This is a genomic window from Anaerococcus kampingae (genome assembly GCF_046365475.1).
GTDB classification, from domain to species: domain Bacteria; phylum Bacillota; class Clostridia; order Tissierellales; family Peptoniphilaceae; genus Anaerococcus; species Anaerococcus kampingae.
In genome coordinates, this window is sequence record NZ_JBGMEF010000018.1 from 230,685 (window position 1) to 288,355 (window position 57,671).

The following is a 57,671-nucleotide window of genomic DNA, read 5'->3' on the forward strand; positions in this document are numbered from 1 at the left end:
CTTTCTGATTCTAATAATACCTCTACAGTTTTACCTATATAAGTCTTATTCTTTTCATAAAAATGTGGATATAAGACATCTAAAAGCCTATCAAATCTATCTTGGATTACATCATCATCTAATGGAGTAAGTTTTGCAGCCCTTGTCTTTGGCCTAGGTGAATATTTGAAAGTAAAGGCTGTGTCGTAACCTACTATATCACATACCTTAAGTGTTTCTTTAAAATCTTCTTCTGTTTCTGTAGGATAACCTACTATTATATCTGTTGAAATTGCGATTTCTGGTATTTCTTCTTTAAGTTTTCTAACTCTTTCAAGATACTTTGCCTGATCATAATGACGATTCATGTCTTTTAGAATTTTTGATGAACCAGATTGAAGTGGTAAATGAAAATACTTACATATATTGTCGTTTCTTTTAATTACTTCTACAAGTTCATCGGATAAATCTTTTGGATGACTTGTTGTAAACCTAAGTCTTTTTAGATTTGGTATTTGAGCCACTTTTTCTAAAAGCTCTGGGAATGTGTGTTTGAAATCGGCTTTGTTGCCATAAGAATTAACATTTTGACCAAGTAAGGTTATTTCTTTATAGCCATTGTTAACCAAATATTCTACCTCTTCTATAATTGATGAAGGGCGTCTTGATTCTTCCCTACCTCTTGATTCAGGAACTATGCAATAGGAACAGAAATTATCACAACCGGTCATTATATTTACATAGGCTTGAAAATCATTTGGGGTGTTATATTTTACAAAATCATCTTTTACATTATCTGTTGATATATCAACGACTCTTTCATTTGTTTCAAGATATCTAAAGATTAAATCCTTAAGGGAGTTGATGTTTTTAGTACCAAAGATGATATCTACTTCCTTATGTTTATCAATTATAACATTTCTAGCTACTTCAGTTTGCATCATACATCCTGATACAGCAATTATTTTTTCGGGATTTTCTTTTTTCAGTTTCTTTAATGATGAAACTTGACCATATAGCTTTAGCTCTGCATTTTCTCTTACTAAGCATGTATTGAATAAGATAAAATCTGCCTTATTCCTATCCTCTTCATATCTATAACCCAAATCTTCTAGGATAAAGGATATTCTTTCAGAATCATGCTCATTCATTTGGCAGCCAAAGGTCGTTATATTGTAGGTCTTTCCTCTAAAGAAATCTTTGTATTTATCTAATTTGTCAGACATGTTCCTCCTTTAAGTAAAAAAAGAGATGATAAAAATCATCTCCATTTTTATTAATCTTACTCAGCGTCTTCTTCAATAGATCCAAGTAAATCTTCTGAACCTTGTGCTGATAGAGCTTGTGCAAGCATATCTCCAAGGTTGTTATTTAGGTCATCATCACCAAATGATGAAGAAGAATTATCTTTTTCTACTTTTCTTCTTGGTCTATCGTTAGTTCTAGCTTGTCTTCTTGGTTTTCTTTCTGGTCTTTCTGGAGCTTCCTTTAAAGCTTTAATGCTAAGACCGACTTTTTCATCTTCAGTATCTATTGAGATTATCTTTACTTCGATTGTGTCACCAACTGTAAGCTCATCAGATGGTTTTTCAACGTGATCCCAAGAAATTTCTGAAACATGAACAAGACCTTCTACACCATCAGCTACTTCTACAAATGCACCAAAGTCAAGTAGGTTTACTACTTTTCCTTCAACTACATCACCAACTTTGTGGCTATTTACAAAACTTTCAAATGGTTTGTCTAGAAGTTGTTTGCGACCTAAAGATATTCTATTTTTTTCTTTATTTAGTTTTAGGATTTTAACTTCGATTTCATCATCAACATTTAGTACATCTGATGGGTGTTCAACTCTTGTCCAAGCGATATCTGAAACATGAAGTAATCCGTCAAGTCCGTTAACTTCTACGAATGCACCAAAGTCAGTTAATCTTGCTACCTTACCAGTAACAACTTGGCCTTCTTCTAAATCTTCCCAAAGGTCATCAAGTTCTGCTTCAAGTACATCTTTTCTAGATAGAACAAGTCTATTTTTTCTTTCATCGATGCTGATGATCTTAAGATCCCATTCTTCACCAACAAATTTCTTAAGATTTTTTACAAAGTAAGTTGCTATTTGGCTAGCAGGTACGAAACCATTTACACCATTAACTTCAACAGTTAGGCCACCCTTGTTAAAGCCAACAACTTTACCATGCACTAATTCGTCATTTTCAAACTTTTCAGCAAGTTCTTTCCATGCTTTCATACCTTCTACTCTTCTAGTAGATAGGCTAACATTACCTTCACCATCATCAAGTTTGATAACGAATACGTCTATATCATCACCAACTTCAAAACTGTTTTTAGGATCTTTTTGTTCCTCTTCAGTCATTTCGTCTAGTTTAACAATACCATCTGCACGATATTGGATATCTACAAATACCTCATCATCTTTAACATTGATTACTGTACCTGTGATCACCTCTTTAGGGTAAATCTTCTTTAAACTATCCTCTAGACTGTTCATAAATTCTTCTTTTGTGAATTCATCCATACTACTTACTACCTCCTTAATAATCGAATCAGGCGTAGATGCACCTGCGATTATTCCTAATTTTTTAAATTTAGAGAGCTTTTGCAAAGGTAGATCTTTAACAGTTTCAATCCTTAAAACATTTTTACAATACAAACTAGCTACTTGATATAGCTTGTTTGTGTTAGAACTATTAAAACCACCAACTACAATCATACAATCTACAGAAGCCGCTAATTTTTTAGCAGATTCTTGCCTTAATTTTGTAGCATTGCATATTGTGTTTTCTATTACTACACTATCATTATTTTCTTCTAACTTGTTAGCAATATTTACAAAAAATTCAAACCTATTTGTAGTCTGGCTAACTACATATAGCTTCTCATAATTCTTAATATTTTTTGCTTCAGTCTCATCTGATATTACTATACCATTGTTTATAAAAGATTCCATAGCAATTATTTCTGGATGCTTCTTATCTCCAACAATTATTACCTGATAACCTTCTTTTTCTTTTGTTTCAATCTTCTTATAAATGCTATTTAGCACTGGACAAGTTGCATCATAAAGCTCGTTGCCATTAGCAATAAGCTTATCTTTGAAGCTTTTATCTTCACCATGAGCCCTTATCACTATCAAAGAGTCTTTGATTTTTAGAGCCTGTTCATGATCAATAACTTTTAGTCCTTTTTTTTCAAAATCCGCCACTAATTGTGGATTATGGATTAAAGGACCTAATGTATATTTATCCTTTTTTGCTTCCAGAGCTTTCTCAGCAAGTTCTACACTTCTTTTTACCCCAAAGCAAAAACCAGAATTTTCTGCAATAATAATTTCCATTACTTACTCTCTTTCAATTCTTTACTATGTTCATATAAATTTATGAAAATGTGGTCAGAAATTTTTTCCATTGCTTCTTTATTTTTTAATGTTGAATACTTTTCTATCTTAATTGGTTCTTTAACATAAATATCCACCCTAGAAAATAGCTTATAATTTGTAACAATCTCTATTGGCAAGATATCAGCCTTTGCTTTCAAAGCTATGAATCCAACTCCCTCTTTCATGTTTTCCCTATCAATAGTTTTAACCCTAGTACCTTCAGGGAAAATCCCCAGTGTATGGTCTTCCTTAATAAGGTTTATGGCATGTCTTAAGGCCTTTAGGTCATTTCCTTGTCTATCTACTGGAAACATTCCTGCTTTTTTTAATAAAGTTCTAAGTACAGGGATTTCAAAAAGTTCTTTTTTTGCCATAAAATAAAATCTTATAGGTAAGGATATAGCAAGGAAAAAAGGGTCAAGATTAGACCAGTGATTTGCACATGCTATAAAATTTGCATCCTTTGGTATAAATTCCTTACCATGAACGTGGATCCTATAAAAAGGAAAAAGTAAAATCCTTACAAGTATAACCAAAAAGTTATAAAACATCAGTTTTCTCCACATACGAAAGTATCAATTCAATTGTTTGGTCAATATTAAGTTCTGAGTTATCAATTAATATTGCCCCTTCTGCTAGCTTTAATGGAGAAATTTCTCTATGGGAATCATAGTCATCCCTCTTTATAATTGCCTTTTCAATCTCTTCTATACTTAGTTCTGATTCACCCTGATCAAATCTTCTTTTAGCCCTCGTTAGGGCAGACGCAGTTAAGTAAAATTTATATTTAGCATTTGGAAATACTACACTTCCTATATCCCTACCATCTAGGATGAAAGATGTATTTTTAGCTATTTGTCTTTGAAGGTCTACCATCTTCTCCCTAACATAGGATTTGGCTGAAACCCAAGAGACATTAGCTGTAATTTGATCATTTCTTAGGTCTTTAGTGACGTCACTTCCTAAAAGATACAATTTTTCATCCTTAAAATCGATCTCTATTTCATCAATTAATCTTATTAAAATCTGATCATCAGTTTTTTCATCCATACCCTTATCTAAGAAAAACTTAGTAACAGCCCTATACATTAGGCCTGTATTTAAGTATTCTATTCCTAATTTTTTAGCTAAAATTTCAGAAACAGTTGATTTTCCAGAACCACTTGGCCCGTCTATCGCTATTATATATGTCATATCCTCTCCCTTATATATTGTGAGCAAGCATAAGCTGTAGAAAAGTAGATTTGAAGATTGTACCCTCCAGTAAGGCTATCTATATCAAGGATTTCGCCTACAAAAAATAAATTATCAATTTTTTTAGACATCATGCTGCTTGGATTTATTTCAGATAAGTCTACCCCACCCCTGGTAACAACTGCTGATTCATAGCCGCCAAATTTAAGAAAATTTAGCTCGAATTTCTTTAAATTTTCTATTATTAGCATCCTCAAGTCCCTACTAAGCTCACTCGCCCTTAGGTCTTTATCAATTTTAAGTCTTTTGACCAATTACCCCTACTAAGCTATCGTTGATTATAGATTTTAGAATATTTAGAATAGATTTTTTGGGATTTTGATTTATTAAATCAAGTAAAAGGTCGTCTAATTCATTATAAGTGTATTTTGTAAAAAAATCTATATAAATATGATTTACCTTGTCATTATCAATTAAGGAACTTGCCCTTAGGACTACTGGTCCTGTTATAAAATCAGAATTTATTAATATATCTCCAACCTGATATACTGAATTTTCATCAGACTCCAGGCTAAGGCCTACATCTTTTAGAGATAGGGCCTTGATATTAAGTTTATCTTTAATGAAGATAGGAACCAGCACTGGACTAATTTTGCTAATATGGTGACCAAGTTTTTTGCATAGGTCATATCCTAGTCCATCTGATCCAGTTTTAGGATACGACTTACCTCCAGTAGCTATAACAAGACTATCAAATTCAAATTTATGATCATCAGTTTTGACAATAAACTTTTTATTCTTCTTAATATCTACAACTTTTGTATTTGTTAATAAATTTATACCTAAGTCGTTTATTTTTTTATAGAAAAAGTCAATAAGGCTTTGTGACTGTTGGGATTTAGGAAATACCCTCCCATCTTCTTCTGCTATTGTTGCAATGCCTTCATTTTCTAAAAAGTCTATCAAGTCATAATTATTAAATTTAGCATAGGAAGAGTAGACAAATTTTTTATTTCTTACAACTTTATCGAGGAAATCCCCATCATATGACATGTTCGTGATGTTGCACCTTCCTCCACCTGTCATCTTGAGTTTCATACCTATTTTAGAATTTCTCTCAAGTATGTATACTTCATTATTTTCATTTTTTGCAAGGATAGCTGTCATAAGCCCAGCTGGTCCAGCTCCGATTATTCCAATTTTTTTCATATAATTTTTCCCACAAAAAAAGATAGTTGCCTACCTTTTAACTTTTTTAACAAAGAGCATTTCTTCTTTGTCAAAGTATTTATAGTCTTTTTCTTTAAGATTAGATAGGCTAATATCACCTATCCTTATTCTTTTAAGCCTTTTTACACTGCTATGAAAATATTCAAACATTCTTCTTATCTGTCTATTATATCCCTGATGAATTATAACTTGATATTTTTTATTACCGATTAGTTTAATATAAGCATCTGATGTATGTTCACCATTTCCTATATCTAGACCTTGCATAAAAAGATTTTCTTCTTTTTTGCTAAGGGTTTTATCAACATCTACAATATATTCTTTGTCTAGTTTGAATTTAGGATGAATAATATTATTGGTGAATTCCCCATCATTTGTAATAATCAAAAGACCTTCGCTATCTTTATCAAGTCTTCCAGCAGCATAAAACCTCTTATCAATTTCTAACAAGTCATTTAAGTCTAATTTATTATAAGGATCAAAATTAGAAGTTATATAACCAACAGGCTTATATAGTTTAATATAAAATTTCTCTTCTAACTCAAGTAATTGACCATCGATTGTAACCTTATCAGTATCTTCTACTTTAAATCCTGGCTCAGTTATTAAGTTATCATTAACCTTTACTCTACCTTCTTTGATTAAGTCGTCTGCTTTTCGTCTAGAAGTAAAGCCTGTATTTGCTATATATTTATTTATTCTCATTATCATCACCAATCTTTATTTCAGGTAAATCTTCTAGTGAAGATATAGAAAAATATTTTAGAAACTCATCTGTTGTGCCAAATATTATTGGTTTTCCTATCTTATCTAACCTTCCCTTTTCAACAATTAATCCCCTATCAAGTAGTGAATCAATTGTCGATTGAGAGTTAACTCCCCTTATTTTATCTATTTCCGCCCTTGTAATTGGTTGCTTATAAGCAATTATAGAGAGGGTTTCTAAGGTTGAGTTAGTGAGTTTTTTTTCTGACTTGGCTACTAATTTTTCTAAGTATTTATCAGTAGACTTTCTTGTAGAAAATTGATAGGTATCACTATATTTTCTAATGATTAGGCCAGTATTTTTGTTATTTCTCTCCTCAATAGATTCCTTAAGGGCAGTTTTTATGTCTTTTTTATCAATATCAAATAATATCTTTGATAGGTCAGCAAAATCTAGGGGTTCACCCCAAATATATAAAATTTCTTCTATGAGTCCTTTAATTTCGTCAACTGTCATTTTCCCTCTTAACTATTTTAAATGAATTAATATCTTCTTGACTTAAATATATCTCTTTAAGCTTTACCATTTCTAGAAGAGCTAAGAAAGTTGCTATACATTCAGCTTTTGTATTGATCCTTTTTGTTATATCGTTTAACTTTAATTCTTTAGAAAAATTCAGTGTTTTCCTAAGACTAATTAGGTAATCATTAACATCTGGCATTATCTCTTGCTCAAATATTCTGGATTCAGATTTTTCTTCATTTTTTAGTCTATTAAGAAGCTTTTTAAATTCTCTTGAAAGGATATCTATATCTTGATTAATGATTATTTCATCTTTTTCAAAGCTAGTTAAATCTTCTTGAAATTTAACATGTATTTTACGAGCTTCTTCTTCTAAATACTTGAAATCATCTTGGACGGACTTGATTTTTTTATACTCAATTAGATATGCTAAAAAATCTTCTTCTAAGCCTTCATTTTCCTCTTTTGGTAAGAGCTTGTTTGCCTTAATTGTTAAAAGAATAGATGATGTGTATATAAACTCAGAAAGAGAAGGCAAATCTATATTCATTTTAGCTACTTCTTCTAAAAATGGACTTGTTATATCTTCAATCTTAACATCATATATATCAATCTTTTGTTTATCAATTAGCTTTAATAAAAGGTCAAAAGGCCCCTCAAAGGCCTCTAGTTCAATATTAAGCTTCATTTAATAACTTTATACAATATAAGATCGCTATAATTGTTTTGGCATCTGTAATTTCACCATTTTCCACCATCTTATATAATTCTTTTATCTCGATTGCGCATGCTTCGACATTCTCATCCTCATCTTGCTCAAGACTTGATTTAACTAAATCTTTAGCTAAGAAAAATGATAATTTATCATTTGTAAATCCTGGTGAAGCATGCATATCAAATAAGTAGGAAATAGTTTCTGGTAAATATCCTACTTCTTCTTGTAATTCTCTTTTAGCTGTTTCTATAGGCATCTCACCCGGATCAACTAATCCTGCAGGAATCTCTAAGGTTATTTTATCAATTGCCTTTCTATATTGTTTTACCATCCAAATCTTGTCATCACCGTCAAATGCTATGATACCAACACCTTTTTGGTGATCAACTATCTCTCTTTTAGAATACCTTTTATTTTCAAGCTCTACGGTTTCAACTCTTAATTTAAGTATTTTACCATCATAAATTGTATCTGACTTAATGGTTTTTTCATAAAATTTTTGCTCATTCATTTCTTAATTCCTCCGCCATCTCCAAGATTTCTCTTGCTGACTTTTTAGTAGTTTCAGTTATATCAACACCCGCAATTAACCTTGCTATTTCAAGAGTTCTTTCTTCCCCTTTTATTGATTTTGAGTAAGAAATAGTAGCATCTTTTTCATCTTCTTTACAAACCAGTATATGGTTATTAGCAAGTGAAGCTAGCTGTGGCAAGTGAGATATAGCTATTACTTGTCTTTTCTTAGATAAATCTAAGATTTTTTCACCAACAACCTGTGCTGTCCTTCCACTTATTCCAGTGTCTATCTCGTCAAAAATCATCGTATCTATATCATCAAAACTTGCAAAAACTTCTTTAAAGGCAAGCATTATTCTCGAAATCTCACCGCCTGATGCTGTCTTGGTTAAAGATGATGGGTTTTCTCCTTTATTGGTTCTAATCAAGAAATCTACATCATCATAACCTTTTTTATCAATTAAATCAGTCTTCTTAAGCTCAACTTTAAATTTACCATTTTTTATATTTAATTCCACAATTTCTTTGTTGATTGATGACTCAAGTTCTTTTATCTTTTTAACTCTAATAGCATGTAACTTATCAGCCTTATCTAGCATTTTTTTATCTATATCTGCTATTTTAGAGTCTATATTTATTCTTAGGTCTTCAATTTGATTGAGCTCATCCAGGCGGTCTTTCATTCCTTCATAATAAACTTTGATATCATCTATGCTATTGCCATATTTCCTCTTAAGATCAAAGAGTTTTTTATTTAAATCATCAAGCACTTGTAATCTTTCTGGATCAGTGGACAAAATTTCTACATAGGAATCAGCTTCTGAATATATATCGTTAAGTTGATCTGATATTGATATTAGTCTGTCATATATGTCCTCAGATTTTTTATCTATACCTACATAATTTGATATTGAAGAAGAAGCTTCATTTAATAAACTACTAATAGATGGAATTTGATAATCATCAGAGTCAATGATTTCAATCATTTGATAATAGCTGTCTCTCAAACTTGATATATTTGATAGCCTCTGATATTCACTTTCTATTTCATCTTCATCTAAATTAAATAAATCTATGGCTTCAATCTCTTTTATTTGATAATCAATAAGATCTCTTTCCCTGCTTAACTCTTCATCGGTTAAGTCTAAGTCTTGAAATTTTCTTATAAATTCTGTTTTCTCTCTATATAATTCTTTCAAGGAATCTCTTAAAGACTTAGTTTCTTTGTCGTTTTGATAAGAATCTATTAAGTTTATATAATTAGACTTATTCATATAGACGTTGCTATCACCTTGTCTATAGATATCAATTAAAAATTCCCCTATATCTTTTAAGATATTTAAATTTGAAAGTCTACCATTTATCCTTATCGATGATGACTTATCGCTTATTTTTCTGGTAATAATAAGCTTGTCATCATCAAAACTTATATCTTTATTCTCAAGATATAATTTTTGATCTTCATCTATGATAAATACTGCTTCAATAATTGTAGTGTCCTTAAATTTGCCGATAATATCTTTGCTAGCCCTCTTTCCTAAAAGCAAATTTATTGCTTCAAGTATAATGGACTTTCCTGAACCAGTCTCGCCAGTTATTACATTAAACCTATCCTCAAAAAATATATGATCTTTTTTGATTATTATAAAATTATCTATATAAAGCTCGGCAAGCATTATTTTACAAGATCTCTTAATTCTTCTACTAAATCGTCAATAGTTTTTGAATCTCTTGGAGTAATAAAAATTGTGTCTATACCTGTTACGATACCTCCAACATTTTCAAGCTTTGCATTAGTAATATATTGTCCGCAAACAGTTGCACAGTAAGATATAGTTTTTATTACTACAAGTTGAGAAGATTTTTCTACTGATAGGACTGCTTCCTTGAAAATTTTTTCAATTCTTTCTGTAAGTGTGTCATAAACCGCATCAACTACTGTGTATTTATATTCGTAGTCATCACTTTGAACCTTGGATATTCTAAGTTCTTTTATATCCCTAGAGATTGTAGCCTGGGTAGCATTTACTCCTTGGTCTCTTAGAATCTCAGATAATTGACTTTGAGTTTTGACATCATTATTTTGAATAATATCTAATATTAATCTTTGTCTAGTGTATTTTTTCATAATATCCCCTAATAACTTCGTTTTGATAAATAATCTATAAGATAAGTTAAAAATTCGTTATGGCTAAAATTAGAAATAGCATCTCTTGCATCTTTGTTAATTGAATCAAGAAGATTAATGGCTTCTTCTTTAGTCATTATATTGAGTATATTTAGTTCATCATCATATGTATCTTCAAGTAAATCATCTTGTATTTGGAAAGCTAGGCCTAGGTTTTCAGCATATAATGAAAGAAGCTCTATTTGTCTATGGCTAGCCTTTGCTGAAAGTGCAGCCCCAATGCATGCTGCCTTGAAAAGGTCTGAGGTTTTCTTGCTATAAACCTCCAATAAATAGGACTTATCTACCTTGATATCTTTCCTTAAATCCAAGATTTGGCCCTGAATCATTCCCCTTTTAGAGGCTCTTTCCATTATATACTTACTAGATTTAAGATATGTATTGTTAATAATAGCAACATCAAATAAAATAATAGCAGCTTCATTTAAAAGAGCATCTCCAGTTAATATAGCTAAGTCTTCACCATATTTTTTGTGAAGGCTCTCCATCCCCCTCCTATAGTCATCATTATCCATGGCAGGTAAGTCATCATGGACCAAAGAATAGGCATGAATTAATTCAATAGCCAAGGCCATTTTATAATCTTCCTCACTAAGGGAGCTTGAAAACATTTTCTTACTTTCTAGATACAAGCTGGCCCTTATTCTTTTGCCGCCATCTGCTGCATAGGTCATTGTTTCATTAATAAGACCTTTTTTGGGAAAGTAAGATCTTACTCTTTCATCTATGTCCTTCTTATTATTATTTAATATTTTAATAAATTCTTCTTTATTCATCACTATCAATTATTTCTACCTTAGCCCTATAGTCATCTAAACTTGCTTCTAACTTCTTATAGAGTTCTTTAGCTTCTTTATAAAGTTTTACACTCTTATCTAAGTTATCTTTGTTATTTTCTATTTCTTCTAATAGGCTTTCTATTTTCTTATAATTTTCTTCAAATGATTTATCCATCAATAATCCTTGCTATTACTTCTCCATCGCTAAATACAAGTTTTACAAGATCATCAGCTTTAAGTGAATGTTTAGAAAAAACCAATATATTATTATGTTCAATTTGTATATGTTTTTTTGAATATTCAATAATTTTTTCTACTGCCTTTAAATTAAAGGAAAGGCTTTTAAGCTTATGATCATTGTAAACAAAATTATCCCTAATTGTTTTCTCAATTCTTACGCCTAAACTAGAAATCTCTTTGGATTTAGCGTCTAAGATTAGCTTAGGATTGCTAATATCGATTCGTTTTTTTAGAAATTTTAATTTTAATTCATAATTTTCTAATATATTTTCTATGTCTTTAGTTCTTTGTTTGAATAAATTTTCTAAATTTTTGTGGTAGTCTTCATAGAAGCTTATTAGGTAAGAACCTGCTTCTGTCGGTGTTTGAAGGCTTAAATCACTTGCTAAATCCGATAGAGTTCTATCAATATTATGGCCGATTGCTGAAATAATAGGTGTCTTCGCTTTATTTATGGCCTCTATAACTTCTTTATGATTGAAGCTTGAAAGGTCTTCATTTGACCCTCCACCTCTTGTTAAGACAATAACATCAAGATCTAGTAAATCTAATTTATTAATTCCTTGTGCTATTAAGCCCGGAGACATATCTCCTTGAACCTTTACAGAATTTAAAAATATTTTTATGTCATTAGGTCTTGAATTAATCATTGATATAAAATCTACAATTGCAGCCCCATCTTTTGATGTTATTAGGCCTATTTTTTTGACTAATTTATCTATTGGCTTTTTATTTTTTGGGTCGAAATAGCCTTTTTTTATAAATTCTTCTTTTATTTTTAAAAATTCAAGATAGGTCTTGGAAAGACCTTCATCTTCAACTTCGCTAGCAATTATAATTAGTCTTGAAGAGAAATTATTATAGGATAAGCTACCTCTAACAAGAACGTTCTTTCCTGGTTCAAAGTCAAAGGTTATATCCTTATCCTCATAATAATATATTACACAGTCTATTAAATCTGAGTCTTCCTTTAGAGAGAAGTACAAGTGTTGGTTATTGATTCTAACATTTGAAAGCTCTCCACTTATAAAAATTCTTCTAAAAATAGGATCGTGTTTAATATTTGATTTTATATATTCATTAAATTGCTTAACTGTTAGAGGTTTTTTCATTTTTTATCTTTTCTAACGATGTCACCTAGTACTTTATTAATAATCTTATACTCATCATTTGATGTATATTTTTTCGCAAGATCAACAGCTTCATTAATTGAGACTGAGACTGGTATATCTAAAAAATATATTTCATTTATTGAAAGAAATATTATAGACTTTGCTACCTTGCTTATGTTAGAGTATCTAGCAGATAGGCTATCTTCAAGCTTTGCTACAATCTCATCATAATGTTTTTTATATGAATCTATAGATTTAATTATATAAGTTTCATTCTCACTTAGGTCATGATTTTGAAATAAATCATTATTCTCTTTTATATCGTTAATTGAATCTTGGAAGATAAGCTTAAAAACCCACTCCCTCTGTTGTCTTCTGTTCATCAAATTTCTAATCTATTAACGTTAATATTAACCCTACTAACTCCAATGCCTGTCATTGTTTCTATTACATCTTTGACATTTTTTTGGACTTTTTTTACGGTCTTTCTAACGTTTATATTTTTGTCTAGGGATAAATTTATGTCTATTACAAGATTACCAGCTATTTTTCTGATATTTGTCTTGGTAGCCTTGCTTTGTAGTGAATGCATAAATCCTTCTTCGGAGGTATCTTCATATACTCCATAGACTTCCTCAGCAGCTGTGGTTGCAATTTGATCTAGAATTTCATCAGCAATTTTAACTGAACCATCTTTAAAATTATTAGTCATCTAATACTCCTATACTCTAGATAGATACTCTCCACTTCTTGTATCTATTTTGATCACATCACCTTCGTTTACAAATATTGGCACGTTTATAACTGCGCCAGATTCAACTGTTGCAGGTTTTGTAACATTTGTAGCTGTATCACCTTTTACACCTGGTTCTGTTTCTACTACCTTAAGCTCTACAAAGTTTGGTGGATCAATTGAAAATGGTTTGCCTTCATAAAATTTAATAAGTACACTGTCATTTTCTTTTACATAAATTATTGCTTCTTTAACTGCTTCTTCTTCTATACCGATTTGTTCAAAGCTTTCTGGGTCCATAAAATAATATAGTTGACCATCATTGTATAAATATTGCATTTCTTTTGTAGAAATTACGGCATTTTCAAATTTTTCATTAGGATTAAATGTTACATCCTTTGCTCCACCATTCATTACTGATCTTATTTTGGTTCTAACAAATGCTGCACCCTTACCTGGTTTTACGTGTTGGAAATCTACAACTTGATATACATCCCCATCATATACAAATGTTACACCTTTTCTTAAATCGTTAGCTGATATCATAATTCCTCCTTGGCTATATTCTTACATTATTATACCATATATAAGAGCTAATTGAAAATTTTATTCATCTGCTTTTATCATTTTACATATAAGAATGATGTATTAAATCAAGCTTATAAGTATAATAAATAAAAAGAGGTGCATATGAAAAAACTTGCTATAATCTCAGAGTTTAATCCTTTCCACAATGGTCATAAATATTTGCTTGATAAAGCTAAAGAAGACTTGGCATGTGACTTAGCCATTTCTTTTATGAGTGGTGATTTTGTTCAAAGAGGTGAAGCGGCTATCGTTGATAAATTTACACGAGCAAAAACTGCTGTTGAAAATGGTTTTGATCTAGTAATTGAAATGCCTAATTTCATTAGTTTACAAGCCGCAGAATTTTTCGCCTTAAAATCTTTAGAAATTCTAGATAAAATGGAAATTGATTACCTATGTTTTGGGATTGAAAGACTAGATGAAAGAGATTTTTTAGATAAAGCTAAAATCGTAATAAATAATGATAACTTTATTAATCAAGAGCTTAAAAAGTACCTTGCAAATGGTATATCCTATACAAAAGCCCTTAACAGTGCTATTTCTAAGCTTGTAGGCGATGATTTTATTTCAGCCAACAATATTTTAGCTCTCGAATATATGAAGGCAATTGATAAATTAAAGTCTAAAATTATCCCATACCCAATTTGTAGAGTTGGAAGCCTTAATAAGGATAAAACGATTAATGATAAATTTTATGCCTCATCTACTGCTATTAGAAATAATATTTCCAGCGATATAAGTAAGCTTATGCCTAGAACATCTTTTAAGAATTTTTCCAATTTTTTTAAAAATTATAATAGAATTAACGATGAGTTTTTCTATAAAATTTTTACCTATAAGCTAATTGTTGAGAAAAAAGCTATGACAGATATTATCGGTTATGAAGAGGGGATTGAAAACCATCTAATAAAACTTGTAGATAGAAACAGGACTTTTGATGATTTTATTAATGAGGCCACAAGTCTTAGGTATACTAAATCAAGAGTAAGAAGGCTTATCCTTAATTATATTCTTGATAATAGCTTTAAACTTAATTATATAGATATTCATTTTATAAGAATATTGGCCTACAATAAAAAGGCTACCAAAATATTTAATAATTTCAATGATAAGGTTGATATAGTTATAAATAAGGCTGATTCAAAAATATTGGATCAGAATAATTTTAAAATTTATGAAAAAATGATAAATTCTTCCAATCTCTATAATCTAGCTATTGGAAGAGAGATAAATTATGATTATATTCATAATAATAAACCTTTTAAGTAAAAAAACGTCCAAGCAACATAATTATTATGTCTTGGACGTCTTTAATTACTTATTTTCTAATAAATTATTTCTAATTTTTTCTAATTGTTGAACAAGGCCGCTAAAGTTATCTATAGAACCTGAGAATAGTTTATCTACATACTCATATGATTGAGCCTTGATATGTTTAGCTTCAGCAGCTGCTTCTTGTAAGATTCTATCAGCTTCAGCCCTAGCTTGTTGAGTAATTTCATGTTCACTAACCATTCTTTGGAATTGGCTTTTCGCTTGTTCCTTGAAATTTTTAATTTCACCTTCAGCTTGATTTAATCTACTATCAGCTTCATTGCTTGCTTCGGATAAAATTCTTTCTTTTTCATCTGTTACCCATTGAGCCTGTTTGATTTCTTCTGGTAAAGAATCTTTCATCTCATTAAGTACATCATAAATTTCATCAGGATCTACTGCTACCTTTTTTGAAAATGGTACAGAGCTTGCTTCTTCCATTATGTCTTCCATCTCGTAGATAAGATCAGTTATTTTGTTTGCCATACTTCCTCCTAATAATTATATTTATCTTTAATTCTCTTTTCGACACTTGTACTTACAAAGGCTGATACATCGCCCTTAAAGGCAGCTATCTCACGCACACCACTAGATGATACAAAGGAATATTTAGGATTACTTAGTAGAAATATAGTTTCAAGCCCTTCATATAAGGTTGAATTTACTCTAGCTATATTCTTTTCATACTCATAATCTGTGACAGCCCTAAGTCCTCTAGCTATAAGTTTAACATCTTCTTTTTTAGCAAAATTAACTAGTAAGCCATCAAAGGATTTTATGCTTACATTAACTAATTTTTCTTCTTTTATAGCCTCTCTTATTATCTCTTCTCTTTCTTTTAGAGAAAATAGAGAGTTTTTGTTTTCATTTCTAATAACTGCAACTATGACATGGTCAAAGTGAATTGATAATCTCTTAATCATATCCATATGGCCATTTGTTAGTGGGTCAAAGCTGCCTGGATAAATTATTTTCATATTGTATATATTTTAATATATTTCCTTCCATAGGACTTATCTTTTAATATATGTAGGTCATATTTTTCTGAAAAATCTAAGTCCATGCTCGATTCAGTTATAATTATACCATCTTCACTGGATAAGTCATATTCTTTAATATAAAATAGAGCTTTATCTAAAAAATCACTTTCATAAGGTGGATCTAGAAATATATAGTCAAACTTAAGATTCTTTTGCCCTAAGTTTTTAAGAGTTTTAACAAAATCGTTTTTAATTAATACGGCTCTGTCTGATCCTATTTTTTCTATATTTTGTTTTAATATTGAAAAATTAGAATAATTCTTTTCATTAAAATATACTTCGGCCCCTCCCCTTGAGAGAAATTCTATTCCCATTTGTCCTGTACCTGCAAACAAATCTAGAGCGAGAAAATTATCTTTAAAAGGATATAGCATATCAAATACTGCTTCCTTTACCTTGTTATCTGTAGGTCTAGATGTTTTTGATTTTGGACTAGCTAGATTAAAGCCTTTGTATTTCCCTGCTACTACTTTCATTAGTTTAAAATAATATCCTTATCTTCATCAAAAAATTTCTTTATGAAATCTATATTAACACCCTTAAAATCAATCGATTTTAAGTAGTCAAAAATCTCAAAGCTTCTGTCAGTTTCTTCTTGGGTCATGTTTAGGTATTCTATCTCTGAGAGATTTTTACCGTGTTGGATAAGAGATAGAATCTTTCCTCCTCCTCTTAACTCATAATCTTTTTGTGCAATTTCAAAGCCGTCATTTGTTTTCTCTAAAATATTAAGTTTAAGATTAGCATCAGCATTCTTATTTACAAGATAACAATATGACTTATATTGACCTCTTCCTACCCTGCCTCTTAATTGATGCAGCTGAGATAGGCCAAAGTTATTTGCATTATAAATTACAATTACATTCGCATTAGCTACATCTATACCAACTTCTATTACAGTTGTAGATATTAAAATATTGATAATACCACTTGAAAAATCACTAAGTATACTTTCTTTAATTTCAGAATTAAGTTTACCATGAAGGATTTCTACCCTATAGCTTTTGAATTGTTTTTTGTATCTCTTATAAAGATTTTCTACTGAATTATCATCATCAGAATCTATATTATTACTTACAACATAGATTTGTCTACCATCTTCTAAATTTTTAGAGATTTGTTCAAAAAGGATTTTTTCTCTATCCTGCACTATTATATGGGTATCAATTATTTCCCTACCCATAGGCAGTTCATTTATAACACTTAAATCAAGCATCTGATTTATCTTTAAAGATAGGGTTCTTGGGATAGGAGTGGCTGTCATTGTCAAATAGTTTACAGCTTGTCCTTTTTTAGCAAGAGCTTGTCTTTGTTTAACACCAAAACGATGTTGTTCGTCGTTTATAACCAGTCTTAAATCATTAAATAATACATCATCTTGTATTAAGGCATGAGTTCCTATTACTATATCTATATCGCCATTTAATAGCTTAGCTTTTATTTCATCTTTATCTTTACTAGAACCTGTTAAAAGTGCAACATTTAGAGAAAAAGACTCAATTAAATCTTTATATTTTTCATATTGTTGGATTGCCAAAACCTCTGTTGGAACCATCATAGCTGATTGATATGAGCTTAAGCCAAATACAATCATGGCTATAATGCCAACTATTGTTTTACCAGAGCCTACATCCCCAACCAAGAGCCTATTCATAGCATATTTACCTGAACAATCAGTAAGTATTTCATTAAGTGATCTTAGCTGTGGTTTTGTTAAAGCAAAATCAAGCCTTCCTAAAATATTATCTAATTTATAGCTAAGGTTGATATCTTGCTTAATCTTTGCATTTTTGCCTATATGATACAAAAATATCAATTCTTTAAGAAGATCTAGTATTTTTATATCAGACTTTGCCCTCAATAAATTATTAACATTATCAGGAAAATGAACAATATTTAAGGCTTCTTGTCTAGATAAAAGATTACATTGATCCCTATTGGCTGGATTTAATAGCTCTTCGTCTTGATTATAGAAAGATAAAGCTTCCTTAATAAAAGCCCTTATGTTTTTCTGGCTCAGACCACTTGTTAATGGATAGATAGAATAAATTCCACCTATCTCATTTCCCCCAAGTCCCTCAAAAATAGGGTTTATAGCTTCATAAAATCCTTTTTTTAAGGACACTTTGGTATAGAATTTATATTTTTTATTAAGTTCGATACTTCTAATGGAAAACCTATCGTTAAACCAAACAACCCTAATTTTATTCCCAAGTTCATCTTCAAAATACATATAAGATAAGGAGACATTTTTAAGTTTTTTAAAATATGGTTTGGACACAGATTTCCATACAAAGTAATAGGCTCTATCTTCTCTAGCTTGACTAGCTAGGATTTTTTTGCTCCTATCTTCATAAGCTCTGGGATAAAAATTATATAAGTCACTAACAGTGTATATATCAAGCTTGCTAAGAGTCTTGGCCTTTTTGGGGCCAATACCTCTTAGGTCTGTTAATTCCTTATTCAAGGGTTGCTTGGTAATAATATACTGGCTGTCCGCCGTAGATTAGTTCAACATCTATATCCTTATGGTTCTTAGAGAGCTTTTTAACAAGTTCTTTGGCTTTTTTCTTATCAGCTTCTTCACCATAATATAGGGTAATTAATGATATATCTTGATCTTCTTCAATAGCTTTTTCTAAGGCAAGTCTTAATGTTTCCTCGATATTATCAGTACTTACCACGATTTTTCCATCAAGAATTCCGATAAAATCATCTTTTTTGATTTCTACATTATTTACGCTTGTATCTCTAATGGATATAGAAACTTCTGCCGTATGCATATCACTAATTACATCAGCCATGTTTTCTATGTTTTCTTCTATTGATTCTGATTCATCAAATTCTAGCATAGCTGTGAAAGATTCTGGTATTGATCTTGTTTCAACAACCATTGCATTTTTATCTGTTAGATCACAAGCTTGCTTAGCAGACATAATTATATTTTTATTATTAGGGAAAATAATAATATTTTCTGCCTTTATTTCTTCTATATTTTTATAGATATCCTCTGTAGAAGGATTCATTGTTTGGCCGCCTGAAATTATCTTATCAATATTCATTGACTTAAGAATATCGTCGTATCCATCACCCCTAGATACTGCTATAAAGCCATATTTTTTAAGCTTAACTTCTTTTTCTTCTTTAGCGATTTCCGGTTTAGTGTTTTCAATTTCAACCTTTAACAAAACTCCGTCTAGTAATAATATAGATATAACTTGATGAGGATGATCAGTCTGTAAGCTTGCCTCAATTACATTATTATTAAATTCTGAATCGAGGTGACTTGAAAGATTTGTAATGGAATCAATTATTTTTTCATAGTCAGATTCCTTACATGAAAGACTAAACGATAGCTTATAAGTCTTTTCTTCTTCGCTTTCATCTGATAAGTCTATATCCCTATCAATATCATTATTTAGTGCATTTAATGCTCCCCTTAGTAAGAATAGCAAGCCTTGACCACCTGAGTCAACTACACCTGCTTCTTTTAAAACCGGCAGTTGTTTTGGTGTATTATCTAAAGCCTTCTGTCCTTCACCAATAATATCTATAAGATAATCATCTAAATTTATATCTTCTGAGTAGGACTCTTCTGCTCTCTCAGCCATCTTTCTTGCTACTGTTAGAATTGTTCCTTCTGTTGGTTGCATAACTGCTCTATAAGCTGTTTTAGAAGCATTTACAAAGATTTCTTTTATATCACTTGCTTCTATCACTTCTTTATCTTTTAGAGCTTTTGACATACCTCTTACAAGTTGAGATAAAATTACTCCAGAGTTTCCTCTAGCTCCCATAAGAGTGCCTTGGCTTAGGGCCTTTGAAATTTCGTATACATTTGATAAAGCAGATGTATTAACCTTATCAACACCAGATTTCATTGTCATGGTCATGTTTGTTCCTGTATCTCCATCTGGAACCGGAAATACGTTTAGCTCATCAACTAATGATTTGTTTTCTTCTAAATATTTAAAGGCTCCAATGACCATTTGTTGGAGCTTATTTGCATCAATAACTTTCATATTTCTCCTATCTATTGATTCCTTGGACATAGATATTTACTTCAGAAACATTTACATTCAAAGAGTTTTCTATATTATATTTAACATTTTCGATTATATTTTGACATACTACCGGTATTCTAATACCATATTCTAAAAATAGAGATATAAATATTGCTACTGTACCATTGTCCCTTCTTATAACCTTAACTCCTCTTTGCATGTTATTTACCCCTAAGAGTTTATATATACCATCCTTTGCTGATCTACTTGCAAGGCCAACAACACCATAAGATTGCATGACGCTTGCTACTGCAATATTAGCAATAACGGAATCATCGATTGTTATTTTTCCTAAATTATTTACATATCTAATTGTCATAATACCTCCACATAAATATAAGTATTAACGATTGTACTTAAAAGATTGAATTGATATTTATAAAAATATCTATAAAACTAAACCTACTGTCAAAGATAAGGGTAACTTTAATTTTATCAAAGCTTTGTAAGTATTCCTTTAATTCATTATACCATAAATTCCTACTACTGATAAGAATATACCTATAATTATATATATTATATATTTATAAATTATAGGAATTATGTATTTAGGCAAGAAAAAATCGCCTAAAAGGCGATTTTCTCTTGCTTATATTATTTTTTATTTGCCAGCTAATTTCTTGTAAGATTCATATCTTTCTTTAGCAGCTTTTTCTGCTTGTTGATATAGTTCATCAGCTGTTTCAGGGAATGATCTCTTAAGTGATGAGTATCTTACTTCACCTTGAATGAATTCTTGGAATGATTCTGTAGGTTCTTTAGAGTCTAATTGGAATGGATTTTTGCCCTCTTCAGCAAGTCTTGGGTCAAATCTCCATAGATGCCAATAACCAGCTGCTACAGCTTGTTTTTCTCTAAATTGTGATTTACCCATACCAATTCTGATACCATGGTTGATACATGGAGCGTAAGCGATGATTAGAGATGGTCCATCATAAGATTCTGCTTCTCTAATAGCTTTTAGAGTTTGGTTTTGGTTAGCACCCATAGCTACTTGAGCTACGTATACATATCCATAAGATGTCATCATTAGACCAAGGTCTTTCTTTCTAACCTTTTTACCTGCTGCAGCAAATTGTGCTACTGCTGATAGAGGTGTAGCTTTAGAAGATTGTCCACCTGTATTTGAATAAACTTCTGTATCGAATACGAAGATGTTGATATTTTCACCACTTGCAAGTACGTGATCTACACCACCAAATCCGATATCATAGCTCCAACCGTCTCCACCAAAAATCCATACAGATTTTTTGATTAGGTAGTCTTGAAGTTTTAGTATATTGTTTAGGTATTTCTTAGCATCTTCATTTGCTAAATCTTCTTTTACATTTAAGATAGCTGCTGTTGCTTCTTTAGAAGCTTTAACATCATCTTTTCCTTCTAGCCAAGCTTTGAATGCTTCGTTGTATGCTGAATCAAGTCCTAGTTCTAAGAATTTGTTCATGTTATCTTCTAGGATATGTGTATTTGCTTCTGTAGCAAGTTTCATACCATAACCATATTCAGCAGCATCTTCGAATAGTGAGTTACCCCAAGCTGGACCTTTACCTGTTGCAAGGTTTTTGGTATATGACATTGCTGGTGCACTAGCTCCCCAAATTGAAGAACATCCTGTAGCGTTTGCTATATACATTCTGTCTCCGAATAATTGAGTAATTAGTTTAGCATATGGTGTTTCACCACAACCTGCACAAGCACCTGAGAATTCGAATAATGGTTGTTTGAATTGGCTGCCTTTAAGTGTCATAGGATCCATAACATCTTCTTTGTAGCCAATTACATTATGTGCATATTCCCAGTGTTCTTTTTCTTTTTCTACTTCTTCTTCGAAAGGTTTCATTAGTAGAGCTTTCTTTGGAGCTGGACATACGTCTGCACAGTTACCACAGCCTGTACAATCTAGTGGAGATACTTGGATTCTAAATTCATAGCCTTCCATACCTTTACCGATTGCTTTTTTAGTATCAAAACCTTCTGGTAGATTTGCTTTTTCATCTTCTGTAACTAGGAATGGTCTTATTACTGCGTGTGGGCATACATAAGAACATTGGTTACATTGGATACAATTGTCTATTTGCCATTCTGGTACGTTAAGAGCGATTCCTCTCTTTTCGTAAGCAGTTGTACCTGATTCGAATTCACCATTTTCGATTCCTACGAAAGCAGATACTGGTATATCGTCTTCTTTTTGTTCAAGCATTGGTTTAACGATGTTTTTAATGAATTCTGGAAGTTCTTTTTCTTCTTTAACTTCATCAACTGCATCTTTCCATTCAGCTGGAACTTCTACTTTGATTGGTGCTTCAAGTCCTTGATCTACAGCATTGTAGTTCATGTTAACTATATCTTCACCTTTGTGACCGTATGATTTAACGATAGATTCTTTTAGGAATCTTACAGCATCTTCTACTGGTATAACTTTTGTGAGGTTGAAGAATGCTGATTGCATGATCATGTTTGTTCTTCCACCAAGACCGATATTTTGTGCTATATGGCTTGCGTCTAAGATATAGAAATCAATGTTCTTTTCTGCAAGAACTCTCTTCATCTTAGCTGGAAGATGGTTTTCAAGATCTTCAACTGACCAAACAGTGTTTAGTAAGAAAGTACCACCTTCTTTAATACCTGCTAGTAGGTCATATTGGTTAACGTAAGCTTGTTTTGAACAAGAAATAAAGTCAGCTTCATCTAATAGATATGTTGAAAGAATAGGTTCTTTACCAAATCTTAAGTGAGATACTGTTAGACCACCTGATTTTTTAGAGTCATAATCAAAGTATCCTTGAGCATACATGTCTGTATTGTCACCTATAATCTTGATAGCTTGTTTGTTAGCACCTACAGTACCATCTGAACCGAAGCCCCAGAATTTACATCTGCTTGTACCTTCGTGTCTAACTTTGAAGTCATCTCTTGGAAGTGATTTGTTTGTAACATCATCTGTAATTGATAGTGTAAAGTCATGTTTTGGCTCATCTTTAGCAAGATTATCATAAACTGCTTTAACATCTGCAGGTATTGTATCTTTTGATGATAGACCATAGATACCACCGATTATAAGTGGTCTTTCGTCACAATCATAATAGCTTGCTTTAACATCTAAGTATAGTGGTGAACCGATTGCACCTTTTTCTTTTGTTCTATCAAGAACAGCTATTTTCTTAACTGATTTTGGTATAACTTTTAGTAAGTGTTCTGCAGACCATGGTCTGTAAAGATGAACTTCTACAAGTCCTACCTTTCTGCCTTCTTTTAGTAAAACATCGATTGTTTCTCTAGCTGTTTGGCATACAGAACCCATAGCGATGATGATATTTTCTGCATCATCAGCACCATAGTAATTAAATAGACCATAGTTTGTACCAAGTTTTTCGTTGATTTGGTTCATGTAGTCTTCTACAATACCAACTATATCTACATAAGCATTGTTACTTGCTTCTGTTCTTTGGAAGAAGATATTTTTCTCAGCTGTACCCATGTGTTTAGGTCTTTCAGGGTTAAGTGAGTGGTTTTTGAATTCTTCTACTGCTTCATAGTCAAGCATTGGAGCAAGATCTTTGTAATCCCAAACTTCAACTTTTTGAATTTCGTGGCTTGTTCTAAATCCATCAAAGAAGTTGATAAATGGTACTCTACCTTTAATAGCTGCTAAGTGAGCAACTGGTGAAATATCCATAACTTCTTGCACTGAGTTTGAAACTAGCATTGCACAACCTGTTTGTCTTGCTGCCATTACGTCTGAATGGTCACCATAAATAGATAGTGCGTGTGTTGCAAGGGTTCTTGCTGATACGTGGAATACACCTGGTAATCTTTCTCCAGCAATCTTATACATGTTAGGAATCATTAATAGTAGACCCTGACTTGCTGTGTATGTAGTTGTAAGTGCTCCTGCTGCACCAGCTTCTGATTGCATCTCTTTAACTTTTACCTCTTGACCAAATAGGTTTTTGCGTCCGTTTGCTGCCCAAACGTCTACGCTTTCTGGCATTGGTGAAGAAGGTGTAATTGGATATATAGTAGCTACATCAGTAAACGCATATGATACGTGAGCTGCTGCAGTGTTACCATCCATTGTCTTCATTGCTCTAGTAATTGTCATCTAGACCTCCTAAAATAATTATAAGCAATTATCGTTAACACTAATATAATTATAAATATTTTTTCATTAATTGTCAAGAGGAAAAGAAAAGATTTTCTTATATTTATCAGTATTTTTCAATTGATAATGATTATCAAGACCATTCTCCACCTTTTTTTAGTATGCAAAATATTCATTTTAAGCCCTATTAAACCTTATATTTATGAATAAATATGCTATTTGCCTAAAGCGAATAATACTATGCATATAAAACAAGAGGACAGACCTAAGTCTGCCCCTCTAATTTGCAATTATTTTCCCGCTAGTCTCTTGTAGGTATTGTACCTAGATTTTGCTGCTTTTTCTGCTTGTTCATATAATTCATCTGCACTTTCTGGGAATGATATTTTTAGTGATGAATATCTTACCTCTCCTTGGATAAATTCTTGGAATGATTCACTTGGCTCTTTTGAATCTAATTGGAATGGATTCTTACCTTCATCTTCTAGTCTTGGGTCATATCTCCATAAGTGCCAGTAGCCTGCATCTACCGCTTGTTTTTCTCTTCTTTGACTCTTGCCCATGCCTATCCTTATACCGTGGTTTATACATGGTGCATAAGCTATGATAATTGATGGGCCATCATAGGATTCTGCTTCTCTTATTGCTTTTAGGCATTGATTTTGGTTTGCTCCCATTGCAACTTGAGCTACGTAGACATAGCCATAATTTGTTAGCATTAATCCAAGGTCTTTCTTTCTTACCTTTTTACCTGAAGCAGCAAATTGTGCAACAGCTGCAAGTGGTGTTGCCTTTGAACTTTGTCCACCTGTATTTGAGTAAACTTCTGTATCGAATACTAGGATATTGATATTCTCTCCTGATGCTAGGACGTGGTCTACTCCACCATAACCAATATCATAAGCCCAACCATCACCACCAAAAATCCAAACTGATTTTTTGATTAGGTAATCTTTTAGGTCATAGATATCTTCGAGTATGGAATTTGCTCTTTCATCCTCTATCTTTTCTTCTCTTAAGTTTAGAATTTTTGCTGTTGCTTCTTTTGAGCCTCTTACATCATCTTTATTTTCTATCCATTCTTTAAAGGCTTCATTTAAATCTGTATCTATATTTAAATCTAAGAATTCTTTCATATAGGCTTCTAGCAAATACTTATTAGAATCTGTAGCAAGCTTCATACCATATCCATATTCAGCATTATCTTCAAATAAAGAGTTTGCCCAAGATGGTCCTTTACCCTCGCTATTTTTAGCATAGCATACTGATGGCGCACTTGCTCCCCATACAGATGAACATCCTGAAGCATTGGCTATTAGCATCCTATCTCCATATATTTGGGTTACAAGTCTTGCATAAGGAGTCTCACCACATCCTGCACATGCACCGGAGAATTCTAGGAGTGGTTGTCTAAATTGACTACCCTTTACTGTTGTAGGCTCCATCAATTCTTCCTTATAACCAATTTCTTCGTGAGCATAGGTCCAATTATCTTTTTCTTTTTCTACTTGTTCTTCAAAAGGCTTCATGATTAAGGCTTTATTTGGTGCTGGACAAACATCTGCACAGTTTCCACATCCTGTACAGTCAAGTGGTGATATTTGTATCCTAAATTCATATCCTTCAAGTCCTTTGCCTATGGCTTTTTTAGTTTCAAAACCTGCTGGAATATTTTCCTTTTCATCTTCTGTAACCAGGAATGGCCTTATTACGGCATGTGGACAAACAAATGAGCATTGGTTACATTGGATACAATTGTCAATTTGCCATTCTGGAACATTTAAGGCTACACCACGTTTTTCATATTGAGTTGTTCCTGTATCCCAAGCACCATTATCTAGATCTTTAAATAATGAAACAGGAAGTTCGTCTTCTTTTTGTTCTTCCATTGGCTTCACAATGTTTTGTATAAAGTCAGGAAGTTTTACTTCTTCTTTTTCTTCATCTTTTGCATCTAGCCAAGATTCAGGTACTTCTATCTTTTCATAAGCACTTGCTCCCTTATCAACCGCTTCATAGTTCATAGCGACTATATCTTCACCCTTATGACCATAAGCTTTAACTATAGAATCTTTTAGATATTTAATGGCATCATCTACATCTATTACTTCTGTTAGATTAAAGAAGGCTGATTGCATAATCATATTTGTCCTTGAACCAAGACCAATGTTTTCTGCTATATGGCTTGCATCTATTATATAGAAATTGATTTTATGTTTTGCTAGGTAATTTTTCATTGAGGCTGGAAGATGGTCATCTAGTTCATCCTTTGACCAGATAGTATTTAATAAGAAAGTTCCTCCTTCTTTTAAACCTTCTAGCAAGTCATACTTATAAACATAAGCTTGTTTAGAAACAGAAATAAAATCAGCTTCATCTAGTAAATAGGTAGAAAGAATTGGCTCTTTACCAAATCTTAAGTGAGAAACGGTAAGTCCTCCTGATTTTTTAGAATCATAGTCGAAGTAAGCTTGGACATACATATCGGTATTATCTCCGATAATTTTAATTGCTTCTTTGTTAGCGCCAACAGTACCATCAGATCCAAAGCCCCAGAATTTACATCTTGATTCACCCTCATGTCTAATTCTAAGGTCTGTTCTAGGAAGTGACTTGTTTGTTAGATCATCTGTGATTGATAGGGAAAAATCTTTAACCATGTCCTTATTTAGGTTGTCAAAGGCCGCCTCAAAATCAGCTGGTATTGTATCTTTAGAGCTTAATCCAAATCGACCACCTATAATTTCAGGTTTATCTTCAACATTATAGAAAGCTGTTACTACATCTTTGTATAGTGGTTCACCCTCTGCACCTTTTTCTTTTGTCCTATCTAGAACACCAATTCTCTTAACAGTCTTTGGTATAACTTTAAGAAGGTGATCTTTAGAAAATGGTCTGTATAGATGTACTTCAACAAGACCTACTTTTTGTCCATTAGCATTTAGATAGTCAACGGTTTCTCTTATAGCCTGGCATCCAGAACCCATCGCAACTAGGGCTCTGTCAGCTTCTGGGTGGCCATAGTAATTAAATAACTTGTAATCAGAACCAATCAGATCGTTTATCTTGTTCATATAATCTTCTACTATGTAAGGTAGCCTGTCATAAATAGGATTTGATGCTTCTGCTGCTTGGAAGAAAATATTCTTTTGAACAGTTCCCATAGTTTTTGGTCTTTCTGGGTTTAAAGATGAATTTTTAAATTCTTTTACAGATGCGTAATCAACTAAAGGTGCTAGGTCCTTATAATCCCAAATATCTATTTTTTGAATTTCATGGCTCGTTCTAAATCCGTCAAAGAAATGTAGGAAAGGAACTCTTGCTTCTATTGCTGATAGGTGGGCCACAGCTGCTAAATCCATTACCTCTTGTACAGAGTTTGACGCTAGCATCGCTACACCAGTCTGCCTTACAGCCATAACATCTGAGTGGTCTCCGTAGATTGAAAGAGCGTGGGTTGCAACTGTTCTTGCTGCTATATGGAAGACACCTGGCAAACGCTCTCCTGCAATCTTATATAAATTTGGAATCATCAATAATAAGCCCTGGCTTGATGAATATGTAGTAGTAAGGGCACCAGCTCCAAGAGATCCATGCATTGCTCCTGCTGCACCACCCTCTGATTGCATTTCTTTTACTATAACTTCTTTACCAAATATGTTTTTTCTCCCGTTTGCTGCCCAAACGTCTATGTATTCTGGCATTGGTGAAGATGGAGTTATAGGAAAGATTGTAGCAACCTCTGTAAATGCGTATGAAACATGAGCTGCTGCTGTATTACCATCCATAGTTTTTTTGACTCTAGTAATTGTCATAATAAATCCTTTCTCGTCATATTTTGAAATAAATTGACATAAATATTTTATATCTACTAATATTATATACAAAAATCGTTTTTATGACAATAGGAATTTTATATTTTTAAAAAAAGAACCCCTTTTGGGGTCCATAATTTACATATTTTTAATTATTATATTTGATCATCATGAATTCTTTCAGGATGGAAAATGTTATCAGTCATTACTTTGGCTGCATTATACCCATAATTCTTCTCTCTTTGGTTCATTGCTGCTACCTCAATTATTAGAGCAAGGTTTCTACCAGCCCTAACAGGAACAACTAAATGAGGAACACTTACATCAAGAAGCTCTATGTGGTGTTGGTCAATTCCAAGCCTATCGTATTCAAAATCATCCTTCCATTGCTCAAGTTCAACTACTAAATCAATATTTGTATCAAACTTAACCGAACCTGTACCATATAATCTTCTAACGTTGATTATGCCAAGGCCCCTAATTTCCATAAAGTGTCTTATATTTTCAGGAGCTCGTCCAATTAGTTTATTATCTATTGCTGATATGTCAACCATGTCATCAGCTACTAGCCTGTGGCCCCTATTTACTAGCTCAAGGGCTGTCTCAGACTTACCAACAGATGACTTACCCATGATAAGTATTCCCACACCAAATACTTCCAAAAGCTCCCCGTGAACATTTGTTGATGGAGCAAGCTGGTATTCTAGTTGGTCGGAGATGTCTGATATTAACTTAGTAGTCTTAACTGGTGACCTAAGTAGAGTTACATCATAATATCTTGCAAGGTCAATTATGTCTTTATTTATTTCACGATTAGATGAAAATATTACTGCAGGTATCTTGTAGGACAAAATCCCCCTAAATCTTTCATATTGCATCTTACTATCTAGACTTGTTAGGTAGGTGTATTCTACTTTGCCTATTACTTGGAGTCTCTTATAAGGAAATTCTTCCATATAGCCAGTAAGCTGTAAGCCAGGTCTGTTTACATCAGCATTTTCCAGATCAATTTCAAGATAGTCTGTCGATTGGCTTATTATTTCAAGGCCTAAATTCTCAACAACAGTATGAAGTTTAATGGTTTTCTTGGCTTCACCCTTGCTAACCTCTTCTTCAATGTGTTCACTTTTATCGTCAATATTTTGTACTTCAGTCATTTACTATCCTTTCAGCTTTAAATATTTATAGATTTCAAGGGCCGCTTGCTTGCCTACTAGAGGAACTTCCATTAGTTCTTCTACACTCGCCTTTTTCATGTTGGCAATAGTCTTAAAGTGAGCATATAAATTGGCTTTTGTTTTCTCACCTACACCCTTTATATTGTCAAGCTCAGATTTTTTCATAGTTTTTCTCATAAGTGATCTATGATAATTTATAGCAAATCTGTGAGCTTCTTCTTGGATTTCATAGATTAACTTATAAACAGGATCACGTCTTTTGATTGGAATCTCTTCATTATTATAAATAATAGCCCTTGTGGTATGCTTGTCATCTTTCACAAGACCAGCTACTTTTATATTCATATCAAGATCATTAAGGACTTTATTTGCAATAGATACCTGACCCTTGCCACCATCCATCAAGATAAGATCAGGAAGTCTGCCAAATCCGGTATGGGTATTGCCCTTGGCTATATCCTTTTTAGCATTATTAAGCCTTCTAGTTAAGACTTCTTCAAGTGAAGCATAGTCGTTTGGTCCTTCTACTGTTTTTATCTTAAATTTCCTATATTCCTTTGGAGCCTGAACACCATTTTCAAAAACGACCATAGAACCAACTGATTGGACCCCAGAAGTATTAGATATATCATAGGCTTCAATCCTATTAATCTTGTTAATATTTAGTATTTCTTTTAATTGGCTAAGGCCGCTAGATTTATTACGTTCTTTTTGATCAAGGCGTTTCTCATATTTAACCCTCATATCATGAGCATTTCTAGCTGCCATATTTATTAGTTCAAATTTCCTGCCGAGTTTTGGCTGAGAAATAGCTACTTTTGAGCCTTTTTTCTGATTTAAGTATTCATTTATTGATTCCAATTCATTAGGTAGGCATCCGACTAAAATTTCCTTAGGTATATAAAGGATATCTAAGTAAAATTGCTTTAGGAATGAAGACATAATTTCTGCCTCACTATCAGCAAATTCATTTTTTATTACAAAATGTTCTCTATCAACAATCTGGCCCTTTCTCATGAAAAATACCTGCATGATGATTGTTGAAATGCCCTTAGACATAGCAATTATATCTATATCTTCGCCTGTTGTCTCTGTTACAAACTGCTTTTCAGAAATTATAGAAAGAGCCCTATACCAATCCCTATATTTAGCTGCCATCTCAAAGTTTAATTTTGAACTTTCCTCATTCATTAAGGAAAGTACCTTATCAGGTATCGTTCTATCCTTATGGTCTAAAAAACGCCTCACATCATCCATAGCTTGAAGATATCTAGTCTCATCTTCCTTGTCTATACATGGCCCCTTGCATCGTTTTATAAAATAATTAAGGCATGGTCTATCTAGTCTTTGACCCTTGTCAAAGTTAAGATTGCAAGTCCTAAAAGGATAATATAGGTTAAACAAATCTATAGCGTCATTTACAGCATAGGCATCAGGATAGGGACCGAAATAATCTGCCCCATCCTTTTTAACCTGTCTTACCTTTTGAATTCTGGGAAATATTTCTCTAGTAATCTTGATATATGGATACTGCTTGTCATCTCTTAGGACAATATTATATTTAGGTCTATTTTTCTTTATTAAGTTAGATTCAAGAACTAGGGCTTCGACTTCATTTTGAACAATGATATATTCGAAGTCCTGGATATGGCTAACCATAGCAAGAACCTTAGCGCCCTTGTTCTTGTTATTATCAAAGTATTGCCTAACCCTTCTTTTTAGAGAAATAGCCTTGCCGACATAAATTATATCACCATCTACATTTCTCATTATATATACACCGGGTTTGTCAGGTAATTCCTTGAGTTTTTCTCTTAATCTTTTGCTTGTCAAATTTCCTTACATCTCTCCTTCAAATATTCTAGGTCATCGCCATCAAGATATGGACTTAAAAGGTCATAACACTTTTTATTATAAGCATTTAACCAATCAATCTCTTCACTTGTTAGCATAGAAATCTTTACTGGTCTGGTATCAATTGGAACAATGGTTAGACTTTCAAATTCTAAAAATGATCCAAATTCATTTTCAAAAGCTTTTTTAACATAGGCTTCATTTTCAATCCTGATACCGTGAGAATCTTCTATATAAAGACCTGGCTCAATTGATGTGGTCATATTTTCTACAAATTCCACCCTATTTTTCTCTGAAATAGCTTGTGGCCCTTCGTGAACTGTAAGGACATAGCCTACTCCATGACCTGTTCCGTGGAAGAAGTCCTTACCAGCTTTCCATAGAGGATATTTCGCTAAAGCGTCGAGCCTATCACCCTTGGTTTTATTTTTAAACTTGGCTAAAAATAAGGTCAAGAATGATTTTAAAACAAGTGTGTAGTCGATTTTCTCATCTTCTTTTAAGTTTCCTAATGCTACTGTTCTTGTAATATCTGTAGTACCCTCTTTATAGTGGCCACCTGAATCAACTAAGATCATGCCAAGGCTTTCTATCGTCTTTGAACCTGTAACAGATGGAGCATAGTGAACTATCGCAGAATTTTCCTTATAGCCTGCAATTGTTTCAAAAGAATCTTCGATAAAGGATTCATTTTCAGCTCTTAGATCATGGAGTTTTTTGCTAGCCACAAGCTCGTTAAGACTGCCTGTCTTAGCCCCAATTTCAAGCCAATTAAAGAATTTAACAAGGCTTACCCCATCGTAGATATAGGCCTTTTTAATATTTTCTATTTCCTTATCTGTTTTTATAGCTTTCATGTAAGTTGTAAAGTTAGTTCCTTGTCCAATCTTTACATTTGCATTTATTGAATCATAAATAGAGACATTTGTTCTATTTGGATCTATGTAAATCCTATTTTTTCCTTCAATATTTTTAAGAAGTTGGTAAATATATCCATATGAATAAATTGTGATTCCATTTTCTTCCAAGTAAGATTTAACATCACTATCTAGCTTATCTTCATCAATACATAGATAGGCCTTCTCTTCAGAAATTAGCATATAAGATAAAACTACTGGGTTGTAATCTACATCATTGCCCCTGATATTTAATAAGTAGCAAATATCTTCTGGACTGCCGATAAAGGTGTAATCATAACCTTGATTTTGTATTTTTTCTCTCAATATTCTTAATTTTTCAGAAAGACTTTGGCCTGAATATTTTTCTTCATGAATCCAAACCTTATCCTTTGGTAAAGTAGGCCTATCTTGCCAGATTTTTGATATATAGTCAAGGTCTGATACCAATACCCTAGCTCCCATATTTTCTGAAAGCTCCTTATAACCTGTTACAGAATAACACTGGCCATCAAAGCCTATTTTGCCAAATTCTGGAATATTATCATCCAAATATTCTAATAGACTTGGATATCCCTCTACCCCCATTTTCATTAGCTCAAATTCAGAGTTGGCTAGCTCTTTATTTGCTTGCAAGAAATATCTTGAATCTGTCCATAATTTTGCTTCTTTAAGGGTAATAACAGCAGTTCCAGCAGATCCAGTAAAGCCTGAGATAAATTCTCTAGTCTTGTAATAATCAGCTAAATACTCTGATTGGTGAGGATCTGATGTTGGAATGATATAGGCATCAATTTTCCTATCTTGCATCATTTTTCTTAATTTTTCTATTCTACTATTTATATTCATAAAATCTCCTTATGATTAAATACATTTGCTTATAATAATACTTTATCCTTATTTATGATAATTGCTATTTCTATTGTAATAGGGATAACAGATAATAAGGGCTTAATACAATTGATTTTTTCTTTAAATCCATTATAATATTATCGTTATAGAAATAAGAGTAAAGAGAGTGTGAATAAGATGAAACTTGGAATAGTCGGCCTACCTAATGTTGGTAAATCAACATTATTTAATGCCATTACAAAAGCAGGTGCCCTAGTAGCAAATTATCCTTTCGCTACAATAGATCCAAATGTGGGACTTGTAAATGTACCTGATGAAAGATTAGAAGCCTTATCAAAAATTTCTAATTCAAAAAGAATCCTACCAGCTGTTGTAGAATTCTACGATATAGCTGGCCTTGTAAAAGGTGCAAGTAAGGGTGAAGGTTTGGGTAACAAATTTTTATCAAATATCAGGGAAACTGATGCAATAGTAGAAGTTTTAAGATGCTTTGATGACCCAAATGTAACCCACGTTGATGGGTCAGTAGATCCCTTACGTGATATAGAAACAATCAACCTCGAGCTAATATTAGCTGACCTTGAACTCGTAGATAAGGTTCTTGAAAAGAAAAGAAAAGTAGCAAGGGCTGATAAGTCAGCCAGAGCTGAGGTTGAAGTTTTAGAAAAAATCGTCGAAGTCCTTGAAGCAGGAAAGTCCGCAAGGATCCTAGAACTCAACGATGAGGAGAAAAAACTTCTAAGAAGCTACCAACTCCTATCAACCAAGCCAATAATTTATGTATGTAATGTCAATGAAGATGATGCAGCAAATGATGGAGAAGGAAATCCATATGTTGAAAAGGTAAGAGAATTTGCTAAGACAGAAAATGCTGAAGTATCAGTAGTATCTGCAAAAATTGAGCAAGAAATCTCAGAACTTGATACAGAAGAAGAAAGAGAAGAATTCCTTGCGATGATTGGTCTTGAAGAATCTGGTACAGATAAAGTTATAAAAGATTCCTACAAAACCCTAAATCTAATTTCCTTCCTTACAACAGGCGAAATGGAGACCCGTGCTTGGACAATTACAAAGGGTACAAAAGCTGTAGATGCAGCTGGTAAAATCCATACAGATATCTCAAGAGGCTTCATCATGGCAGATATAATTTCTTTCGAAGACCTAGTAGAAGCTGGCTCAGTCAACCACGCCAAGGAAATGGGCAAGCTCCGCATGGAAGGTAAGGAATATATCATGCAAGATGGCGATGTAGTAAACTTTAAATTTAACGTATAATGTATAGAAATATGAAAAAACAAGGAAAATTGATAGTTCATACAGGCTCAATGTTTTCAGGTAAAACTACCTCCCTTTGGAGGGAGCTTTATAGGATGAACATTGCAAACTACAAGGTTGTCGCTTTTAAACCATCAATAGATGATAGAGATGGAGACAAGCAAATAGTAACTCACGATAACTTAAGTTTTGATGCCATAAAAGTTGAAGATTTAAATGAAATTATAAACTATGCCAGAGACCATGAGATAGATGCTATAGGTATTGACGAATTGCAATTTTTCCCAAATGATCCTAGCGAAGTAGTGGATATATTTAATAAGCTAATGGCTATGAATATCACAATTGTAGTATCAGGCCTTGATATGGACTATAAGACTAGACCATTTGAGATTATAAAAGAGATTATGCCCCTAGCTGATGAACTTATAAAACACCATGCCATTTGTGCATCATGTGGAGAAGATGCTTGGGCATCTTATAGGAAATCAAGCGATGATTCAAGAATCCAAATAGGAGCCCAAAACCTGTATGAACCCCTTTGCAGATCATGTTATAATGACAAAATGAAAGAAAGAGAAAAAACTAAAAATCAAATAAAACTTAATTTAGAAAAATAAAAAATCTACCCTCGCAGGTAGATTTTTTATTTAAAATTTATAATTTTCAATAAACTCTAGGTCGCTCTCATCTAAAGAGTATTTGCTTTGGTCAGTTATAATTTCTGGGCCATCTTCATGGATTATTAATTGGTGTTCAAATTGGCTTACCTTTGAACCATCAACTGTTCTTGCAGTCCAGCCATTATCATCAAGCTTCATATGCCAATCACCGATAGCGATCATTGGTTCAATTGTAAATACCATTCCCGCTTGAATCCTTGGACCACGTCCAGCTATTCCGTAGTGAGGAACTTGTGGGTCTTCGTGCATTTCCTTGCCAATTCCATGGCCTATAAAATCTCTTATTACAGAAAATCCATTTTCACCCTCTACATATGCTTGGATGGCAGCTCCAATATCACCTATCCTGTTTCCAGGTACAGCTACTTTAATAGCCCTATTTAGGGATTCGAGATTCACATCTACTAGCTTTTGATCTTCCTCACTCATCTTACCGATCGTATAAGTCCAGCAAGAGTCAGCAAGCCCTCCATCAAGGTTTACAACATTATCTATTGATAAGATATCTCCCTCTTTTAAAGGCCTATCTGTAGGATAGCCATGGCAGATTTCATCATTTACAGATGTACAAAGGGTAAAAGGAAATCCGCTATAACCAAGCTGAGCAGGGATAGCCTTGCAGTGGTCTATTATAAATTTATTTGCAAATTTATCTAATTCTAGGGTTGTTCTGCCCTCTTTTATAACTTTTCTGAGAGCTAGGTGGGTTTTACACAAAATTTCTGCAGCAGCCCTCATTTTTTCAAATTGTTTTTCATTGTATATTCTAATCAATATATCACTCTCCTTAAAAAAGGACGCCAAAGCGCCCTTATCTTATAGTCTTTTGCTAGCTATATAGACGTATTCGTCATTATTTATCTTAGGTTCTATTTCCCAATTTGAACCCATTGAGATAGATTCTCCTAGTTTGTCTATATAATACATTATTATACCTGCATCTAGTAGGTTAACATCTCCCTTGTAGTCTTTGATGTATAGATTTATTAAATCATCTACAACTACAAATCTCCAAGGTTGAGCATTGTAGGCTGATGGTGCAAATCTAGCATAAGCAAATATATCTTCTAGGCCTCTTTGCTCTAAGTCTTCGTTTGTTGCTGAATTTCCTAACCTATCCATGTAAACAAATTCACCGATTCCAAGTCTATCATCAAATTGGTGTTCTCTAACACTTTCATCTACTGGATATCCAACTGCTAGTAATAGATTTAAGTGGCCACCATCATAGTTAAAGATAGATTTTTTCACTTCAGGGTCTACATCACTTACTGTAATCCAGCAAGTGCCAAGCCCTAAAGCATTTAGCTTTGTGATTAATTCTTCTACTCCATAAGCTCCTTTTACAAGTGAAGCTGGATTGTCATTTAGAGTATTTAGCGCAAGATAGGCTGGCGCCTTAATCATTACTCCCCTATAGCCAGCTAGACCATCAAGCGCCTTATAAACGCTTTCTCCATCACTTTGTACTATAAAGGCTAGGTCATCCTTACCTAACTTTACTATTTCCTCATCTACCATTTTGTAAACTTTTTCTAGTGTTCCTTCATCAAGTTTGATATCTTTGAAATCTCTTGTTGAAGTTCTTGATTTTAAAAATTGTGTTGTAAGCATATTTTCCCCCATATTATTATTCTACTTCTATTGTATCACATTTTAAAAAAATTAAATATGGTAAAATAATAATATGAACTTAACTAGCATACAAAAAAAGGCAGCAGAATTTAAGGATGGACCTTGTCTAGTCCTTGCAGTGCCTGGCGCAGGCAAGACTACTATGCTTTTAGAAAGGATTAAAATTTTATCAAAAAATGTTGATTCACAAAAAATTTTAACCCTAACTTTTTCAAAAACCCAATCACAAGATATGAAAAATCGATTTGGGACAAGCGATAGTAATTTCATGACAATCCACGCCTTTTGCTACCTAATTATAAGAAATTACCTAAAAAAATATAATAGAGAATTAAGACTCATCGAAGCAAGTGATTCCTATAACAAATATCACCTGGTAAGAGACATATATAAGAGCATTAACAATAAAAAACTTTCAAGGGAAGATGTAGAAACATTTTTTACAGAAACATCTTACATGAAAAACGCTCTGCTTGATTTGTCCTACCTAGATAAGGTAAGGATAAAAAATATCAAAGAAATATTTAATGAGTACGAAAGGTTTAAGAAAGAAAATCATTTTATAGATTTTGATGATATGCAATTAATAGCATTAAGGCTCCTTGAAGAAAATCCTAGACTCTTAAAGTCAATACAAAGAAAATACCAATATTTTCAGCTTGATGAAGGCCAAGATAGCTCAATTTTGCAATTTAAAATCCTTAAGATGATAGTGTCTAAAAATAATAACTTGATGGTTGTAGCCGATGATGACCAATCTATCTATTCCTTCAGGGCAGCTGAGCCTGAATATCTTTTAAATTTTAAAAAAAATTATCCTGATTCTGAAATAATAATTATGAATGAAAATCACAGGTCAAGCGCTAATATTTCTAAGCTTGCCAATGAATTTATTAAATTAAATAAAAATAGGTACCAGAAAGATATTATTAGTAATAAAACTTTTGGAGAAAAAATCATAACTAAATACCTTAAAGATTCTAAGGATGAGTATGACTTTATTATAAAAAACTTAGACCCAACAAATACAAATGCCATTATTTTTAGAAATAATATTTCGGCTATTAACCTTATTTCATTTTTGTTAGAAGATGACATAGACTTTACTATTAGCGAAGATTTCCTTAAATTTTTTGAATCTCAAATTATTGAAGATATCTTTGATGTGATTAGATTTTCAGAAGATTTTAATGATGTTGAAGCTTTTACAAATATCTACTACAAGATATCAACCTATCTAAAAAAATCCGAGATAGAAGCTCTTGCGAGTAAACCATCTAGGCTTGATGTATTTTCTTATTTTTATGATATTCTTGACTATGATAGAAGAGAAAATCTCTATCAGATTGAAAAAAAATTGAAGCACATAAGGAAATTATCCCTAGATAGGAAAATCTCATATATTTATAACTATCTATCTTACAAATCTTATGCGTCGCTAAGGTCAAATAAATTTGCTGAAGAAAATGTAAATAAAGATCTATACATAGAGTCTTTAATCAACTTTTCTAAAGGCCTAAAAAATATAAATGACTTTTATGATAAGATTGGCCTAGTAAAAGACAAAATAAAATTATCTCTGGGAAATCCATTAATATTAACGACAATCCATAAGTCCAAAGGTCTTGAATATGATAGGGTTTTTATAATTGATATGATTAAAAACGAATTTCCTATGATAAATTATGATGAAAATCCAGATGCGGCTATCGAAGAAGAAAGAAGAATATTTTATGTTGCTATGACCAGAGCCAGACAAGCCCTATTTATACTTACAATTAAAAGAAGAAATGGTAAAAAGGCTCTGCCTTCGGAGTTTTTTACCCATGTTTATCAAATAAATAAAACTGCTAGATGACAAAATTTGCCACTAGCAGTTTTATATTCATATAATCTTTAGTTATTTCACTTATCTGCCTTGTTTATAGTAAGAATCTTACCTACAAGATATAAGGACCCACACCAAACTATAAGGTCATCTTCTCCTGCAGAAGATTTAGTATAAGCATAGGCATCTTCGATTTTTTCAAGTATTTCAATATCCTTTACAAATTCTTCTGCTTCCTTTCTTATGGACTCAGTATCGAGAGCTCTTGGATTGTCATCTATAAAGGTAATTACAAGCTTGTCAGCTAATCTTCCTATTTTTTCTATGATATATTTGTGATCCTTATCTCCCAAAACTGAAAAACCTATGATTAATTTATCATAGGAAAATTTAGATAGACTTTCTACTAGAGCATCTATAGATTCCTTGTTATGACTTCCATCAACAAGGATTCTTGGCTTTTCACTTATTAGTTCAAGTCTACCAGGATTATAAGCTTCAAAAATTCCGTCTTCTAAATCTTGCTCACTAAGACTAAATTTATCCTTAAGACCATCTATGGCAAGTAAAGCTAGGCAGGCATTTAAAATCTGATGTCTACCCCTAAGGCTTGTCTTAATATGGTGATCTCTAAAATCAAATTCATTTCCAGCTATATCATATTTTAAAATTTCTATGTCATTTTTATCTAGGATATAAAGCTTAGCATTCTTAATCCCTGCCACATCCCTTATAACATCCATGGCTTCATCTTTTTGTGGATAAACAAAAACCGGTACACCTTCCTTTATTATTCCTGCCTTGTTTGAAGCGATTTCTCCCAAAGTATCACCTAAGATATTTGTATGGTCCATAGATATAGATGTGATTAGACAAGCAAGAGGCTTTTTAATGACATTTGTAGAGTCAAATATACCGCCAAGGCCAACCTCGATAACTGCTACATCTACTCCCTCTTCATAAAAATATAAAAACATGATAGCCGTGATAAATTCAAAATAGGTCACATGGTGGCCTTCTTCATCTAATCTATCAACGTAGACTTTTATCCTGTCTATATATGCCATGAAGTCTTTTTTTGTTATATCTACTCCATTTATAGAGATTTCTTCAGTGATTTCTTCCATATAAGGAGAGGTAAATATACCGCACTTATATTTTTTTGCCAAAACACTTGCAAGCATTTTTGCTGTTGATCCCTTGCCATTAGTACCTGCTATATGAATAGTTTGTATCTTATCTTGTGGATTGTCTAGTAGATCCAAAAGCATCCTAATCTTATCAAGGCCTGGCTTGCCATTAGACCCGCCCCTTCCATACAAATAATCTAAATAATCATCAAAAGTTTTCATTTTTCCTCCAAAAATTCTTATAAGTTTATTCTACCTTATGTTATAATTAAGACAGGAGTTTTTATGAAAAGAATACACATTATCGACAGCCTTAGGGGCTTTACCATCATTTCAATGGTTTTATTCCATTTATTTTATAATATAAATTATTACTGGAGACTAGGATTCTATGATGGGACAGTTTTTAATAAAATCTGGCAATTATCAATTGCTGTCTCATTTTTCTTAATTTCAGGCATCACTTCAAATTTTCTATCTAAGAAAAAAAACCTAACAAGAGGCATCAAAACCAGTATTTTAGGTTTTGCTATAAGCCTTATTACTTATGTTTTTGCAAAAGAACAGCTAATAATCTGGGGAGTTTTAAACGGACTTGGTCTTTGTATGATTATAGGTGGACTTTTAAAAGATAAGCTTAGTCAAAAATTGTGGCCAATTTTTATCTTGCTCTTTACCTTTTCCTACAAGATACCAAGTGCAAGTCTTTATAAGATTGGCTTTTTCAAGGCTCTTTATGATAGGAATTTATTTTTCCTAGGCTTTCCATCTTTAGAATTTTATTCAAATGACTACTTCCCTCTTCTTCCCTGGGTTTTCGCCTATTTAGCAGGTCTTTCATTGGGATCTTATCTAATAGATAAGAACTTTTTTTCCTATGTAGGAAGAGAAAATATTTTAGCAAAAATTGGTAAATACTCTATGCCAATTTATATTATCCATCAAATAATCCTTTATCCTTTGCTTACCCTTATATATAATTTGACCTTATAGTCTTTAGGGTGCTATGATATTAAAATACAACATAAATTGAACTTTTTATCATAAAACGTATACTTACTTTTAATGGAGGAAAATTATGGACTACATAAAAAATTATAAAAAATCTTATCCAACTTCTTACAAAATTCTTATCGCATTGCTACTTATCTTACTTTTCTATAGATTTGGCTATGTAATTGGAAAGTTTGTTGCAAACATGGGATTTTAATTAAATATCTTATTAACTAATACACAACTAAAAAAGACGTTTAGAATAGTTGCCTATCCTAAGCGTCTTTATTTAGTTAAATTTAATTTCATAATCTTCTAGAAGTGGATTTATTTTTAAAATTTCTTCTATAGCTGTCTTTGTTTTTTTGTCAGCTTCTTCTAAGAATCCCTTTTCAATTAATTCTTTTTCTGTCTTTTTCATTTCATCTTTTCTAAAATCTGAAAAATCATTTAGTTTTAATTGGTTAAAAATAGATTCTCTTTCATCAAAAATTGTTAACGAATCTTCGTCTATGAAGTTGTTTAAAATCTCAGCCTTAGGCATTTTTACAGTTATATTTTCATTCTTTTCATCTACTTTAACATCAATCTCATCCAGATTTACACCAGCATTTACCTCCCCATCGTAAGAGATGATAAATTTCTTTTCAGTTAAAGGTATTTTCATACCGTAGAACTCTGTTTGATTTTCAAAAGCTCCTACATTTGTATACTTATATTTAAGTGTAGTAAGCTCTTTTACTGAAAGAATTTGGTTCTTTATAAGATCTGATGAAACCTTTGTTTCATTCTTGATATTTGCCTTCATGCCAAAAAAATAGGCTGCAAAGACAAGGATTAGGACACCTAAAAATCCGTAAACTAGTCTATTGTTTTTAAATTTTCTTAATTTATTTTTTGAACTTGTCATCTAATCTCCTTAAATTATCCTTTTAAAAAATTATACCTTAAGTTTAAAAAAATCAAATTATTTAAAGCTAGCCTTAAGATAATAAATAGGCATGTTTTTATTTCTAAACTTCCTCTCGTATTCGCTGACTATGGATTTATTTTCATCTAAATCCCTATCTGTTTCAATCACTTCCATTCCATATTCCTCCATATAGGATATGGAATCATCAAAAAAGGCTTCATTATCAGTTTTAAGTTCAATTTCTCCCTTTTCCTTGCATATTTTCTTATATAGTTTTAAAAAATTGGAATGAGAGAGTCTCCTCTTATGGTGACGTGTTTTTGGCCAAGGTGTTGAAAAGTTTAGATAAATCTTTGCTAGTTCACCTTCTTCAAACATATCTAGTAAATTTTCCGCTTTGCCCACTATTCCATAAACATTGGTAAGCTCTTCATTTTCTATCTTTCTACAGGCAACTACAAAGGCATTTGTATTCATCTCAAGAGCTAGATAATTATAGTCAGAGTTAGCACTTGCCTTGCCAACAATAAAATCACCTCTGCCTGCTCCTATCTCGAGAGCTATTGGCTTGTCATCTCTAAAAAGTTCTTTCCACTTACCCTTATGGTTTTCTGGGTCAAATATTATGTATTTACTTTCCTGCATTCTTGGTATAGCATTTGCTTTATGTCTTAATCTCATATATCTCCTCAATAAAAAATTCTAGCAAAGACTTGCCCGCTAGAATTTATATTTCTTTCCTATCTCCCCAAAAACTTGCACCCAAGGTGCCAGGTCCTAGGTGAGATCCTATTGTTGTTCCAATTTCGTATATCTTTATATCATAGCCTTCAAATTTTTCACTTAAGGTCTCTCTTAACTCTTCCGCATCCTCATGTAAATGGGTATGAACTATGAAGATTTCCTTAGGTAAGGATGAGTCCTTCGCGATATGGTTTTTGATTTGCCCTATAAGTGCCTTAGTGGCCTTTTTCTTAGTTCTTATCTTATCCCTTACTAGTAGCTTTCCTTCAAGGTTTACTTCTATAAGTGGACAAATATTTAATAAATTTCCAAAAGAACCCGCTGCCTTTGAAAGTCTACCACCCCTAACAAGGTAGGTTAAATCACTTGTAAAAAACCAGCCGTGCACATATTCTCTTTTTTCTTTGGCAAGCTCATAGACTTCTTCAATGGACAAACCTGATTTTCTAAGGTCATTTAAATATAAGACCAGAAGTCCTTGACAAGCTGTGGCAGTGAGAGAATCTACTACATAGATTTTCCTTTCAGGATACTTCTCCTTTAGCATATCAACAGCCATTAGGGCCTGGTTATATTCGCCGGTAATACCAGAAGACAGGGTCAAATGAAGTATGTCCTTATCTTCTTTTAAAAGATTTTCAAAATATTCTATGTAAGATGAGTAGGTTATCTGACTGGTCTTTGTCATTGCACCATCCTTCATTGCTTCATAGAAGTCATTAAAGGAAATACTTTCGCCAAAGTCTTCCTTATAATTTTTACCATCTATTTCATAATTAAAGGCGATCCATCTGATATCTTCCCTATCTAAAATTTCTTTATTTATGTCAACAGTAGATGTCGCACTCAGTATAAAATCACTCATATAATTCCTCTCATAATATAAATAATATCATACTTTCAAATAATTTAAATTCAATTTCTTATATATTTTCTATCAATTAAATATGAAATTACAAAAGCAAGCAGAGCTGGTATTATCCAAGCAAAACCTATTTTAAATCCTGGAAGAGTATTTTCTCCAAAAGTCAAAATAGAATCTAATAATCCTATGTTTTTTATAGGATCAGGCAAAGCTTTTATAAAGTCAAGTAGGGCAAATAAGCTTGTTACGCCTAAAGTAATTTGGTAAACTCTCTTTCTCTTACCCATATAAATTGATAAGATTGATAGGAGAATTAGGACAATTGATATAGGATAGATAAACATCAAGACTGGTACAGATAAGGATATTATCTGTTTTAAGCCAAGATTTGCTACCAAAAATGATAAGCCAGTAAAGATATAACAATACTGTTTATAAGAAATATTTATCTTAAACATATCTTCGAACATCTCAGAACAGGCTGATACAAGACCAATAGCTGTCTTTAGGCAAGCTATAAATACTATAACTGACAAAATCAAGTGACCAAGCCCTCCAAGATAATGACTGGAAATTTTTGCTAAAATTACAGCTCCATTTTCAAAATCATCCATAATATTTGCACTTCCTGCCCCCATAAAGGCAAGGCCTGAGTATATTATAGACATAGCTATTAGACAAACTATGCCAGATTTAAAGGTTTCAAAGGCCATAGATTTCTTGTCACTTACTCCCAAGTTTTTTATATTTGAAATTATTATAATCGCAAAAGCAAGGCCTGCTGGTGCATCTAAGGTATTATAACCATCTACAAAACCTACAGCAAAAGGTGATACTAAGTACTTTGGAGCAGCTCCTTTAGCCCCAATAGGACCCATTGGTTTAAATATTGAAAGGACCAATAAAAGGGACAATAAGATTAAAAATATTGGAGTCATATACTTACCTATGGTATCGATTAGGCTTGCCTTTTTAATTGAAAAGAACAAGACTGCCAAGAAAAATACCACAGAAAATATAAAAAGACCGACAGGATTATAAAAATTCTTAAAGCCTTCAAATATTACCTCATAGGAGGTGGTTGCTGTTCTTGGTATAGCAAAGCCAGGACCTATGGCTAGGTATAAAAGAGTGGTAAAAAAATAAGCAAACTTCTTGCCCGCTCCCTTTGATAGGTCAAACAAGCTCTCACTATCACTTGCAGCTGTTGCTACTACTGCTAATATTGGCAAGCTTACAGCTGATGCCAAAAATCCAATTGTTACTGGAAATAAATTAGCTCCCGACCTCTGACCTATTTCTAGGGGGAAAATCAAGTTTCCCGCCCCAAAAAATAAGCCAAAAAGTAAGGAACCAATCAATAAATTTTCTGATAATTTTAATTTATTTCTCATATTAATTCCTTTATTTTGTTAATATGATACATCAATTCACAAAATAATCAATCAACTTATAGGCTTTCTACATATTTTTTAACATCAGGACCAACTAAAATTTCTCCATCATCCTTAAAAAGAATTGGTCTTTTGACAAGCATGCCATCAGTTGCCAAAAGATCATATTTCTCATCAAGACTCATCTCTTTAAGCTTATCCTTTAGATTCATCTGCCTATAGATTTGGCCTGAAGTATTGAAAAATCTCTTGATATCATAGTCTGTAGCCTCATGCCACTTTTTAAGTTCATCCCTAGTCGGATTATCTTCTTTAATATCTCTTAAATCATATTCTACATTTTTCTCATCAAGCATCTTTAGTATGCCCTTGCATGTAGAACACCTATTATAACAAATTATTTTCATTTATTTCCTCCCAAATATTTCATAACAACACTTGCCATAAGGGTTGGCCCATAGATTATGGCATCTTCATTAAATTTGGCCTTGGCATTGTGAAGTGGATAAACTGTTTGATCATCTACCTTACAACCTACCATCATCATAACAGCTGGCACATTTTTTGCTACATTTGCAAAATCATCTGAAGCTGTAACTGCTTCAGCTTTGTCAGAATAATTAAAATCTGGATTTTCCTTTTTTATTTCCTTTAAGACTTCTACTATATCATCTACCATTTGATCATCATTTATTATAGCAGGTACATCTGATAGTATTTCAAAACTTGCCTTACCCCTAAAGGCTTTTGCAATATGATCAGCAATTTCAGGAATCCTAGTCTTGATATGTTCCTTACTTTTTTGTGAATAGGTTCTTGTAGTGCCTTCAATAATAGCCTTATCTGGGATAATATTTGGAGCATTGCCCGCACTAATGTGGCCTGTAGTAAGAACAGCGCCCTCCCTAAAGGATATTTCTCTAGATACCAAAACTTGAAGAGCATTTACAATTTGTGCTGCAATAAAGGCTGCGTCTACCCCTTTTTCAGGCATAGCTCCATGGGCTCCGTAGCCTTCTACCTCTATCCTAAAGTTGTTATTGGATGTAGCCATCTCACCTTTTTTGATATAAAGTCCAGGTGCAAGAGTTGTATCCATATGAACCATCATAGCCTTCTCTACCTTTGGATTTTCAAGTATTCCTGCATCTATCATCTTCTGACTGCCAGCAAGAAGCTCTTCTGCTGGTTGGAACATTAGTTTAACTACTCCATTTATCTTGTCTTCATTTTCCTTAAGTAGCTTTGCTGTTCCTAAGAGCATAGCTGTATGGAAATCGTGGCCACACAAGTGACCATTTTCATTTGTGCTCTTGCAAACTACATCAGCTTCTTCTTTAATAGGAAGGGCATCCATATCAGCCCTTAATAGTATGCACCTATCCCCCTTACCAATCGTTGCAAGGACTCCTGATTCTATTGGTTTTGTATAATCAATTCCCATCTTATCAAGTTCATCTGTGACAAGTTTGACAGTATTAGTCATCTCAAAGCCAATTTCAGGATTTTCGTGAAGCTTTCTCCTAATTTCTATTAAATAGTCTTTTATGTCTTGTGATTTTTTATAAAAATTCATAATAACTTCCTTTCTTTCACTTAAAATATACCCAAAATTTAGGCTAATCTTTCTATATTTTTCTCTAAAATTTCTACAGGATAGGTAGATTCGATCCTATTTATCAAATCATCAATAATTTTTCTAGCGACCCTATTTGAATTGCTTATAGTTACAAAGGCCAAATGGGCCTTGTTAAGGATATCTAGGTCAGAAATTTCTGCTGCAGAAATATTTAAATTTTTTCTAGCATAATCTAAAATTGACCTCACAGTCCTTCTCTTATCCTTAAGAGAAAAGGCATCATTATTATAAAATTAACTTCAATTAGGTATACATACATCTATACATCCTTGTTGTGCTTCTTATCAGCCAGGAAGACTGCAAGAAGTGATGATAGAATCAGATTGCCCTTGCCAAAGCAGGTGTACCTTGGCTCCCATAAGCTCGCATACTTTGATTTATAATTTCTAAGCCCTTTAAATGGATAGATGCTATCGGCGTGACCATAAATAAAAGCTGCAACCCTCTCGCTCAAATAAGCTGACTTGTACTTACCAACATTGGATAGAGGTGCCATACCTAGGTTAAAATATTTCATTCCCTCATCCTGGGCCTTTAAGAAAAGATTTAAAAATAGATAATCCATCATAGAATTTATATTCATATCTGTGTCATACCTCATAAGATCGATGGTCATTACATCCGGGTCATAGTTTGGCATAATATTAGTAAAGGCAGTAACATCACCTTCCTTATCATAAACAAGACCAAGCCTTGACTCATTTAAATAATCCCTATCAAAAAATCCTAGGGAAAATCCCTTCTCTTCCCTTCCCTTAAGCCACTTATCTGAAATAATTTCAAGCCTGTCAATGAGGTCATCATTATAAGGGGGATCTAAGATATCAAATTTATAACCATCCTTTTCAAACCTATTTAGGATATTTCTAAGAGAGGATTTTTTCCTCCCTGCTAAAGAAAATTCACGGAGGTCAATAAGGGCATTTTCACCAAATTTCATAAAATCAAACCCATAATCGTGCAAATTAAGGGTAAATTTCTCACCCACTTCATAAAAGACTGGATTTAGTGATTTGATATAGGATCTTTCTATAAAATCTGACAGAGCCTCATCCAAGTATGCCCTATCACCAAAGGGCTCACCCATGACAATAATCTTGTTATTTACTATTTGATATAAAAATGCCATGAGCTTTTCGTCATTTTCATTAGTGTAATAATATATATACTTATCATTCAAAAAGCCAAGACCAGCTGTAGTTGATCCTGTCGGAGTATTTTTTTGAACAAAGTCCCTAAATTCTCCTATGTCTGGTTCATCACTTATTAAAACATCCTTTTTCATATAAAGAAGAATAAGTTTTAGACATAATAAAACAGCACCTATCAATATTGAAAAAATCAAAATTTTATTTAAGAAAGGATAATTCTCTAGAGGCTGATCTGAGGCTATATTTTTAAGGTATATAAAAGCCCAAAAGCCTGCAAAAATCGAATCTATGATTATCTCTTCTACACTAAATACAAAAGCATCCTTTATTAGGGCCTCTCTTGTTAGATAAGAAATAAAGCCTATCAAGAAAAGAGGAACCAAGGTAAAGACAGTATCCCCTATTAGAATTAGATAAAATCCAGTGAAAGCCAAAAGTGGATAAAGTATCTTTAAAAATTTCTTTTGTCTATCAAAGGCTAATCTTGCTAGGATTAAAAAGACAAAGCCTAATACAAATTCAAGCAGAGCCCTAACAAGGACAATTGTCATAAAAGAAAATTCATTAAAGGGAAAATAATTTAAATTATCACTCACATTCACACTCAAAAGAAAGCCGAGACCATAAAATCCAATAAAAATCGAATTAATTCTTTGTATGTATTCTCTAGCAAGCTTTAGGGCAAGTTCACCATAATTATTTCTCAGTGAAATCAAAATATCCTTAAATCTTATAAAGACATAAATAATACCCACTAGCAAAAATATACCAAGAATGAGACTCGTTTTAAAACCTGTAGCAGTCTTGGCTAAATAATATATAGCCATCAAGACAAGAAACAAAAATATAAAATGTATAAATTTTCCCTTATATTTTTTAATTAACTTCATCTAATCTCCTTTCAAAAAATCTAAAACAAGCCTGTTAAAAATCTCAGGGGCCTTCCTTGCTAATCTGTGACCCTGGTTTTTTATAATATAAAGCTTGCAGTCTCTAATGTTTTGGGCAATACCTCTTATGTGAGATAGCCTTATCAAATCATTAGACCCAACAATAATCATAGTTGGATTGTCAATATCTCTAAGGTCCGACTTTTCAAGCTTAAGATCTCCTAGCAGAAGTCTTGCTACCCTTTTATTCTTTTTAAAAAATGGCAAAATAGTCCAGACTATATTTTCTAAAATCATAAGGACCTTTGCAAAAGGTGTAATCCCATCAAATCTCGCATTTGGAGCATTAAGAATGAGTTTATCAATCATTTCTCCATAAAGCTTATGAAATACAAGGGCAAGATTTGCCCCATCAGAAAAACCTAAGACGTGGGCCTTATTAAGGCCCAAAGCCTGGTAGACTTCCTTTAGGTCATTAGCCATAATTTCAAAACTGAGCTTATCCTTATTATTATCAGAAAATCCATGATCCCTAAAATCTATCAAAATAAGATGAAAATACTTAGATAGAAATCCTATCTGATATTCAAAATAAGTCATATCCCCATCATTGCCATGAAGGAGAAAAAGATTTTCACCCTGGCCATACTCCTTATAAAAAATGTGGGTTCCGTCCCTTAATTTTATATAATCATCTTCACTACTTTTCATAAAAGCTCCTTTAATTAATTATATCACTTTCTATTAATAAGTCTTTTATAGTGAAGATATTTTTATAATTAGTAAAATAAAAGCAAGGAGGATCTATGAACTTTAATTTTAATGATCAAAAAGAAAACAAAATCAATTTTATATTCGAAGAAGATAATAAGCATAATTTTTTTAAGGCTAAAAGTGGTGAAATATTACCAGTAGAAGCTGAAGGGGAAATCCTACTAGGACTTGGCAAAAAGGAAGACTTTACTAAGGATGTCCTAAAAGAAGCTGTCGCTAAACTTATAAGATTTTTAGCTGATAAGGATATTTCTACTATTTCATTTTCAGCAAATAATACAGACCTTGATGATAAGGACTTTTGCCTAGCAATAGTAGAAGCCTCTATAGTGGCTTCATATAAGTTTGACCACTACAAGAGCGAAAAAGCTTGTCAAAAACTTTCTGAAATTAACTTTGATGAAAGCCTTTCACCATATAAAGCTGACCTAGAAGAGCTTTCAAATGTTTTAGAAGGTCAATTTTTAGCAAGAGATCTTGTGAATCTAAGGTCAAATGACATCTACCCAGAAACTTTAGCCCAAGCTGCCCATGATAATTTATCAGACCTTGGCGTTGATGTAAAAATCTATGGCAAGGATGAAATTCTTGATATGGGCCTTACTGCTTTTTATGAAGTAGCTAAGGGATCTGATAAGGAACCTAAATTTATAGTTATGGAATACCTAAAGGGAGACAATGAGCCTCTAGCCTTAGTTGGTAAGGGTCTAACCTATGATGCAGGCGGTTACTCTATTAAAACATCTGCTGGTATGAAGACTATGAACTCAGATATGGGTGGATCAGGTACAGTTATCGGTGCAATGAAGGCAATTGCTTCAAATAAGCTTAAAGTCAATGTTGTAGCTATTGTTGCAGCCTGCGAAAACCTAATATCAGGCAGGGCTTATAAGCCAGGTGACATAATCAAAGCAAGAAATGGCATGACAATAGATGTAGATAATACAGATGCTGAGGGAAGGATTACCCTCGCAGATGCTGTAAATTACGCAGCTACAGAATATAAACCAAGCCTATTAGTTGACCTTGCAACCCTTACAGGTGCAGTCCTAGTGGCTCTTGGTGAAACCTATACAGGTGCTGTTACAAATGATGATGCTGCCTTTGCTAAGGTTAAAAAAGCAAGCGAAGATTCTGATGAAAAAATTTGGCAACTTCCAAATGACCCATTCTTTAAGACCTATAATAATAGCGAAAATGGCGATGTCAAAAACTCTGGTGGCAGAATGGCAGGATCTATAACAGCTGGCCAATTTATCGAAAACTTCATCGAAGAAGTCCCATGGGTACACCTTGATATAGCAGGAACTGCCTACCTATCAGCTCCACAAGGTATAAATGAAACAGGAGCAACAGGTGTCCATGTCAAGACTCTATATAATTTAGCTAAAAACTATTAATAAAAAATTCCCAAGTACCTTAGGATCTTCCTAAAGTCTTGGGATTTATTTTTATATACCTAGGTAGGCTGCCTTTACATCTGGATCTGCCTTTAGATCACTCGCCTTACCTTCTTTTACAATCTTTCCTGTCTCAAGAACATAGGCCCTGTCGGCTATATCAAGGGCAAGATTTGCATTTTGTTCTACAAGTAGGATTGTCCTGCCTTCTTCTTTTAAAATCCTAATCGTATCAAATATCTTATCTACAAATAGAGGCGATAGACCCATTGAAGGCTCATCTAAAAGTAGCACCTTAGGGTTAGTAAGTAGAGCCCTACCCATAGCTAGCATTTGCTGCTCACCACCTGAGAGAGTTCCTGCTTTTTGATTTTTTCTTTCCTCTAAAACTGGGAAAAGCTCGTAAATTTTTTTAAGTTCTTTTTGATTTTCCTCATCAGACCTATCCACAGCTATTGTTCCAAGTTTTAAATTATCCTCTACAGAAAGACCTGCAAATACACGTCTTCCTTCAGGTACTTGTGCAATGCCTTCTCTTGTAATTTGGAAAGATTTTTCCTTTTTGATTGACTTTTCATTAAAGAAAATATCACCCTCTTTGGCATCCAAAAGACCTGAAATAGTCTGAAGGGTTGTAGTTTTGCCTGCACCATTGGCACCAATTAAGGAAACCACTTCGCCTTCTTCTACTTTAAGGCTGATACCCTTAAGAGCCCTGATATTTCCATAATATACACTTAAATTTTCAACTCTTAATATACTCATATTTCCTCTTTCTAGTTGCCAAGATAGGCCCTTACTACTTCTTCATTTGAGATTACTTCTTTAGGATCACCTTGAGCAAGGATTTCTCCATAATTTAGAACAATAAGTCGTTCTGATATACCTAAAACCAGGTTCATATCATGCTCTATCAATAGGATTGAAACTCCGGTTTTTTCTCTTATGACCCTTATAGAATCCATAAGATCTTGAGTTTCAGACTCATTCATACCTGCTGCTGGCTCATCTAGTAGAAGAAGCTTAGGTCTTGTTGCCATAGCCCTTGCTATTTCGAGCTTTCTTTGGGCACCATATGGAAGACTTCCTGCAAAGGCCCTGAAATATTTTTCTAGATTGAAGAGGCTTAAGATTTCCTTAGCTGTCTCTGTCGCTTCATTTTCTTCCTTCCAGAAGCTAGGAAATCTTAGCATACCACTAAGAACTCCATAGTCCATGTATTGGTTCATGGCAAGTTTAACATTATCTAGTACTGTTAGGTTATCAAATAGTCTTATATTTTGGAAAGTCCTTGCTACACCCATCTTTGAAAGCTTATCTGGAGAAATACCATTGGTCATCTCCCCATCTAATAAAATCTCACCGCTTGTTGGGGTATATACTCCTGATAACATATTAAAAAGAGTAGTTTTACCAGCTCCGTTGGGGCCGATTAGGCCTAAGAGCTCACTCTTTTTTAGGTTAAAAGTTACATCAGATACTGCCTTAAGTCCTCCAAAGGAAATGCTGAGGTCTTTTACTTCAAGCACATTATCATGTATTATTTCTTTACTGTTCAACTTCAACATCTCCTTTCTTATACTTATCTATCTTTAATAGATTTCTTATTGAAAATTCTTTTCTTCCTAAAAGACCTTGAGGTCTATAAATCATAACAGCTATAAGGATTAGAGCATAGATTACCATTCTCCATTCAGCAAGTGATCTTAATATTTCCGGAAGAATTGTTAGGCCAATTGATGAGAAGATTGCACCTGTCATAGATCCCATACCACCTAAAACTACCATTACTAGATAGTCAAATGACTTGTTGTAGTTAAATATATTCGCTGCCAATACCCCAAAGCTTTGAGCATAAAGGGCACCTGCTATACCTGCAAAAACTGCGGATAGGGCAAAGGCAAAGGTCTTATACTTTGTGATATTGATACCGCAAGCTTGGGCTGCCAATTCATTATCTCTTATTGATAAGACAGCCCTACCATGACGGCAAGAAGCATAGGTAAAGATCATAGCCACAAGGAAGGCTGCTACAAAATAAAATTTGCCGAAATCATTGGTTGTTGGAATTCCTGCAAGACCTTGGGCACCACCTGTAAAAGCTAGGTTCTCGATTAAAACTCTTATAATTTCCCCAAAGGCTAGAGTTACTATGGCTAGATAATCACCGGTTAACCTTAAAACAGGAAGTCCGATTAAAACACCAAATATAGCTGCAACCACTCCTGCTATTATAAGAGAAAGTATAAAGCCTAAAAATCCACCTACTAGGCCGCTTTTAAGAAATAAAGCTGCTGAATATGCACCAATTGCCATAAAGCCAGCGTGGCCTAGGTTAATTTGTCCTAAGACACCTACAGTTAGGTTAAGACTTGTTGCCATTATTATATTTATACAAATTAGTACAAGGATATTTTGCCAATATCTATTTAAAAGATTAAGTCCAATTAGACTTTGGATTATTACAAAAAATAATACTACTAATGCTGTTGTGATAAGATAAGTTTTCTTTCTATTCTTGGACATATCACACCTTTTCTTTCTCTAGTTTGCCAAATAAGCCATTTGGAGCTACTAGTAAAACTATAATCAACACTACAAATACTATGGCATCTGCATAAGCACTTGATAGGTAAGCTCTGGTTAAAACTTCTATTATACCTAGGATTAAACCGCCTATAACAGCCCCTGGTATGCTTCCAATTCCTCCTAGGACCGCTGCTGTAAAGGCCTTAATACCAAGCATAGATCCCATGAAGGGTTGGATTTGTGGATAGCTAGCTACATATAAAACTGAAGCTACACCTGCAAGGGCTGATCCTATAGCAAAGGTCATTGTCATAACCTTATTTACATTTATGCCAACAAGCTCTGCTGCGCCGTAGTCTTCACTTACAGCTAGCATTGATTTACCGTGTTTTGTTTTATTTACAAATAAGTTCAATAAATATGTTAGTATAATTGTTGATACGATTGTAACTATTGTAGCAAGTGATAGGTGAACTCCTCCAAAGTTTAGAGACTTTTGAGGGAAAAGCCCTGGTATAGGTTTTGCACTTGATGTAAATATCTTTACAAATAAGTTTTGTAAAAATAGGGACACACCTATGGTAGTTATAAGTAAGGAAATTCTTGAAGAATTCCTAAGTGGCTTATAGGCTACTCTTTCTATAACTACGCCAAGTATCGTACATACTAATATGGCAGGTACTATAGCAAGCCATAGTGGCAAGCCTGCCTTAAATAAAGGTAATTGGATGGCAAGAAATACAGTATATCCACCCACCATTATGATATCGCCGTGGGCGAAGTTGATAAGTTTGGCTATACCATAAACCATCGTATACCCTAGGGCTACAAGGGCATATATAGAGCCTAGTTGTAGCCCGTTAAATAATTGGGTAATAAAATCCATTAATCTCTCCTCTTTCTATCTAGGGTTAACAATTGAATCAAACTTGTATTCCCCTTTTTCTATCTTCATAATTGATGCTGCCTTTTTAGGATTGTTATTTTCATCAAAGGTGAAAGAACCTGTTATGCCTTTAAAATTTAAACCCTTTATTGCAGCGCATCTATCTTCGTTTGAATCAGACTGGGCTGCTTCAAAACCTTGTTTTATTATATAAACTGTGTCATAGCCTAGGGCTGAAAATGCAGTAGGATCTTCTCCATAAGTTTCCTTGTATTTACTTATAAATTCTTGAACCTTTGGATCAGTATCTTCAATACTAAAGTGATTGGTAAAGAAAGAATTTTCAATTACATCATAGCTTGATGGGTCCATTGTCTTTAAGATTCCATCCCAGCCATCTCCACCCAAGAAGGCTGCATTGATATTTGCATTTCTTGCTTGTGGTGTAATAAGTGATAATTTCTCATAATATTCTGGCAATAACAATACGTCAGGATTTTTACCAGCTATAGTTGTAAGTTGAGCCTTAAAGTCTGTGTCATTTTCCCCATATGATTCCTTGGCAACTATTTCAATACCTAGCTCTTCTGCCTTCTTTTCAAAGGCATCAGCTATACCTGTTGAATAATCACTTGCAGTATTTTCTAAGATTGCAGCCGTCTTTGCCTTTAAGCTATCTTTTGCATAAATTGCTAATAAATCACCTTGATAAGGGTTTGTAAAACATGTCCTAAAGACATTTGGCTTTCCTACGGTTATTGATTCTTCAGTACCTGTTGGGGTAATAACTGGTATGCCATCAGCTTGACTTGCTTCTGCTATCGCTTGTGATGGGCTTGAGGTATTTGTACCAATTACAGCTGCCGCTCCATTTTCTACAAGCTTTCTATAACTAGTAACAGAATCTGTTAACTCTCCCTTATCATCCAATGATTCTAGGCTAATCTTTTTACCATCTATTCCGCCGTTGGAATTTATTTCTTCAACGGCCATCTTAATTCCATTTACAGTTGATACACCATAGTTGGAGTATTGACCTGTTAGTGGGAAAGTTGAGCCGATTTTTATAGTATTCTCATCAGCTACATTTTTATTATTTGTTCCGCTTCCACATCCTGTAAATATTGCTCCTGCTATAGCAATCATGGTTATAATTTTCTTGTTCATTTTTCCTCCTAATTATTTTTGGTAGAAAAAAACCTCCGTCTTTCCTACCATATGGTAGAAGAGACGAAGGGTTTGTTAGTCTAAATTTAACCTGCTCCGCGGTACCACTCTTCTTCATCAAACGATGCACTCTGATCATATAATGAATAACTCTGTAACGGGAGTTCCCGGCTACACCTACTAATCTTTCAATGCGCTGCTTCATGGCTAGTTCTAAGGCCCATCTTGATATTTCACACCAGCCAATATCTCTCTTTTAAGATAGGTTATCTTATAATATTCCATTTCTTAGCATTTATATTTACATATTATATATCCTAAAACCTACTTGTCAAATATTTTCTTAATAAAAATAGATTTATTTGGATATTTAATTATATGCTACCGCCGATTGCTATATTTTTCAGTCTCTTATTAATTATTTTCCAGCAAAAGCTAATATTCACTTTTTATTCTCGATGAATTTTTACAAATAATTATTTATTAGTACCTGCATCACTATCGAATTTGTACTCACCATTTTCTATTCTTATCATCTTAGCAGTTTTTACTGGGTTGTTGTTTTCATCATAGGTAAATGATCCTGTAACACCCTTAAATTCTACTTTCTTTAGGGCTTCTATTACCTTAGCCCATTCTGTTGTTCCTGCTGCTTCTACGGCTTGTTTATATAGGTAAACTGTGTCATAGCCTTCTGCTGCAAATGTTGATGGGATTTCACCAAATTTTTCTTTATAGTTCTTTAAGAATGTTTGTACTTCTTCAGATGGGTCTTCTAGGGTAAATTGGTTTGAGAAGTATGAATTATCTAATGATGAAAAGCTTGATTCATCCATTACTGATAGGACTGTATCCCAGCCATCAGCGCCAACTAGAGTAGCTTCAATGCCAGCTTCCTTTACTTGAGGAGCTATTAAAGCTACCTTTTCATAATAATCAGGTATGAATAGGACATCTGGGTTTTGGCCTCTTACATTTGTAAGCTGAGCCTTAAAGTCTGTGTCGCTATCTCCATATGATTCATCTGCTACTACTTCCATGCCTAATTCTTTAGCCTTTTTCTCAAATACATCAGCAACTCCCATTGAGAAATCTGATGATTGATTACGTAGTATTGCAACCTTTTTAGCATTTAACTTTTCTTTTGAGAAGTTTGCTAGTACCTCACCTTGGAAAGGATCTGTAAAGCATGTCCTAAATACATTTGGCTTACCTTCTGTTATGTTTGCTTGAGTCGCTGTTGGAGTGATATATAATACTCCATCATTAACAGAAGATTCTGCTATGGCTAAGGCTGGTTTAGATGGAACTCCACCAAAGATTGCATCTACCTTATCTTCCATAAGTTTGTTGTAGTTAGTAACAGCATCTGTTATCTCTCCCTTATCATCATATTCTACCCAGTCAACTTTTTTTCCGAGTATACCGCCATTTGCGTTTACTTCTTCTAGGGCAAGTTTTATACCATTATTAGTAGTTTGACCATAGATTGATAGAGGGCCTGTTAAAGGGGCTGAGTTGCCAAGCTTTATAGTTTCGCTTGCTTCTTGCTTATTTGCTCCATCTGCCTTTTTGCTTTCGTTTCCACCTTCATTGCCGCAGGCTGATAAAAATAATCCTGCTAGTAACATTCCAACTGCAAATTTTTTTCTTAAATTCATAATTTCCTCCATTATTTTTGGAATAAAAAAACCTCCGTCTCTTTATCCCTACTGGTTAAAGAGACGAAGGGTAATAAACAAATTTTTACACTCCGCGGTACCACTCTTTTTCATCTAATGATGCACTTAGTTTCATTTAATGAATAGCTCTGTAACGGGAGCTCCCGCACTTACCTACTTTTCGGCAAGAAAGCTCAGTGGTGATTTTCGTTAGTTTCATCCTGCTAGTTCGCACCAACCACTAGCTCTCTTGAAGACTATCCTAATTACTCTTCCACATCAACGCTTTTGTATTTGATAGTTCATATTATATAACCCCTTTTATTATTTGTCAAATAAATTTATTATATTTATTTATAATACTTAATTATTATAAGTTATCCCTCATCGTAAATATTGAAATATCAATAATACAAATAAAAAACCGCATACTCATTAATAAGTATACGGTAATTGTTTATAAACCCAAAAGCACTGATGCTACTTCAAAATAAATTAAAAGTACACCTGTATCTACGATTGTTGTTATAAGTGGTCCAGCCATTACGGTTGGATCTATTTTTAGCTTATCAGCAATTAATGGCAAGAGTCCACCAATTACATTTGATAGAACTATTGTTAAAAATAATGTTATTGATACTGTTAAATTTACTGCAAGGCTTACATTATCTACTATTAGTATCCTTATAAAGTTGATAGCCACAAGTACTAGGGATACAAGTGTTCCTACCCTAGCTTCCTTAAAAATAACTTTTAAGAAGTCTTTAGCAGATAGCTCGCCACTATATAATTGAGTCATAATTGTGGTTGATGCCTGGCTTCCAGCGTTTCCACCGGAGTCCATCAACATTGGTATATAGGCTGTAAGGGCTACAGCTTTGGCAAGTATTGATTCATACCTTTGAATAATAAAGCCTGTCATTGTAGCAGTAATTAGACAAATTACTAGCCAAGTTGTCCTATTTTTTGCAATGGTCCTGCTTGGTTCGTCTAGGTATGTTTCTGACTGATCAGAAATACCTGTTACGTTAGCAAAGTCCTCTTGCATCTCTTCGTGAACGATGTCGATAACATCTTCTGCTGGTACGATACCGATTAGT

General features: G+C 33.1%; 54 protein-coding genes, 1 pseudogene and 2 other annotated features (2 of these 57 cut by a window edge). Of the genes and pseudogenes, 7 read left to right on the forward strand and 48 right to left on the reverse strand.

What is annotated here, in order from left to right; translation table 11 throughout:
• The 18 genes in view from miaB to efp are tightly spaced (at most 56 nt apart) and all read right to left on the reverse strand, a layout consistent with a single transcriptional unit that may run on beyond the window.
• Positions 1–1,205 carry the 5' portion of a tRNA (N6-isopentenyl adenosine(37)-C2)-methylthiotransferase MiaB gene (gene miaB / locus ACCQ42_RS04965; protein ID WP_410035527.1) on the reverse strand. Its footprint begins 148 nt before the window's first position, so only the first 1,205 of its 1,353 coding nucleotides appear in the window; its start codon is at positions 1,203–1,205; its stop codon lies beyond the left edge, outside the window.
• A gap of 56 nt (positions 1,206–1,261) precedes the next feature.
• Entirely contained in the window at positions 1,262–3,334 is a 2,073-nt protein-coding gene (locus ACCQ42_RS04970; protein WP_410035528.1) for a bifunctional 4-hydroxy-3-methylbut-2-enyl diphosphate reductase/30S ribosomal protein S1, read from the reverse strand.
• Positions 3,334–3,942 carry a lysophospholipid acyltransferase family protein gene (locus ACCQ42_RS04975; protein ID WP_410035529.1) on the reverse strand — a complete coding sequence of 203 codons (609 nt, stop codon included), beginning with the start codon at positions 3,940–3,942 and terminating at the stop codon, positions 3,334–3,336. The genes ACCQ42_RS04970 and ACCQ42_RS04975 overlap by 1 nt, the downstream gene beginning before the upstream one ends.
• The gene (gene cmk / locus ACCQ42_RS04980) at positions 3,917–4,570 is read right to left on the reverse strand and encodes a (d)CMP kinase (RefSeq protein WP_410035530.1); all 654 of its coding nucleotides are present in this window, start codon (positions 4,568–4,570) and stop codon (positions 3,917–3,919) included. The genes ACCQ42_RS04975 and cmk overlap by 26 nt, the downstream gene beginning before the upstream one ends.
• A complete protein-coding gene (locus ACCQ42_RS04985; RefSeq protein WP_410035531.1) occupies positions 4,567–4,884 on the reverse strand; it encodes an NAD(P)/FAD-dependent oxidoreductase in 318 nt (105 codons plus the stop codon). The genes cmk and ACCQ42_RS04985 overlap by 4 nt, the downstream gene beginning before the upstream one ends.
• On the reverse strand, positions 4,868–5,779 hold the full coding sequence (locus ACCQ42_RS04990) for an aminoacetone oxidase family FAD-binding enzyme (protein ID WP_410035532.1): 912 nt from the start codon (positions 5,777–5,779) through the stop codon (positions 4,868–4,870). The genes ACCQ42_RS04985 and ACCQ42_RS04990 overlap by 17 nt, the downstream gene beginning before the upstream one ends.
• 30 nt (positions 5,780–5,809) lie before the next feature.
• Positions 5,810–6,505, reverse strand: coding sequence for a pseudouridine synthase (locus ACCQ42_RS04995; protein ID WP_410035533.1), 696 nt, complete (start codon positions 6,503–6,505; stop codon positions 5,810–5,812).
• Positions 6,492–7,022 carry an SMC-Scp complex subunit ScpB gene (gene scpB, locus ACCQ42_RS05000; protein ID WP_265213862.1) on the reverse strand — a complete coding sequence of 177 codons (531 nt, stop codon included), beginning with the start codon at positions 7,020–7,022 and terminating at the stop codon, positions 6,492–6,494. The genes ACCQ42_RS04995 and scpB overlap by 14 nt, the downstream gene beginning before the upstream one ends.
• On the reverse strand, positions 7,012–7,716 hold the full coding sequence (locus ACCQ42_RS05005) for a segregation and condensation protein A (RefSeq protein WP_265213860.1): 705 nt from the start codon (positions 7,714–7,716) through the stop codon (positions 7,012–7,014). The genes scpB and ACCQ42_RS05005 overlap by 11 nt, the downstream gene beginning before the upstream one ends.
• On the reverse strand, positions 7,706–8,254 hold the full coding sequence (locus tag ACCQ42_RS05010) for an NUDIX hydrolase (RefSeq protein WP_265213859.1): 549 nt from the start codon (positions 8,252–8,254) through the stop codon (positions 7,706–7,708). Before ACCQ42_RS05010 ends, ACCQ42_RS05005 begins: the two co-directional genes overlap by 11 nt.
• Positions 8,247–9,935: a DNA repair protein RecN gene (gene recN / locus ACCQ42_RS05015; RefSeq protein WP_265213857.1), complete on the reverse strand. Its 1,689-nt coding sequence runs from the start codon at positions 9,933–9,935 to the stop codon at positions 8,247–8,249. Before recN ends, ACCQ42_RS05010 begins: the two co-directional genes overlap by 8 nt.
• Positions 9,935–10,387, reverse strand: coding sequence for an arginine repressor (locus tag ACCQ42_RS05020; protein ID WP_106460333.1), 453 nt, complete (start codon positions 10,385–10,387; stop codon positions 9,935–9,937). Before ACCQ42_RS05020 ends, recN begins: the two co-directional genes overlap by 1 nt.
• An 8-nt stretch (positions 10,388–10,395) precedes the next feature.
• Positions 10,396–11,223, reverse strand: a complete 828-nt coding sequence (locus ACCQ42_RS05025) for a polyprenyl synthetase family protein (protein ID WP_410035534.1) — start codon at positions 11,221–11,223, stop codon at positions 10,396–10,398.
• Positions 11,216–11,401: an exodeoxyribonuclease VII small subunit gene (gene xseB / locus ACCQ42_RS05030; RefSeq protein ID WP_106460334.1), complete on the reverse strand. Its 186-nt coding sequence runs from the start codon at positions 11,399–11,401 to the stop codon at positions 11,216–11,218. The genes ACCQ42_RS05025 and xseB overlap by 8 nt, the downstream gene beginning before the upstream one ends.
• A complete protein-coding gene (xseA, locus tag ACCQ42_RS05035; RefSeq protein WP_410035535.1) occupies positions 11,394–12,578 on the reverse strand; it encodes an exodeoxyribonuclease VII large subunit in 1,185 nt (394 codons plus the stop codon). Before xseA ends, xseB begins: the two co-directional genes overlap by 8 nt.
• Positions 12,575–12,961, reverse strand: a complete 387-nt coding sequence (locus tag ACCQ42_RS05040) for a transcription antitermination factor NusB (RefSeq protein WP_106460336.1) — start codon at positions 12,959–12,961, stop codon at positions 12,575–12,577. Before ACCQ42_RS05040 ends, xseA begins: the two co-directional genes overlap by 4 nt.
• Positions 12,961–13,290 (reverse strand): Asp23/Gls24 family envelope stress response protein, encoded by a 330-nt coding sequence (locus tag ACCQ42_RS05045; protein ID WP_410035536.1) that lies wholly within the window; start codon positions 13,288–13,290, stop codon positions 12,961–12,963. Before ACCQ42_RS05045 ends, ACCQ42_RS05040 begins: the two co-directional genes overlap by 1 nt.
• Positions 13,291–13,299: 9 nt before the next feature.
• Complete coding sequence (gene efp / locus ACCQ42_RS05050; RefSeq protein ID WP_106460338.1) at positions 13,300–13,857, reverse strand: elongation factor P; 558 nt, start codon at positions 13,855–13,857, stop codon at positions 13,300–13,302.
• A 144-nt stretch (positions 13,858–14,001) separates the two neighbouring features.
• Here efp and ACCQ42_RS05055 point away from each other — a divergent pair, with 144 nt between their 5' ends.
• Positions 14,002–15,168, forward strand: coding sequence for a tRNA(Met) cytidine acetate ligase (locus ACCQ42_RS05055; protein WP_410035537.1), 1,167 nt, complete (start codon positions 14,002–14,004; stop codon positions 15,166–15,168).
• A 45-nt stretch (positions 15,169–15,213) separates the two neighbouring features.
• Here the strand turns inward: ACCQ42_RS05055 and ACCQ42_RS05060 are convergent, their stop codons facing one another.
• From ACCQ42_RS05060 to ACCQ42_RS05110, 11 genes are all read right to left on the reverse strand, one after another.
• Positions 15,214–15,699, reverse strand: coding sequence for an ATPase (locus ACCQ42_RS05060; RefSeq protein WP_106460340.1), 486 nt, complete (start codon positions 15,697–15,699; stop codon positions 15,214–15,216).
• 8 nt (positions 15,700–15,707) lie between these two features.
• A complete protein-coding gene (gene coaD / locus ACCQ42_RS05065) occupies positions 15,708–16,190 on the reverse strand; it encodes a pantetheine-phosphate adenylyltransferase (RefSeq protein ID WP_106460341.1) in 483 nt (160 codons plus the stop codon).
• Positions 16,187–16,729 (reverse strand): 16S rRNA (guanine(966)-N(2))-methyltransferase RsmD, encoded by a 543-nt coding sequence (gene rsmD / locus ACCQ42_RS05070; protein ID WP_199792147.1) that lies wholly within the window; start codon positions 16,727–16,729, stop codon positions 16,187–16,189. Before rsmD ends, coaD begins: the two co-directional genes overlap by 4 nt.
• Complete coding sequence (locus ACCQ42_RS05075) at positions 16,729–18,720, reverse strand: ATP-dependent DNA helicase RecG (protein ID WP_410035538.1); 1,992 nt, start codon at positions 18,718–18,720, stop codon at positions 16,729–16,731. The genes rsmD and ACCQ42_RS05075 overlap by 1 nt, the downstream gene beginning before the upstream one ends.
• Complete coding sequence (locus tag ACCQ42_RS05080; RefSeq protein WP_410035539.1) at positions 18,713–20,275, reverse strand: DAK2 domain-containing protein; 1,563 nt, start codon at positions 20,273–20,275, stop codon at positions 18,713–18,715. The genes ACCQ42_RS05075 and ACCQ42_RS05080 overlap by 8 nt, the downstream gene beginning before the upstream one ends.
• A gap of 7 nt (positions 20,276–20,282) precedes the next feature.
• Positions 20,283–20,636, reverse strand: a complete 354-nt coding sequence (locus tag ACCQ42_RS05085; protein ID WP_106460344.1) for an Asp23/Gls24 family envelope stress response protein — start codon at positions 20,634–20,636, stop codon at positions 20,283–20,285.
• A gap of 282 nt (positions 20,637–20,918) precedes the next feature.
• Positions 20,919–24,419 (reverse strand): pyruvate:ferredoxin (flavodoxin) oxidoreductase, encoded by a 3,501-nt coding sequence (gene nifJ / locus ACCQ42_RS05090; RefSeq protein ID WP_410035540.1) that lies wholly within the window; start codon positions 24,417–24,419, stop codon positions 20,919–20,921.
• Between the two features lie 290 nt (positions 24,420–24,709).
• The gene (gene nifJ, locus ACCQ42_RS05095) at positions 24,710–28,234 is read right to left on the reverse strand and encodes a pyruvate:ferredoxin (flavodoxin) oxidoreductase (RefSeq protein ID WP_410035541.1); all 3,525 of its coding nucleotides are present in this window, start codon (positions 28,232–28,234) and stop codon (positions 24,710–24,712) included.
• Between the two features lie 155 nt (positions 28,235–28,389).
• Positions 28,390–29,391 (reverse strand): HPr(Ser) kinase/phosphatase, encoded by a 1,002-nt coding sequence (gene hprK / locus ACCQ42_RS05100; protein WP_106460347.1) that lies wholly within the window; start codon positions 29,389–29,391, stop codon positions 28,390–28,392.
• Positions 29,392–29,394: 3 nt separating this feature from the next.
• The gene (gene uvrC / locus ACCQ42_RS05105) at positions 29,395–31,245 is read right to left on the reverse strand and encodes an excinuclease ABC subunit UvrC (RefSeq protein WP_410035542.1); all 1,851 of its coding nucleotides are present in this window, start codon (positions 31,243–31,245) and stop codon (positions 29,395–29,397) included.
• Complete coding sequence (locus ACCQ42_RS05110; RefSeq protein ID WP_410035543.1) at positions 31,242–33,011, reverse strand: aminopeptidase P family protein; 1,770 nt, start codon at positions 33,009–33,011, stop codon at positions 31,242–31,244. The genes uvrC and ACCQ42_RS05110 overlap by 4 nt, the downstream gene beginning before the upstream one ends.
• 180 nt (positions 33,012–33,191) lie before the next feature.
• Between ACCQ42_RS05110 and ychF the strand changes: the two genes are divergently transcribed.
• Together ychF and ACCQ42_RS05120 are read left to right on the forward strand one after the other, a co-directional pair.
• Entirely contained in the window at positions 33,192–34,289 is a 1,098-nt protein-coding gene (ychF, locus tag ACCQ42_RS05115) for a redox-regulated ATPase YchF (RefSeq protein ID WP_106460350.1), read from the forward strand.
• An 11-nt stretch (positions 34,290–34,300) separates the two neighbouring features.
• On the forward strand, positions 34,301–34,909 hold the full coding sequence (locus ACCQ42_RS05120; RefSeq protein WP_410035544.1) for a thymidine kinase: 609 nt from the start codon (positions 34,301–34,303) through the stop codon (positions 34,907–34,909).
• Between the two features lie 30 nt (positions 34,910–34,939).
• Here the strand turns inward: ACCQ42_RS05120 and map are convergent, their stop codons facing one another.
• Together map and ACCQ42_RS05130 are read right to left on the reverse strand one after the other, a co-directional pair.
• Positions 34,940–35,746, reverse strand: coding sequence for a type I methionyl aminopeptidase (map, locus tag ACCQ42_RS05125; protein ID WP_106460353.1), 807 nt, complete (start codon positions 35,744–35,746; stop codon positions 34,940–34,942).
• Positions 35,747–35,788: 42 nt separating this feature from the next.
• Positions 35,789–36,586, reverse strand: a complete 798-nt coding sequence (locus ACCQ42_RS05130; RefSeq protein WP_410035545.1) for a nitroreductase family protein — start codon at positions 36,584–36,586, stop codon at positions 35,789–35,791.
• 73 nt (positions 36,587–36,659) lie between these two features.
• Between ACCQ42_RS05130 and ACCQ42_RS05135 the strand changes: the two genes are divergently transcribed.
• Positions 36,660–38,465 carry an ATP-dependent helicase gene (locus ACCQ42_RS05135; RefSeq protein WP_410035546.1) on the forward strand — a complete coding sequence of 602 codons (1,806 nt, stop codon included), beginning with the start codon at positions 36,660–36,662 and terminating at the stop codon, positions 38,463–38,465.
• 47 nt (positions 38,466–38,512) lie between these two features.
• On the opposite strand, the gene ACCQ42_RS05140 is transcribed toward ACCQ42_RS05135, so the two are convergent.
• Positions 38,513–39,787, reverse strand: a complete 1,275-nt coding sequence (locus ACCQ42_RS05140) for a bifunctional folylpolyglutamate synthase/dihydrofolate synthase (protein WP_410035547.1) — start codon at positions 39,785–39,787, stop codon at positions 38,513–38,515.
• Positions 39,788–39,850: 63 nt separating this feature from the next.
• On the opposite strand from ACCQ42_RS05140, the gene ACCQ42_RS05145 reads away from it, so the two are divergent.
• Positions 39,851–40,558 (forward strand): heparan-alpha-glucosaminide N-acetyltransferase domain-containing protein, encoded by a 708-nt coding sequence (locus tag ACCQ42_RS05145; protein WP_410035548.1) that lies wholly within the window; start codon positions 39,851–39,853, stop codon positions 40,556–40,558.
• Between the two features lie 85 nt (positions 40,559–40,643).
• Positions 40,644–40,775 carry a glycerol-3-phosphate transporter gene (locus tag ACCQ42_RS05150; RefSeq protein WP_410035549.1) on the forward strand — a complete coding sequence of 44 codons (132 nt, stop codon included), beginning with the start codon at positions 40,644–40,646 and terminating at the stop codon, positions 40,773–40,775.
• 72 nt (positions 40,776–40,847) lie between these two features.
• On the opposite strand, the gene ACCQ42_RS05155 is transcribed toward ACCQ42_RS05150, so the two are convergent.
• The 9 genes and pseudogenes from ACCQ42_RS05155 to ACCQ42_RS05195 form a co-directional block, all read right to left on the reverse strand.
• Positions 40,848–41,468, reverse strand: coding sequence for a DUF4230 domain-containing protein (locus ACCQ42_RS05155; RefSeq protein WP_410035550.1), 621 nt, complete (start codon positions 41,466–41,468; stop codon positions 40,848–40,850).
• 57 nt (positions 41,469–41,525) lie between these two features.
• Positions 41,526–42,152 (reverse strand): tRNA (guanosine(46)-N7)-methyltransferase TrmB, encoded by a 627-nt coding sequence (trmB, locus tag ACCQ42_RS05160; RefSeq protein ID WP_410035551.1) that lies wholly within the window; start codon positions 42,150–42,152, stop codon positions 41,526–41,528.
• A gap of 46 nt (positions 42,153–42,198) precedes the next feature.
• Positions 42,199–43,080, reverse strand: a complete 882-nt coding sequence (locus tag ACCQ42_RS05165) for a DegV family protein (RefSeq protein ID WP_265236334.1) — start codon at positions 43,078–43,080, stop codon at positions 42,199–42,201.
• A gap of 50 nt (positions 43,081–43,130) precedes the next feature.
• Positions 43,131–44,474, reverse strand: coding sequence for a branched-chain amino acid transport system II carrier protein (gene brnQ, locus ACCQ42_RS05170; protein WP_410035552.1), 1,344 nt, complete (start codon positions 44,472–44,474; stop codon positions 43,131–43,133).
• A 56-nt stretch (positions 44,475–44,530) separates the two neighbouring features.
• Positions 44,531–44,881 carry a Spx/MgsR family RNA polymerase-binding regulatory protein gene (locus ACCQ42_RS05175; RefSeq protein WP_106460363.1) on the reverse strand — a complete coding sequence of 117 codons (351 nt, stop codon included), beginning with the start codon at positions 44,879–44,881 and terminating at the stop codon, positions 44,531–44,533.
• The gene (locus ACCQ42_RS05180) at positions 44,878–46,050 is read right to left on the reverse strand and encodes a M20 metallopeptidase family protein (RefSeq protein WP_410035553.1); all 1,173 of its coding nucleotides are present in this window, start codon (positions 46,048–46,050) and stop codon (positions 44,878–44,880) included. Before ACCQ42_RS05180 ends, ACCQ42_RS05175 begins: the two co-directional genes overlap by 4 nt.
• 38 nt (positions 46,051–46,088) lie before the next feature.
• Positions 46,089–46,325, reverse strand: a pseudogene (locus ACCQ42_RS05185) (DUF503 domain-containing protein); the annotation flags it as partial.
• A gap of 47 nt (positions 46,326–46,372) precedes the next feature.
• The gene (locus ACCQ42_RS05190) at positions 46,373–48,154 is read right to left on the reverse strand and encodes a phosphatidylglycerol lysyltransferase domain-containing protein (RefSeq protein ID WP_410035554.1); all 1,782 of its coding nucleotides are present in this window, start codon (positions 48,152–48,154) and stop codon (positions 46,373–46,375) included.
• On the reverse strand, positions 48,155–48,865 hold the full coding sequence (locus tag ACCQ42_RS05195; RefSeq protein ID WP_410035555.1) for an alpha/beta fold hydrolase: 711 nt from the start codon (positions 48,863–48,865) through the stop codon (positions 48,155–48,157).
• A 95-nt stretch (positions 48,866–48,960) separates the two neighbouring features.
• Here ACCQ42_RS05195 and ACCQ42_RS05200 point away from each other — a divergent pair, with 95 nt between their 5' ends.
• Positions 48,961–50,328 (forward strand): leucyl aminopeptidase, encoded by a 1,368-nt coding sequence (locus tag ACCQ42_RS05200; protein WP_410035556.1) that lies wholly within the window; start codon positions 48,961–48,963, stop codon positions 50,326–50,328.
• 51 nt (positions 50,329–50,379) lie between these two features.
• On the opposite strand, the gene ACCQ42_RS05205 is transcribed toward ACCQ42_RS05200, so the two are convergent.
• The 7 genes from ACCQ42_RS05205 to mgtE form a co-directional block, all read right to left on the reverse strand.
• Positions 50,380–51,093 carry an ABC transporter ATP-binding protein gene (locus tag ACCQ42_RS05205; protein WP_265236322.1) on the reverse strand — a complete coding sequence of 238 codons (714 nt, stop codon included), beginning with the start codon at positions 51,091–51,093 and terminating at the stop codon, positions 50,380–50,382.
• A gap of 11 nt (positions 51,094–51,104) precedes the next feature.
• Positions 51,105–51,896, reverse strand: a complete 792-nt coding sequence (locus ACCQ42_RS05210; protein ID WP_265215305.1) for an ABC transporter ATP-binding protein — start codon at positions 51,894–51,896, stop codon at positions 51,105–51,107.
• Entirely contained in the window at positions 51,877–52,854 is a 978-nt protein-coding gene (locus ACCQ42_RS05215) for a branched-chain amino acid ABC transporter permease (RefSeq protein ID WP_410035557.1), read from the reverse strand. The genes ACCQ42_RS05210 and ACCQ42_RS05215 overlap by 20 nt, the downstream gene beginning before the upstream one ends.
• Position 52,855: 1 nt before the next feature.
• Positions 52,856–53,743 (reverse strand): branched-chain amino acid ABC transporter permease, encoded by an 888-nt coding sequence (locus ACCQ42_RS05220; protein ID WP_265215302.1) that lies wholly within the window; start codon positions 53,741–53,743, stop codon positions 52,856–52,858.
• A 15-nt stretch (positions 53,744–53,758) separates the two neighbouring features.
• Positions 53,759–54,910: an ABC transporter substrate-binding protein gene (locus tag ACCQ42_RS05225; RefSeq protein WP_410035558.1), complete on the reverse strand. Its 1,152-nt coding sequence runs from the start codon at positions 54,908–54,910 to the stop codon at positions 53,759–53,761.
• A 56-nt stretch (positions 54,911–54,966) separates the two neighbouring features.
• Positions 54,967–55,209, reverse strand: a binding site (T-box leader).
• Between the two features lie 177 nt (positions 55,210–55,386).
• On the reverse strand, positions 55,387–56,571 hold the full coding sequence (locus ACCQ42_RS05230; RefSeq protein ID WP_410035559.1) for an ABC transporter substrate-binding protein: 1,185 nt from the start codon (positions 56,569–56,571) through the stop codon (positions 55,387–55,389).
• 56 nt (positions 56,572–56,627) lie between these two features.
• Positions 56,628–56,863: a binding site (T-box leader), on the reverse strand.
• Positions 56,864–57,028: 165 nt separating this feature from the next.
• On the reverse strand, positions 57,029–57,671 hold the final stretch of the coding sequence (mgtE, locus tag ACCQ42_RS05235; RefSeq protein ID WP_265212736.1) for a magnesium transporter. It continues 683 nt past the right edge of the window; only the last 643 of its 1,326 coding nucleotides appear in the window; its start codon lies off the right edge, out of view; it ends in the stop codon at positions 57,029–57,031.

Coding starts and splice junctions, on each gene's coding strand:
- ACCQ42_RS04970 (WP_410035528.1), bottom strand. CDS start 3,334: ATGGAAATTATTATTGCAGAAAATTCTGGTTTTTGCTTTGGGGTAAAA.
- ACCQ42_RS04975 (WP_410035529.1), bottom strand. CDS start 3,942: ATGTGGAGAAAACTGATGTTTTATAACTTTTTGGTTATACTTGTAAGG.
- cmk (WP_410035530.1), bottom strand. CDS start 4,570: ATGACATATATAATAGCGATAGACGGGCCAAGTGGTTCTGGAAAATCA.
- ACCQ42_RS04990 (WP_410035532.1), bottom strand. CDS start 5,779: ATGAAAAAAATTGGAATAATCGGAGCTGGACCAGCTGGGCTTATGACA.
- ACCQ42_RS04995 (WP_410035533.1), bottom strand. CDS start 6,505: ATGAGAATAAATAAATATATAGCAAATACAGGCTTTACTTCTAGACGA.
- scpB (WP_265213862.1), bottom strand. CDS start 7,022: ATGACAGTTGACGAAATTAAAGGACTCATAGAAGAAATTTTATATATT.
- ACCQ42_RS05005 (WP_265213860.1), bottom strand. CDS start 7,716: ATGAAGCTTAATATTGAACTAGAGGCCTTTGAGGGGCCTTTTGACCTT.
- ACCQ42_RS05010 (WP_265213859.1), bottom strand. CDS start 8,254: ATGAATGAGCAAAAATTTTATGAAAAAACCATTAAGTCAGATACAATT.
- recN (WP_265213857.1), bottom strand. CDS start 9,935: ATGCTTGCCGAGCTTTATATAGATAATTTTATAATAATCAAAAAAGAT.
- ACCQ42_RS05020 (WP_106460333.1), bottom strand. CDS start 10,387: ATGAAAAAATACACTAGACAAAGATTAATATTAGATATTATTCAAAAT.
- ACCQ42_RS05025 (WP_410035534.1), bottom strand. CDS start 11,223: ATGAATAAAGAAGAATTTATTAAAATATTAAATAATAATAAGAAGGAC.
- xseB (WP_106460334.1), bottom strand. CDS start 11,401: ATGGATAAATCATTTGAAGAAAATTATAAGAAAATAGAAAGCCTATTA.
- xseA (WP_410035535.1), bottom strand. CDS start 12,578: ATGAAAAAACCTCTAACAGTTAAGCAATTTAATGAATATATAAAATCA.
- ACCQ42_RS05040 (WP_106460336.1), bottom strand. CDS start 12,961: ATGAACAGAAGACAACAGAGGGAGTGGGTTTTTAAGCTTATCTTCCAA.
- ACCQ42_RS05045 (WP_410035536.1), bottom strand. CDS start 13,290: ATGACTAATAATTTTAAAGATGGTTCAGTTAAAATTGCTGATGAAATT.
- efp (WP_106460338.1), bottom strand. CDS start 13,857: ATGATATCAGCTAACGATTTAAGAAAAGGTGTAACATTTGTATATGAT.
- ACCQ42_RS05055 (WP_410035537.1), top strand. CDS start 14,002: ATGAAAAAACTTGCTATAATCTCAGAGTTTAATCCTTTCCACAATGGT.
- ACCQ42_RS05060 (WP_106460340.1), bottom strand. CDS start 15,699: ATGGCAAACAAAATAACTGATCTTATCTACGAGATGGAAGACATAATG.
- coaD (WP_106460341.1), bottom strand. CDS start 16,190: ATGAAAATAATTTATCCAGGCAGCTTTGACCCACTAACAAATGGCCAT.
- rsmD (WP_199792147.1), bottom strand. CDS start 16,729: ATGAAAGTAGTAGCAGGGAAATACAAAGGCTTTAATCTAGCTAGTCCA.
- ACCQ42_RS05080 (WP_410035539.1), bottom strand. CDS start 20,275: ATGAAAGTTATTGATGCAAATAAGCTCCAACAAATGGTCATTGGAGCC.
- ACCQ42_RS05085 (WP_106460344.1), bottom strand. CDS start 20,636: ATGACAATTAGATATGTAAATAATTTAGGAAAAATAACAATCGATGAT.
- nifJ (WP_410035540.1), bottom strand. CDS start 24,419: ATGACAATTACTAGAGCAATGAAGACAATGGATGGTAACACTGCAGCA.
- nifJ (WP_410035541.1), bottom strand. CDS start 28,234: ATGACAATTACTAGAGTCAAAAAAACTATGGATGGTAATACAGCAGCA.
- hprK (WP_106460347.1), bottom strand. CDS start 29,391: ATGACTGAAGTACAAAATATTGACGATAAAAGTGAACACATTGAAGAA.
- ACCQ42_RS05110 (WP_410035543.1), bottom strand. CDS start 33,011: ATGAATATAAATAGTAGAATAGAAAAATTAAGAAAAATGATGCAAGAT.
- ychF (WP_106460350.1), top strand. CDS start 33,192: ATGAAACTTGGAATAGTCGGCCTACCTAATGTTGGTAAATCAACATTA.
- ACCQ42_RS05120 (WP_410035544.1), top strand. CDS start 34,301: ATGAAAAAACAAGGAAAATTGATAGTTCATACAGGCTCAATGTTTTCA.
- ACCQ42_RS05130 (WP_410035545.1), bottom strand. CDS start 36,586: ATGCTTACAACACAATTTTTAAAATCAAGAACTTCAACAAGAGATTTC.
- ACCQ42_RS05135 (WP_410035546.1), top strand. CDS start 36,660: ATGAACTTAACTAGCATACAAAAAAAGGCAGCAGAATTTAAGGATGGA.
- ACCQ42_RS05140 (WP_410035547.1), bottom strand. CDS start 39,787: ATGAAAACTTTTGATGATTATTTAGATTATTTGTATGGAAGGGGCGGG.
- ACCQ42_RS05145 (WP_410035548.1), top strand. CDS start 39,851: ATGAAAAGAATACACATTATCGACAGCCTTAGGGGCTTTACCATCATT.
- ACCQ42_RS05150 (WP_410035549.1), top strand. CDS start 40,644: ATGGACTACATAAAAAATTATAAAAAATCTTATCCAACTTCTTACAAA.
- ACCQ42_RS05155 (WP_410035550.1), bottom strand. CDS start 41,468: ATGACAAGTTCAAAAAATAAATTAAGAAAATTTAAAAACAATAGACTA.
- trmB (WP_410035551.1), bottom strand. CDS start 42,152: ATGAGATTAAGACATAAAGCAAATGCTATACCAAGAATGCAGGAAAGT.
- ACCQ42_RS05165 (WP_265236334.1), bottom strand. CDS start 43,080: ATGAGTGATTTTATACTGAGTGCGACATCTACTGTTGACATAAATAAA.
- brnQ (WP_410035552.1), bottom strand. CDS start 44,474: ATGAGAAATAAATTAAAATTATCAGAAAATTTATTGATTGGTTCCTTA.
- ACCQ42_RS05175 (WP_106460363.1), bottom strand. CDS start 44,881: ATGAAAATAATTTGTTATAATAGGTGTTCTACATGCAAGGGCATACTA.
- ACCQ42_RS05180 (WP_410035553.1), bottom strand. CDS start 46,050: ATGAATTTTTATAAAAAATCACAAGACATAAAAGACTATTTAATAGAA.
- ACCQ42_RS05190 (WP_410035554.1), bottom strand. CDS start 48,154: ATGAAGTTAATTAAAAAATATAAGGGAAAATTTATACATTTTATATTT.
- ACCQ42_RS05195 (WP_410035555.1), bottom strand. CDS start 48,865: ATGAAAAGTAGTGAAGATGATTATATAAAATTAAGGGACGGAACCCAC.
- ACCQ42_RS05200 (WP_410035556.1), top strand. CDS start 48,961: ATGAACTTTAATTTTAATGATCAAAAAGAAAACAAAATCAATTTTATA.
- ACCQ42_RS05205 (WP_265236322.1), bottom strand. CDS start 51,093: ATGAGTATATTAAGAGTTGAAAATTTAAGTGTATATTATGGAAATATC.
- ACCQ42_RS05210 (WP_265215305.1), bottom strand. CDS start 51,896: ATGTTGAAGTTGAACAGTAAAGAAATAATACATGATAATGTGCTTGAA.
- ACCQ42_RS05215 (WP_410035557.1), bottom strand. CDS start 52,854: ATGTCCAAGAATAGAAAGAAAACTTATCTTATCACAACAGCATTAGTA.
- ACCQ42_RS05220 (WP_265215302.1), bottom strand. CDS start 53,743: ATGGATTTTATTACCCAATTATTTAACGGGCTACAACTAGGCTCTATA.
- ACCQ42_RS05225 (WP_410035558.1), bottom strand. CDS start 54,910: ATGAACAAGAAAATTATAACCATGATTGCTATAGCAGGAGCAATATTT.
- ACCQ42_RS05230 (WP_410035559.1), bottom strand. CDS start 56,571: ATGAATTTAAGAAAAAAATTTGCAGTTGGAATGTTACTAGCAGGATTA.